The sequence below is a fragment of the Pseudomonas sp. GW821-FHT09A09 genome, assembly GCF_059418405.1.
The window spans coordinates 189,637-241,412 of sequence record NZ_JBWKPU010000003.1 but is presented as its reverse complement, the minus strand read 5'-3'; the positions used below and the strand labels follow the sequence as shown (position 1 = coordinate 241,412).

Below are 51,776 nucleotides of genomic sequence, written 5' to 3'. Positions count from 1 at the left end.
ACAGCAGTACCGACAGGATCAGGGCGATGGGAATGGTGCGCTGCGGGTTCTTCACCTCGCTGGCCACCGAGATGATCGGCGTCAGGCCCAGGTAGGCGAAGATTACGCCCCCGGCCGAGACCGCCATTTCAATCCCCGACAGGCCGAACGGCGCAAAACCGTGGACCTGGAAGTTCGCCGGCTTGAAGAAGGTGAACAGCACGCCTATCACCAGCAACGGCACGATGAACTTGAACACGCTCACCAGGTTGTTGGCGATGGCGAAGGTCTTGACGCTGCGGTAGTTGAGGATGAAAAACAGGCAGAGCAGGGCGAACTGCACCAGCCAGCCGAGGGTGGTCGGGTCACTGGAACCGGCCTTGGTCAGCTCGGGGAACCACGCCGCTGCGTATTGGCGCGAGGCGACCACTTCAATCGCCACCAGGCTTGAAAACGCGATCAGCGTGATAAAGCCCATCAGGTAGCCCAGCAACGGGCCGTGGGAGTAGACCGGGTAGCGCACCACGCCACCGGCACGAGGCAACGCAGCACCCAGTTCGCAGTAGACAATGCCCAGCAACAGCACGGCAAAACCGCCGAGCAACCAGGAAAAAATCCCGGCCGGGCCTGCGATGGCCGACACGTGGCTGGCCGCGAATAACCAGCCCGAACCGAAGATGGCACCCAGCCCGATAAAGGTGAGGTCCATCAGTGAAAGTTGTTTCTTGAACTTGCCTTGACCTGACATGTTGGCGCCTTCTTGTGAGTTATTGGATAGGCATGCAGTGGCGATATCGTGAACCGATCAGCCCGGCCGCGATTGATGTTTTACGCAAGCGGGAATGACGAATTCGGCACAATGGCCGGCGCTCGACAGCGCCCTGGGCATGGGGCAATCTGCTCGGCGTCAGTGCCAGAATCAGAGGGTGAAAGTCATGCTGCAAAGCGCGTTTGCAAGCCTTTGCCAGGGGGACGAGGCCAATCGCCCCCAGAGCATCGAGCAGCTGTTGGCCGGGGTGGCGCAGCTGTTGCCGATGCTGGATGTGATCCCCAACGCGGCGATCTTTATCAAGGATGTCGACGCGCGCTACGTGCTTGCCAACCGCACCCTGGTGCAACGCTGCGGCCTGCGGCAGCTGCAACCATTGCTGGGCAAAACCAGCGCCGACGTGTTCCCCGCACAACTGGGGCCGGGGTACACCGAGCAGGACCGGCGCGTGCTTGAAGAAGGCCTGGTGCTCGAAGATCAGTTGGAGTTGCACCTGTACGGCAGCCGCGAACCCGGCTGGTGCCTGACCCACAAGTGGCCGTTGTACAACCACGCCTGCGAGATCATCGGGTTGGCCGGTATTTCGGTGGACTTGCAATCGGCCAGCGAAACCCACCCGGCGTACCAGCGCCTGGCGGCGGTGGACGAGCACATCCGCCAGCACTTCAACCGCCGCGTCACCTTGGGTGAACTGACCCGCATCGCCGGGATTTCCGTGGCGCAGCTGGAGCGCTACTGCAAGCGCGTGTTCCACCTGACACCGCGCCAGATGATCCAGAAAGTCCGCTTGGAACACGCGCACCGGCTGTTGCATACCGACCTGCCGATCACCGAGGTGGCGCTGCAATGCGGCTACACCGATCACAGTGCGTTCACCCGCCAGTTCAAGGCGTTGACCGGGTTTACGCCCAGGCAGTATCGGCAACTGGCCTGACTGCCCGGGATATCCAATGCAACGAATGCCGCCCGTTGCCGCTCCTATGCTTACGAGTAACCTTTCACGACGGCAGGTATCAGGCTTATGACGGCGGCGGACAAGGACCATGTGAACTGGCTGGTGGAACAATCGATGCTGCACGCGGCGCGCCAGCGGGCCAGGCTGTATTCGGGGCAGGGCCGGTTGTGGCAGCAACCCTATGCGCAGACGCGGCCGCGCGATGCGTCGGCGTTGTCATCGGTGTGGTTCACCGCGTACCCGGCGTCCATCGTCACCCGTGAAAACGGCACGGTGCTCGAAGCGTTGGGCGACGAGGCACTATGGCAGGCCTTGTCGAAAATCGGCATCCAGGGCATTCATAACGGCCCGTTGAAAAAGTCCGGTGGCCTGTCGGGTACCGAACACACGCCGACCATCGACGGTAATTTCGACCGCATCAGCTTCGAGATCGACCCGCAACTGGGCACCGAGGCGCAGTTGCAGGCCCTGACACGCATGGCCGCCGCGCACAACGCGGTGATCATCGACGACGTGATCCCGTCCCACACCGGCAAGGGCGCCGACTTCCGCCTCGCCGAAATGGCCTATGAAGACTATCCCGGCCTGTACCACATGGTGGAGATCCGAGAAGAAGACTGGGCGCTGTTGCCGGATATCACCCCGGGGCGTGATGCGCAGAACTCAAGCCCGCAGCAGGTCGATGCGTTGCGCGACAAGCATTACATCGTCGGCCAGTTGCAAAGGGTGATCTTCTTCGAGCCCGGGGTGAAGGAAACCGATTGGAGCGCCACGCCAGTGGTGGTGGGTGTGGATGGCAAACCACGCCGCTGGGTGTACCTGCACTATTTCAAGGAGGGCCAGCCGTCGCTGAATTGGCTGGACCCTTCGTTTGCCGCGCAGCAGATGATCATTGGTGATGCCCTGCACGCCATTGATGTGATGGGCGCGAAGATCCTGCGCCTGGATGCCAATGGCTTTCTCGGCGTGGAGCGCAAGCTGGACGGCACCGCGTGGTCGGAAAGCCACCCGTTGTCGATCACCGGCAACCAGCTGCTTGGCGGTGCGATCCGCAAGGCCGGCGGCTTCAGCTTTCAGGAATTGAACCTCACGGTCGACGATATCGCCGCCATGTCCCACGGCGGCGCCGATTTGTCCTATGACTTCATCACCCGCCCGGCTTACCAGCATGCATTGCTGATGGGTGACACCGAGTTCCTGCGCCTGATGCTGCGCGAGATGCACAGCCAGGGCATCGACCCTGGTTCGCTGATCCACGCCCTGCAGAACCACGACGAACTGACCCTGGAACTGGTGCATTTCTGGACCTTGCACGCCCACGACAGTTACCCCTACCAAGGCCAGACGTTCCCCGGCAACAGCCTGCGCGAGCACATCCGCGAGCAGATGTACGAGCGTTTGGCCGGAGAACAGGCACCGTACAACCTCAAGTTCGTGACCAACGGTGTGTCCTGCACCACCGCCAGTATCATCACCGCTGCGCTGGGCATTCGCGACCTGGAAGCCATCACGCCCGCCGATATCGTGCAGATCCGCCAGATCCATTTGCTGCTGGTGATGTACAACGCGATGCAGCCCGGGGTGTTTGCCTTGTCCGGCTGGGACCTAGTGGGCGCTCTGCCGCTCGCAGCCGATGAGGTGGCGCACCTGATGACCGATGGCGATACGCGCTGGATCCATCGCGGTGCCTATGACTTGGTGGACCTGAACCCCGAGGCGGTGCTCTCCGCAGGGCAAATGCCGCGTTCGAAAACCTTGTATGGCAGCTTGAACAGCCAGCTGCAGGACCCTGAATCCTTCGCGTCGCAGCTGCAGAAAATTCTGGCGGTACGTCGGGCCTACGACATCGCCGCCAGCCGCCAGATCCTGGTGCCCGATGTGGAGCACCCCGGCTTGCTGGTGATGGTCCACGAACTGCCGGCCGGGAAGGGCACGCAAATCACCGCGCTGAACTTTGGCGCGACACCCATCACCGAAACCTTGCACCTGCCCGACATTGCGCCCGGGCCGGTGGTGGACATCATCAATGAACGGGTCGAGGGCGACCTGACTGCCGAAGGGGATTTCACCATCACCCTGGATGCCTATGAGGGCCTGGCGCTGCGGGTGGTCAGCAGTACGCCGATGCTGTAGCAGGTTTCATGGAATAAAGGCGCGCACCGAGGCGTTCCATCAGTAACCGTCACCGCCTCGGAGCACGCACACCATGTCATCGATCACCCGACAAGCCCTCAAGAGCTTCGAAAACGCGCCCAACCCGCGTTTCAAACAGGTCATGCAAAGCCTGGTGCGCCACCTGCACGCGTTTGCCGACGAGGTGGAACTGACCGAGGAGGAATGGTGGGAGGGCATTCGCTTCCTGACCGATACCGGCCATATGTGCGATGGGTTTATCCGCCAGGAATTCATCCTGCTGTCGGACACCCTGGGGCTGTCGATGCTGGTGGATGAGATCAACCATCGCCAAGTCGCCAACGGCACCGAAACCACGGTGTTCGGGCCGTTCTATATCGACGGCATGCCGGACCGCGCCTTTGGTGAAAACATGGCATTCACCCCGGGCGACGCCACGCTGATCCACGGGCGTGTGCTGGATACTCACGGTCAACCCATGGCCGATGTGGTGCTGGATGTTTGGCAGACCGCCAGCAATGGCATGTATTCCGGGCAGGATGTCGACCAACCCACTGGCAACCTGCGCGGCCGCTACCGCACCGACGCCAACGGCAATTTCGCGATTCGTACCATTTTGCCGGTGTGCTACCCGGTGCCGACCGACGGGCCGGTGGGGCGCATGCTCGACGCCGCCCAGCGCCTGGCCTGGCGGCCGGGGCATGTGCATTTCGTGCTGGAACGTCCGGGTTACACCCGGCTGGTCACGCACCTGTTTACCGAGGGCGACCCGTACCTGGGCTCGGACGCGGTGTTTGGGGTCAAGCAGTCGTTGCAAGTGGTCTATGAGGACCGTGCTGAGCAAGATGAGTTGTCTGCTCAGGTCGGGATGCCGTTGCCGTTCAAGCGGGCGTATTACGAGTTTGTGCTGGAGAGCGAGTGAAGCGTCTGCATCAGCACGTCTTTCAGGCACGTCGCCGCCGGGGTCAAGGCGCGCCCGGCTGAGCTGAGGAACACATGCACGGAGGGCAGCGCCGGCAAGGCTTGGGTGGCACTGATGGCTTCCAGGCCCTGGGGCGCACTCATCTGCGTGCGCAAGGTAATACCCAGGCCGGCATTGACCGCCGCCCACAAGCCGGAGACGTTGGCGGTGGTAAACGCGATTTCCCAGGGGATCCCCGCTTCATCCAGCGCATTGATCGCCGCCGTGCGGAAGAAACACGGCGCTTCCAGCACCGCCAGTTGCACCGGTTCGCCGGCCTTCAACTGGTCGCCGGGGCGGCCGATCCACGCCATCGGCACGGTGGACAACACCTGGGCTTCCACGCTGACCTTGCCACTGAGCAACACACTCAGGTCAAGCTGGCCCTTTTCCAGGCGCTCGATCAGCGCGACGTTGCGGTCTACCGTGGCTTCGATGCGGATGTTGGGGTAGCAGCATTTGAACTGCTGCAACGCCAGGGGCAGCCAGGTGTGGACCAGGTCTCCGGAAAAGCCGAAACGCACCACGCCTTTGACTTTGATGCCGCTGATCACGGTGACGGCCTCGTCGTTCAGGTCAATCATGCGCCGGGCGTAGGCCAGCAATATTTCTCCGGCCTCGGTGAGCACACGTCCGCGACCTTGCTTGCGAAACAGCGGTTGGCCGATGCGGTGCTCCAGCTTCTGGATCTGCTGGCTGACGGCCGACTGGGAGCGCCCGACCTTATCGGCCGCACGGTTCATGGCCCCCAGTTGCTGGGCGGCGATCAGGGTGCGTAGCACGTCCAGGTCCAGATCGATGGGCATGGGGTTCCTGCCTGTGAGTGAGTGGGTGGAACCGCCGAATCCCTGGCGGTGTGTGGCGTTGGATCAGTGGGTGCGCACGTAGGCGATTTCGCCGTACACGCCCGGGCCACCAATCGTGGGGTGCGGGACGGTAAACGTGGCGTGCTCGGAATCGACGGTGTAGGGCCAGGTCAGCTTGGCGCCTTCCCAGTTGGCGTAGGTGGCGTGCTCCACATGCAGGGTAATGGTGTGGTCCTTCTCGTTGACGGTGTAGGTGCCGAAGTGGCATTGGGTGCCCACGACTGTTGCGCGGTACTCCTCGGGGGTGCCTTTGCTCTTGTCATTGGCGGCGAACCTGGGGCGCACTTTGCTCATGATCTGCAGCGAGTAATGACCGGTGGCGTCGAAATTCAGCGTGCCTTGCGGGTCATCGCCGTACAGGTGAACGCGGGTACCATCGGGGTTGATGTTGTCCGAGGCGGTGAGGGTCCAGGTGCCTTGCAGGGGAACGGCAGCGTAGGCGGGCAGTGTCAGTGCCAGCGGCACCAGGCACGTCAGGGTGCGAATCAGGGTTTTGCCAAGCATCATGTTTTTCTCCAGCCTTTGGGTGAATGCGAGCGCCGAGCCTAGCAACGGCGCTTTCACCGCACTAACGGATAGTGTGAACGTGAGACTGTTGAAAAACTGAAGCCTTGGTGAACAACGAACCTGTGGCGAGGGGTAAACGGGGGGCGTCATAATCCGTTTTCCAAAGCATTCAGAGGCGCATAAGCCGTTCGGGGTGCCCGTCTGCGTTATGCTATGATAATCATAGTTACTTTTCAGAGGCAACGTCCGTATGTCGTTGAAGAAGAAACTTGCGCCTGAAACCCTGTGCCCGGTCTCCCGCGCGGAGGAGATCGTGGGCAGCAGTTGGACGGTGCTGGTGCTGCGCGAATTGTTCATGGGCAACCATCGATTCGACGAAATCCAGGTACAAAGCGGCGGCACGCCGCAAATGATTGCTGCGCGCCTCAAAGGCCTGGAAGCCGATGGGATGGTGGAGCGCCGGCCTTACAGCGAGCGGCCTTTGCGCTACGAATATTTCCTCACGCCAAAAGGCGAGGGGTTCTATTCGGTGGTACTGGCGTTGCGCGCCTGGGGCGAAACCTGGTGCAAGTCCCCGGGCGAGGACAGGGCGGTGAATTACATCCATGTGCCCTGCGGCCAGCCTGCTGGCTTGGGCCCATTGTGTGAGCATTGCGGTGAGCCGCTGCGGCGGGGCGAACTGGTGGGTGAGCTGAGCGAGGGGTATGCCCTGGAACGCCAGTTGCGCCGTGAGGGCGCCTAACCCAGGCCGTCGGTGATGGCCTGGATCAGCAACTGATTGGCCAGTCGCAAGTTGCCCGGGCGTGGCGAGTGCGTGACCCAGATGCCCATCTTGAGCTGGAAGTCCTCGATGCTGACCACCGACAACGCGTGCGCGTACGGGTTGCCGGGCAACAGCGTCGCCGGGATCAGCCCCAGGCCCAGGCCTGCCGCGACCATGCGCATTTGCATGGCGGCGCCGTGGGTGTCCACCGCGAGTTTGAGCGTGTGCCCGCGCCCGCCCATGGCCGCCTCCAGGGCCGCCCGATAGCCGCAGCCCTTGGGGTTGAGCACCCATTCTTGAGCGGCCAGGTGTTTGATCTGGGTGGCAGCATTCACCAGGGGTTTTGATTGGCTCTGCACCACCAGGATATCGAGGGTGGTCACCCGTTGACCTTCCAGCGCAGCGGGTGGGCGGCTGGACGCCGGCAACATCAGCGTGGCGGCATCCAACTCCCCGGTCAGCATCTGCTGCTCCAGTTCGGAACTCCAGTCGGTGATGATCTGCAATTCAAGGCTCGGCAGTTGCTCGCGCATGCGGGTGACTACGTCAAACATCACGGCGTCCGCGACGATCTGCGTCAGCCCCACGCGAAATCGCCCGCTGGGCATTGCGCTTTCTTGAGGCAGGCTGAGCAAATGCTCGGCGTCGCGCAACAGGCCCACGGCCAATTCGTACACGCGGTGTCCCATGGCCGTTGGCAAGGGCGGGCGGGTGGTGCGATCGAGCAGCGCTTCGCCCAGGGTCTCTTCCAGGTGCTGGATGCGGCGGGACACGGCGGACTGGGTCAAGCACAAGCTCTGCGCCGCTTTGGTCAGTGAAGCGCTTTCAATCACCGTGACGAAGGCTTTCAGGTCCTGGAATAGCATGCGTATTACTCATCATCTTTTCGAAAATTATGCGCTTGATGAATCATGGCGTCGAGACTAGCGTTGTATCACCGGCCACCGACCTGGATTGGCCATTGACCCGTTAAGGATTTCCCCATGCCTTTAGTTCGAATCGACCTGGCTGCCGACACCAGCGCCGAAACCGCAGCCGCCATCGGTGATGTGGTGTATGCCGCAATGACGAGCGTTGCCAACGTGCCGGAGCACGATAAATTCCAGATCATCAACCGCCATGCCAAGGATGAGTTGGTGTACCCGGCGGCCGGCTACCTGGGCATTTCCTACACGCCAAAAATCGTGTTTATCCAGGTCACCTGGAACGCCGGGCGCACCATCGAAGTGAAAAAGGCTTTCTACAAATTCATCGCCGAAGGCATCCACGCCAAGACCGGGCTGCGCAAGGAAGACGTGTGGATCAGCCTGGTGGACGTGAAGCGCGAAGACTGGTCCTTCGGCAACGGCGAGATGCAATACGCGCCCACCGAGTGATCTGAACACGGAAAAAAGGGGCGACTCCTGTGGGAGTCGCCCCTTTTTTTATCCGGCGTTCAGCGCTTGCAGAAACGCGCCGTGTTGCAGGGTCTGGGAAAACATCGGCAAGGTGAACTGCTCGGCGGCGTGCTGTTGTTCGTCACTGAAGGTGGCGGTGCAGTCGGTGAGGGTGACCACGTCGTAGCCCTTTTCATAACCGGAACGCACGGTGCCTTCGACGCAGCAGTTGGTCAGGAAGCCTGCGACCACCAGGTTCTGGATGCCGTTGTTGCGCAGTACCAGGTCCAGGCCGGTGGTGGCAAAGGCGTCCAGCCCGCGCTTGCCCTCGATCACGATATCCACGGGATCACGGGGCAGGGCGTCGGTGATTTCAGCGCCCCAGGTGCCAGCGAGAAACGCATGGCCGTCCGACACGCCTTTGAGGATCCCGTAGGAGCGCGTGGTGAGCTCCGGGTAGCCTTTGGCAAAGTGGATCGGCATGTGGATGATCGTCACGCCGAGTTTGCGCGCCTGCTCGACGGTGGTCGCGGTATTGGCGAGCATGTTGGAGGACTGCATCACGTCTTTGACAGCGTCATGGAAGACCCCGCCCGGACTGGTGAAGTCGTTCTGGTACTCGATCAAGACAATCGCGGTGTTATGCGGGTGCATGGGAAGGCTCCTGTCAGTGGCTGCCCGGGATGGGGGCGTTGGGGTGGATAAAACCCTGCTCTTTCATGGCCTGCCAGAACGCAGGCGGGATCACGGCATTGACCGCTTGGGTGTCTTCGATAATCCGCGAAGGGCGGCTGGCCCCCGGGATGACGGCGGCCACGAGCGGGTTGGCCAGCGGGAACTGTAAGGCCGCGGCCTTGATGTCCACGTGGTACTGCTGGGCAAGGGCGTGGATTTTTGCCACTTTGTCGAGCATCGCGGCGGACGCAGGCTGGTATTCGAAGTGTTTGCCGCCCACCAGTACGCCTGAGCTGTAAGGCCCACCCGCGACAAATTCGGCGCCCTTGGCCTGGGCCTTGGCGAACAGCCGTTGCAGGGGTTGCTCATGGTCGAGCAGCGTGTAACGGCCTGCGAGCAGGAAACCGTCCGGGCGCACGTCCTCCAGGTCCAGCAACAACTCGCAGGGCTCTACGCGGTTAACACCCAGGCCCCAGGCCTTGATGACGCCTTCCTGTTTGAGCCGGGTCAGGGCTTTGAAAGCGCCTTTGCGGGCGATGTTGAAGTGCTCGATCCATTCATCGCCGTGGGTGTCCTGAGCCACGTCGTGCACGAACACGATGTCGAGGCGGTCGGTGCCCAGGCGCTCCAGGCTGCTTTCGATGGAGCGCAGGGTGGCGTCGGCGCTGTAGTCGCTGAGCATCTTGTTGGGGTTGCCCTGGCTGAACGGGCCTGAGCCTGGGTCGGGGTTCACCTCGTCAGAGACCAGGCGGCCGACTTTGGTGGCCAGGGTATAGGAATCGCGAGGATGTTGCGCCAACGCCCGGCCCAAACGGGTCTCGGACAACCCGGCGCCGTAGAGCGGTGCCGTATCAAAGAAGCGAATGCCCTGGTCCCAGGCTGCGGCGACGGTTGCAGCGGCTTCCTCTTCGTCGATTGAGCGAAACATGTTGCCCAGGGGCGCGGTGCCAAAACCCAGGGTGCCGATAATCTTGTCTTTCAAGCTCATTGCCGTTTCTCGTGTGGTGAAGTGGGTGGACTAGTGCTGCGCAATGCGGTTTTCGAGTGTGCCGATGCCCTCAATGGCAATGCGCACGGTGTCGCCGGCCTGCAGGAAGCGCGGCGGGGTGAAACCAATGCCGACGCCTGCAGGCGTACCGGTGCTGATCACATCGCCCGGCTTGAGCTCGATGCCGGCAGAGAGGCATTCGATCAGCGCGGGGATATCGAAGATCAGGTCCCGGACATTGGCCTGCTGGCGAAGCGTGCCGTTGACCCAGCATTCAATCGTGGCGTCCTGGGGGTTGAATACATCGGCGGTGACCACCCAAGGGCCCATGGGGCACAAGCCGTCGAGGGATTTGCCGAGGAACCACTGGCGGTGGTTCTTCTGCAGGTCGCGCGCGGTCATGTCGTTGATGATGGTGTAACCCCATACGTGAGCGTAGGCGTCTTCCCGGGAAATGCCTTTGCCGCCTTTGCCGATGATCACCGCCAACTCAGCTTCATAGTCCAGCTGGCGCGTGACCGAGGCGTGCAAGGGGATCGTGGCGTGATGGCCGATCACCGATTCCGGGGTCTTGGTGAAGATCACCGGAAACTGCGGGGCAATTTCCCCGTCCTTGGCGCTGTGGTCGAAACCCGATTGGCTAAATTCCGCCGCGTGCTCGTGATAGTTCTTGCCGACGCAAAAGATATTTCGCGTGGGGGAGAGCGGTGCGAGGAGGGTCACGCCTTCCAGCGGCAGGCCGTCGCCGTGTGGGGTGAGCCCTGCCTTCAGGTGATCCCACTGACGGATCAATTGCTCCAGACTGCCGGAAAATGGCACGGCCAGCTCACTCAGTGGCCAATAGCGCTGGCCGTCGGCATCGATCAACGCAGGCAAGGCCTTACCGTTGCTGCTCAAGACATTGGTGAATTTCATCGTATGACCTCAACCCATCTGTCGGGTGATGGAGGACCACCCGAGGTGAGATTCAACATACATGATTAGAAACATCTATTGAGAAAAGTGTTGTTGAAAACTATTAATACGTCGATGAAGCAAAACTGATAGGTGAGAACAGGTCGGCTTGACGGCCGTAGAGCCATTTGAGCAAATGCACACCCGCGGTGGACGCGGTAATGGTTAAACCTCTCTTTCTCTTGCGGATTCAGCCTCATGACATTGCGCCTGTTGCCAGCCAGCCTGCTGTTCGCCTGCACGCTCACCCATGCCGCCGAGAACCCGGTTCCCCAGCCGGTGGCAGAGCAGGTTGGCCGCTTGGTCGAATTGCTCAAGGACGGTTTTGCCAGCGGTTATCCCGAGGCCACCCAGGTGCAGGACTTGAACGTAGGCACGGCGGACCAACTCACCCTGGCCGTCTTCACCGTCGAAGGGTTCGACAAGGGCAACACCTACCGCCAATACATTGCGGCCTTTACACCCGCCGTAACGGAAGACGACCAGGAGCACTACACACTGGTGGACGTGATGCACATCGGCGGCGACGGCTGGCGCGCCGTCGAAACGCTGGACGCCAAATGGGTGAAGGACCCGGCACACAAGCGAGCGCTCATCGACATCCCCGTGATGGAAAACGCTTCGGGGGATTCCCCCAACTTTCCCAGCCAGCCAGGCGTGATTCACCTGGCCCTGATCGGCGATGAATCCAAGCGTTTTGTAGAGAAAGACTGAAGCACCTGAACTACGCTGCACCCAGGCGATCGTATCTCGATCAATGAAACCGGCGACGGGGCACTATGGATAAGCGGCTTGCGGGTCTTTCGTTTTTGCTGACACTGGGATGGGTCAGCGCGGTTGCATTTGTGATGTGGTTTTTTGGCAAGACGTAGCCTGGGGGGACGCGGGCGTTGAAGGGTATCAATGAAACGTATTGATGGCGCCCGATATGGAGGGCCTTATGCCCAATCTGGAAATGGTCAGGCGCAAATTCGAGTGGTTGATTGGCGTTCGTGCAGTCGAACTGAGTTTTATCGACAATCTTGAACATGAACTGGGCATGACGCTTCCCCAAACCTTTAGATCTGTCGCAAACTTTTTTGATGGCAGTGGTATTTACGTCCTGCCGTTGCATCAAATCGGGTATCAGTCGCCAACGAATGTCCTCAGTGAAACCCAGCGCCTGAGAAAATATGGTGAGCTTTCATCCAGTTACCTTGTGCTCGGGGAGCCCGCTGAGAGCCTGATTGTGATGGACTGCGACTCCAAATCGGGACGCGTGCTCTGGTGTGATGCAACTGACGTGTGTCGTCTTGGCAAGGAACCATTGATGAGAGAGCCTGATAGCTGGGCGTCTTACTTGGATTTTGTTGAGTATCTGGTAACGCAGGAAGAGGCTGATCAACGATAGACGCACGCCAACGGAGTACCGTCGTCGTTTCAGCTCGGCCAGGCACGTTTGATGAGCGGCGGCATACCTGACCAGTAGCAAACAACGTCGATTTTCTTTTGACCCAGTGTTTTGGCCGACACAAAAAAGCCCGCGCTTGGCGGCTTGAATCGAGCACTGGGCGTCGCGCTTACGCAGGCAAGTGCAAATCGCCACGATGGACTATGTGCACTTTATTGCCATCCGGGTCACGCAGGTACGCGCCATAATAGCCGTCGCCATAATGCGGGCGTAGCCCTGGTTGACCCGCATCGACACCGCCAGCACGAAGGCCTGCGGCGTAGGCTGCGTCGACAGAGTCTGGATGTGGTGCGCAGAAAGCCACCATGCTGCCATTTCCCGCGATGGCCTCTTTGAGATCGTAAGGGCAGTAAACATAAAAGCGTGGCAGGGGGCTGTTGGGTTTAACCCAGCATGCGGCAAGAGGCCCTCCATCCGGTGTTACAACCCGGCGGCATAGCCCCAGAGGGATCAGCACCGCGTCATAGAAGGTAGCGGCTTTATCAAGATCGTTTGTCCCAACGGTTACGTGACTGAACATCCTGTGTTCCTACTGACGAAGGCGAGGGGCTATCGTGTCATTTTGCAGGGTGGCGCGTACAGCCGTCGTTGTGCGCGCCCAGGCAAGACAAGGTCAACAGGCTGCCCTTGCAGCCCTTCGTCAGCTCCCGACCGGGAATGCTACGCGGCACACATGAGTGGTTGAGAAGATACTTCTTCGAGTGAAGGCATTATCTAGGGGCGATCAGGCGGATTTTGATAGCAGCGGTAGGGTTTGTGTTCGATCGGCAGGACGCCGGGATGGGTGAGTTGCGCAGCTGCGCCCAAAATTGCGGAGCACAAAAGATAAGGGCCTGCATGAAGTTCATCATGCAAGCCCTTGATATCTATGGTGCCCGAAGCCGGAATCGAACCGGCACGCCCTTACGAGCGGGGGATTTTAAGTCCGAGGGTAAGTTGTTTTAAATCAATAGCTTGGAGTTATTTTCGGTCCGCAATAGTTCTGCGATGACTCGCTTCGAGGCCTTTGTTTACAAGGGGGCTATTTGAATTGCGGAACGGATTTTTACTTGGTTGGGAGCACTTTCAGCCCCTTACGGCGTCGGATGTACTGCTCTGTCATGCCGACAGTTGTGTGCCCCAACTGGTCACGCGCGTCACGAATGCTTCCTGTTGATTCCTCTTTGTCCGTAGCAGCTTTTGCGCGCAAGTCGCGCATTTGGAAAGCGGACTTTTCAATTCCAGCCTTGAGCCTTGCCGCGTCAAATCTCCCCCTCAGCATGCTTGCTGTCATCGGCTGGCCATTGTCCATTACGACTAGCCTGGTTGATCGAATCTTGTGCCCCTTCTTCCTTTCCATGATCCGATCGATTACGACCTTTAGCTCTCCGACCACCTCAATGCGCCTTTTGGCGCTGGTCTTTCCTTGCTTGATCAGCAGTTGGCCGTCCAGCAAGTCGCGCTCATCCATTTTGAGCGTGTCACCTATACGCTGGGCGGTTAGGTAGAACAGGTCCAGCGCGTCTTTGAGCGGCTGATCGGCATGCAAGTAAACGGATGCGAACATCTCGTCCTCGACGTAGGTGTCCCGGCCTGTTTCTTTGTTCCCTTTGATGCCCGAACACGGGTTGGCGAGTGATGTGTAACCGCTCTGCCTGGCGAAGTTCCAGATCGCGCTTAGCAACGCTTTCTCCCTATTTGCTCGCACCTTCGCAGTCTTAGAACGGTAACGCAGGTATTGAACAACGTGCTTTGGCTCTATTGCCTCAAGCGGGCCAGGAGGGTCATTGAAGAAAATTAGAAGTTGTTTCAGCTCGCGAGTGTTGTCCTTCTGTGTGTTCGCTGATTTAGTGGGCACTACCTCTTCCATGTACTTGTTTGCGACGTACTCAAATGTCAGTACGGCGCCGACCAGTGCGCTGGCTGCTCGGCTCTTTTCGAGTCGGGCGTATTCAACGATGGCCGCGCCGTAGTCAGAACCCAGCGCGATCTCCTTTCTCGGTTTGTCGCCTGCGTCGTAGTAGTAATAAACCCTTCCCCCGGGGCGCAGTCGCTTTCTCAGCCGGGGGATGCTGCCGGGGTTAGTGGGTCGTCGTGCCATTTACTGAATTCCCATCCTTGGTTGCCATTCGGCCTTTTCGGGCTTTCGATCTTTTGGGCTGGCCAGCAGCGATGCCGATATTACGCATGGCCAACCGTTGCGCTTGATGGTGTGGCGTATGCCGTTTCGAGATAGGACTCGAATCTGGCCGGCCTTGGTTCTAGCGCCGGTAAGTTCGCAAACATCTTCGTGCGACAGGAACTGAATTCCGTCCATATCTACCTCCAACCGCCTGCTTTGGGCGGTGCCTTGTCGTTGCTCAAGAGTTGTCCTTGTCGCGCTGGGCGACAGAGGGTGGGTTAGGTCGGGAGAAGGCCTTTGGCTTTCGCTTCGTGCCGGCATTTCTCCCGGAACAGTCGCGCGGATTCCAGCGCCTGCTGCTTGGTGGAGGCCTTCCAGGTCGGGCCGACTTGCACGAACTTTCCACGCAGCTTTCCGCACCAGTGATTGACGAAGTTGCCGTTTTCGATCTGGCTGATGATCCCCGCAGTGGCTTTGGGCGCTGTCGCGTAATCGACCAGCTTTTGGTCGTAGGTCATTTCAGGCATAGGAATACCTAGCCCGCCGCTCACCGGCGGGCATGTAAGGGTATGGAGTGGAGTGGAGTGGAGTGGAGTGGAGTGGTGGCCTACGGCCCCCGTATCTATGGTTGGAAGAAGGAGAAGGTCTGCTCTTTAGTCCATTGGTCGTGCGCGTGTCTCATCATCTGGATGCCCCAATTGCTCACGAATATCGAAGGCACATCCTTTTCCTAAAGTTCGAGTGGGGGCGCCCAAACGACAAAAGTCCTCGGTCGGTAACCGTGGTCGAGCCCGCGCCTATCAGCGGGCTAGGCGAAGTTGCTGCTGACCTGTACGGCCCCTGGGATGATTACCAGTCGGCGATATCGGAAGCGATGTCCGCAGCCGAGAGATGGGTCGACAGCTAGTTGCCCTGATCCCGCTCATCGGCAGGCATGTATGGGGATTAAAAAGGGCGGAGCAGCGACACAACAATTACACGATCTGAGGTTAACGGCCCAAAACCACTATTTCGCTATACGTCTGGCTGAACTCTGAAGAACTCTCTAAGATTCAAGGGTTAAATCTACGAGAATAGAATTATGAGTCGTAACTACACAGCGCCGGTATATCGCTCGGACAGCTTTACCTGCCCTCGTTGCGGTGCGTTTTCAGCTATGAAATGGAATCACCTACTGCTGACCCCAAATGAGTATTCGCCGGTAAGTCTTTCGGTTTGTCACGGCTGCAAGCAGCCGAGTGTCTGGTTGGGAGAGGAAAAATCTAACTCGGCAACGAAAACGCTAGGAACTCTCTTGAATCCGAAGGATAAGCTTATTTATCCAGACGCATGCATCGCCCCCATGGCTGAGGCGGATATGCCAGATAGTATAAAGGTTGACTTTGAAGAGGCGCGCCAAGTTTATAAATGCTCGCCGCGCGCATCTGCCGCATTGCTTAGGCTCTGCGTTCAAAAGCTGTGTCAAGAGCTGCTTGGAAAGAAAGGAGATATTCACAAACAGATTGGAGAGCTGGTTGAAAAAGGTCTTCCCTCAAGAGTTTTGAAGGCGTTTGATACTATCCGTATTTTTGGAAATGAATCTGTTCATCCCGGTACTTTGAATCTTAATGACACTCCTGAAGTTGCCCTGTCCCTTTTTACTTTGCTAAACATTGCTACTCGATACTGCATTACTGAAGAAAAAGAGCTGGACTCAATTCGCGCCTTGACGCCTGAAATCAAGAGGAGAAATCTATGAGAGGGTTTATGCAACGCAAAAGTTTTGCATGGTTGCCGTTAATCATGGCCTTGGCCCCTTGTAGATGAAGACGTAGGCGAACCAGAGGGTGGCGATCATGGCGTCACCCCATCAGGTTTGTATTTGGTGAGCCGCCACTTGGTGTTGTTGCTCTGGCTGTGGTCCGACTCAACCAGACCTTCGCGCTTCATCAGCTCAAGCTCGCGGCGGATCTGCTTGGTAGTGAACGGCTCGATGTGGAAGTGGAACCACCAAGTGCAGAACCAGTTGTCGCGGGAACCGCCGGCGCCGCTCATGTAGGTGGTGATCTGCTGGCGGAGGCTCATGGCGTCACCCGCTTGAACTCCACCACCCAGACCCATGGGTTGGCGTCCCAGTCGCCGCCGACAGAGTTCCAGAGCAGTTCGAAAGACTTTCGAGGGTCGGCGCTGTAGGTCTCGATCCCCTCAACGTGCCACCAATCACCGAGCTCAGCATGATCGGTGTAGAGGCGCACACCTTCGGCCTTGGCCTGCTCTTCGCTGATGTCCTGCAGCCGCTCGACGCGCACGTCGGTGATCTCCAGCAGGATGCGGTTGGAGTGCCGTGGCATATGGATGCTTGGCTTCCATTTGACTGGGTACTCCTGGCCCTCTGCCGACTTGCAGTAAATGGCGTCAGGGTTGGTGGCGCGATAAACGATGTGTTCACCGGTGCCGCCGCCGTAATGTCGGACCTGCAGGCCGAACGTCTCGCGCACCCACAGCCGGTCTCCGCGTCGGCCATATGGGCAAGGTGCGTACTCTTCCAGCTCCTTGGCGCACTCTGCTTCGGTTGATCCAAATACGCAGAAGCCATAGCGCGGGTCTCGCTGGCCTATTGCGCTCCAGCGCTGACGATCGCCAACCGGAGTTGCTGTGTCCTCGGTAGGGATCTGGAATCCTTTCACTGGCCGGCGCGTGACCGTCTTCCGGCCTTCCAGGATGGCGCGCACCATCGGCGCCGAGAACAGGATGGGGCGTTCTTTGATTGCGGTCATGCTGCAACCTCCCGGCGCGCCCACCAGCAAACCGGGCCGTCATCAGTGTCGTGGATCGCCAGGCAGAACCAGCCTTCTCCATCAGGCCGGTCTGGCTCCCAGTAACTGCAATCCGAGTCGCCGGCTTCGAAATAGCGCTCAGAGACGGCTTCGTCGCTGTGGTATTCGAGGCTCACCATCTGCACCTCCAACGACTGCTCGGCAACCCAGGCTTTGACCTTGTCACCGTCGCCCTCGTCGAAGTCGGGCATGTCGTGGTGAGCGAACATGCCGTATTCATCGCGCACGACCGGGGCTGCTTGGATCAATTTGATTTCTTCAGGCATGACTTCGTCCTTGCCGCTATAGCGGCTGACTTTGAAGGGGGGGAGGGGTTTATTTAAAATCGACCTAGACGAGGCCGTGGGATGTGCTAGAAATGACATGTCGCACATGCATTTCAGATATTTGTTGTTGGGGTGTTGCGTGGCAGACGCTCTATTACTCTTTTGGAGCGGGCCCTCCTGCTGTGGGCTTTGATCGGTAGGCTGTCGCATTTAGCCGCGAGTTAAACAACTCCCTTCCTTTGGGCTACTAACTCAACGCCTTGGCCTGCCGGTCACCAGCGATGACTGAATGGTGTATTTGATGCGGCTCATCGCAGCGAAAGGATGCTCAGCGTGCTCAGATATATTTCGTTTCTACTTATGCTCCCGATGGGGTTCGCCGCGGCATACGATCCTGAAAGAGCGTCGAATAACCTTGCACACGAATATGCAGAGTGCGCAGCTTATTACTCAATAACATCGGAGATAGTTTCGCGTACCAAGCCTGAAGCAGCGAAGCAATTCGACGAAGCCGCTAATCGTGCTTATGTGGGATCGAGGTCGCTGACGAGTAAGAAAGTGACCGAAGCAAGAGTCGAAATGGCGGTCAAATCGATGACCAAGGAACTGGATAATGACATCGCAAACTTTTCGATTTTAATGAACAAGTACTCAGACAGTTGTCAGGAAGCAGTCACAGACCCAGAGGCACGAATGAATTACTGGCTCGAGAAGGAAGGCTGATCAGCCAGCAATCTCGCTCGTTACCAGATCATGGGCATTCACAACCGTCATGCCGAGGCGTTCGGCGATCAGGACTTCCAGACGGGCACCCTTTGAATGCTCCCAACCGGGCAGGGTGGCCACGGTGTCGCAGTTCATCAGCGCGGCAATGTCGCGGCGCATGCAATCGTTCCAAGTGCCGCCGTCGGGGTTGATCTCGGCGGGGTTGGTGACTATGTGGCCGCCAGCACGCAGGTTGGTGGTCATTGCGTGGAAGGCGGCGAAGTTGAGGCCGGGCAGGCCAGTCATGGGGCCGCTCAGGTAGATGCGCTTCATGCTGCCTCTTTGCCATGGCCTGGGCATCCGCCGCCGGTGAAATCAAATCCTTCACACGGCGGACCGAATGGAAGTACTTCCTTGCCCTGGGCCAGCGCTTCGAGCAGATGATCCTTCGCCTCGTCGGCGGTGCATTCCCTGCCATCAACGCGGAACATGCCTTTGAGCTGGCGCTTGCTGAAATCGCGGATTGCGCCGCGAACACTCAGATGGATGTGAAAGGTGCGGCCGTTCGGACCGAACGGGTCTGCTGGTTTGTTTTCTGTGGGCATGGGGATACCTGTGTTATATGCTTCTGGCAGGAGAGGGGCGCGTTATCTATGGGTAGTGTTTTTCGTAAAATTTTTAGAAAGGGCGTGTCGATTCCGAATGTGATCACGCTGTTTTCAGTGTTTTTTATTGTTTTTATGTTGGTTAAGCCAACTAGCTCAGAGCTTGCTAGTTGGGTGCAGGCTTTTGGATCGATTGCAGCAATCGTTGTCGCAGCGTATTTCCCTATTTGGCACAGCAAACGTTCAATAGAGCTCAGGCGCAAATCACTGGCTGAAATACTTCGGGTGATCTCAGATGATGCCACTGAGTCGCTGCATCTTCTCGCGAACCTGTTCTACTGCCCAGAGCGCGAGCGGCAGGAGATGATGCGTTACGAAATATTTCACCGCGGTCGCGATTGGCAGGCTCTCACAGACCAGCTATCCCAGATACCTGTAGCTGAGCTAACGCCTCAACTTGCTAGGGATCTTAGCTATCTAAAGGATGCTGTAAATTTCGGCGCATTCGTAGCAGCAAAGATACCTGAGTGGATGAAAGCAGGAGGGAGTTCACGACCTGATGTGGTTCGTGTTTTGCGTGCTAAGCGCGACCTTGTTGGGCTGATTAGGTCACGCTTACCTGTTCCGCCTGGAATATTGTCCGCCGAGCTAACCCAGACTCAGCTGGCAACTCAAGTTTATGAAATGAAGAGGCAACCCTATGAACCTCTCCTGTTCGAAGACGCCGAAGTGTATCGGCGGTATGTGTGGGATGACTACAGGTGGCCATTGCCAAATAGGGTATATATCCATGGCATATATCCATATTTAAATGGCTTTGGGCCTAGCATGCTTGAACTGCCCTCCCAATTAGGCGGGATTGAGCAAATTGAAGAGTATGTAAAAGGGTATTGTAGAGTACTTCACGAGGAGCACTTGCAAGCTGAGGACATGAGAATCGCTGGAGAATCACTTTAACCTAATCGCCGCAGAAACAATCGACCTCCTCGGAGAGATAGTCGAAGTCGAAATCTGTCTGCTTGGCACGCTGATCTGCAGACCAGGCCAGCGACCGATAATTTGGCCGGTCCTGCCGGAACGGCTGACCAAACCGCTCCTCGGTACCAGACCACCAGATCACCCTGGACGGGTCTTCCTGAATGGTCCTAATCAGCTTGGCCTCGTTCTTCTTCCAGCACAGGTCGCAGTTGCCGAAGTCTGAATCCATCCCCAGGTCGAAGGGTTGGGCTGCCCAGAACGCACCGACCTCATCTTTGGTGACGCCGGCGATGTAGGACGGGCATACATTTTCCCAGCGGGTGCCGCCGCGATCATTGGCGGCCATCATTCGGTGGTATCGCTTCGGCTCGTCGTAGCGTATCCCCATCACGCAGTCCCACTCGGTGTAGCCCAGCGCACGCATGTGCTTCTCGCCGATTTTCACCTTCAGGTAAGCCGTGCACATGTTGTTCGAAAAGTTCGGCAGCACTGGCGGCAGGTTCTTCTCGGCCTTCCGGTATGCGGCGTAATACTCGAGCATCATGGTGAAGGGCTCGCCGTTGCGGCTGGCCGTTTCGAAGTCCACCAGCTTGTACCACGGCGCGTCATCGGACTGGCCGTACACGCGGCACCATTCCATCCAAACGATGTTCACGTTCCAGCGCTTGGCAATCTGGTCGATGAACACAAGTGTTTCCTCGCGTTCCTTGCCAGTGTTCTGGAAGAACAGGTGCACATCAGACGGCAGGGTTCCGCCGTGTGCTTCGAGGATCTTGTAGACCATGTGACCGCTAGTGCGGCCACCACTGATGCCGATCTGGGCCGGGCCGGTTATCAGATAGGGATTCATAATTACTCCAGACAGCCGATTGCCTCGCCGGCTGGCGTGATTCGTTGATATGGGGTATTACGGGTGACCGGCACTCAACACGTTCAAGGAGGCAACATGGAATGCTTGGTTTGTGGATCGCCAGCGAAAGTAAATCCTACTCATGGCGATTATCTCGAGCTTGACTGTCCTGGCTGCAAAGTCTTCCGGGTTAGTCGATCCTTGCTCGCGATTCAACGAGGGCGCGTTTTCGACGTTCTCGCAACTCGACATGCACTAGAGTCAATGCCTAGGCTGGATCACGTTCCAGTTCTGAGCACTGCTGATGAAGACCTACTCCGATATCCGAACACGTAGGACGAAAAGTTTGCGACTGAGCAGACAATTTCTCTGTTATGGGTATTACGGGGGGCCGGCATGGAGCCGGATCAAGGTGAGATATATGACAAATCAAGCCCAGATTGACGCACTAGAACATTTGTTGATGGCAGTCCTTAGGTCAAACGAAATGAAAGCGTCTGCATACAGCGTGTTTGAAGAGGCGCACCTCGCGATTATGAATAGCAAGGATCAGGGTGATCCGCATCAAAAGGTCGCCGCTGTTAACTATCTGTTCCACTTGAAGGATAAGTTCTAAGGGTTAAGGTTTTATCCGCTTCTCGCGAAGTTTTTTGCGGCTGAGCTGGGTACATGGGCCTTTCAATTTCGTCATCAGGCTCTGGCGGATCCTGGGCGAGTGACTTCAGGCCTGCCGCACGAATAAGCTGCGACACCTTTTCAGTAACAACAAACGGTGTCGTGACACACTTGAGCATCTGCGACGCTGTTTCGAGGTCGGCGGCGATCACGTTGCGCAGTAGGTTCTGAAACACTTCCTGCTGATTGTTGAACCCGTGCTGCTTCATCAGGCGCTTGAGGTCGGCCTTGAATACGCAGGCCACCTCAACCGTAAATTTCTCGACGCCCAATGCGGCATCTTTCGCTGCTGCCTTCTCGCGCTTGCGGCGCTGCTTCAGGGCTTCCGCCGTCGGCTGGTGCTCTTCCTCGGCCATGGCCTACCTCTTCTATTCCACTGGCCGGCAGTGCGAGCCAGGTTTGTCGTTTGCGTTGCTGGATTCGGGCTACGCGGCGCATGAATCGACCTTCACCTGGCGCCATGCGCCGACGGCCTCGAAGATCCGCGCGGCGTGTGCCTCGTCCAGCGATATCGCTTCAGGGATGGCGATCCAGCCGGAAGCCACCATCTGGCTTTGATTGGCCTCGTCGCGCAGCTTCTTGTAGCAATGCTCAATCACGTCTTCCAGGTGGTCGGAGAGGTAGACTCCATCGGGCGCCACCTCAACTGACTTGCTGTACCGGTCGCCTCGGGCATCAATGCAAAGCGCACTGAGGTAGATCGTCCACCGATGAGGGATTCCGCAGACGGCCTGGCCGATCTTCCCTGGCGCGATGTTCTTCAGCGACTTGTAATTGATCATGCCCTGGCGGCCGCTGGGGTCGATGTTCACCACCGCGACGTGGTTGGATGCCAGCAGCGACCGGCAGGACCGGTCAATACGTGCCTTGAGGTTGTGCGGTTTGCGCTTGCTCATAGTGAGTCCGCCATTAACCGGAGAGCCTTTCGATCCGCAGCAGTGAGAGCTTTGGGCTTTCGCTTGAGGATCGTTTCAGGATCGATTTTCTGTGAGCGGGGCGGTGGCAGGGGATTGCGCGGCGGGCTGCGGAGCTGGTCGATTTGCCCGCCTGCCGCCAAGTACTGCGCCGTCCGCTCCGATATTGATTCGGCGTGCTGGCGCTGCTGCTCGACCATGCTGAGGTGATTGCTGATCATGCTGACTGCCTCGCTTTGTTCAGTTCAGCCTTGCGGATCTCCTTCGCGGCGACCAGTGAGGGCTTGAGGTTGTCGAATCCTTGAACGATGACTCGTCCGGCGTTATAGGCCGACTCCAGAGCGGCCATGTCCGGCGCGCTGGCGATATCGGCAATCGCGTCAACCAGCTGCTCTTTGGCGCGGTCCTCAGGATTCAGACCAGAGTTCAGCCAGGCCAGCAGTCGCGCGCCGGTATCGGCGCTGATGAGCTCGGGCTGGCCGAACAGCTTTGTACGGTCCTTGCTGGCCGTTGCCGTGTGACCGTCGTGCGTGAGATCCAACACCACGGTGAACTCGTAATCGGTACCGTCGCGCTGCTCGGACTTCATGCCCAGCTTGAGGATCTTCTTGCCCTCGCCCTGAACCGTCTCCGTCTTGCTGCGCATGGTGCAGATAATGTGCATCGAGCTGGTGAGGATCTTGTCCGTCAGCTTCCGGTGGCGCGGCGTGGTCTCATTCCAGGCCGCCCAGGTGTTGCCCCGGAATTTCTGGTGGGCCACTGTCTCGTTCTGCTCCAGACACCCCCCGGAGCCGGTCCACTCATGCGAGTAGCTGTCGATGATCAGCGTTTCGTAGCCAGCCTGTTCGGCTGCCACGATCGCTTCGATGTAACGCTCAGGCGAGTACGGCGCGTGCAACTCCATCGCGTCGAAGTCGACCAGGTCGGCGTACAGCGAAGCACTGCCGTGTTCGGTGTCGATTACCGCGATACGCCCGCCGAGGCCCATGGCCAGGAGGAGGGCGGAGTAGGTTTTTCCTGATCCAGACGGCCCGGCAAGTGCCAGCCGTAGCTTGGCCTGCTTGCGTTCGGCTTTCTTGAACATTTGAGTTTCCTCAGTTTGGTTGGTTATCCCACTGCCGCTGGATGCGGCGCGCGGCTTCTTCGTACTCTTTGCGCTGCTCGCCGGTGAATCGCTCAGGCGAGAAGGCGCCGATCGTCATCCAGTCGAACTGGGCGGCCATTGCCGGGCTCATACAGCTCTCCTGTGGCTCAAGCCCATTAGCTGGGCGGCCTGTGCCATGGTTTGCGGATGGATCACGCCGAGGTTGCTGGCTACTCGCTTGAGCACCACCAGGTCATCCAGCGTCCGCGCCTTGTCGATGTATCCGGCCAGCGTGACCAGCTTCGACTTGCTGTCGGTCAGCGCCATGCCGAGGTGCACAATGCTCAGTTGACGCACGTCCCGGCCAACTGCCGTGCTGACCGACTCGAAAACCTGCTCCAGCTTCTTCTTGGCGTAGTTCGCCTCGACCTGGGCGCGCTTGCGGTCATCGACGGCCGCAGCCAGCTTTGCCTCCAGGTCCAGCACCATTTCCGCTGAGCCGCCAAGCTTTTCGATGCGCTCCCGTTCCGCCTGGCGGAGGGCAGCATCAAGCTCTTCGCGCTCGATCTTGGCGGTTGGCGCAGCGTGAGCGATGGTCCGCAGATCCGCCGCCGAGAGAGGTAATTCACTTTCTTGAGACATAGAGCCTCCATCACGGCATCAGAAGGCGCCGTGGGCGATTTTTGGAATGGGTGCTAGGCGGCTGTTGCGCGAAAGGACTTGTAGATGTCGTCGATACGCGCTTGAAACTCTCGCTGCTCAGTGTCGCTGATAGCCCGCAGAAGGAAGGCCAGGGTTATCGATGAGCGTGCTCCGGCGCTTGCGTTTGGCTTCCCTACGTCTCTGCGAAGCTCGGCAAGCTCGGTATTGATCCATCCGACGGCGGTGTCGTGGTCACGCTGCTGGAAGCTCACTGGGTACGCTCCAGGCTCCGGGCGAGGGCGCAGGCTTCGTTGTGGTTGCGGCGAAACCCTTTCACCTTGCCGGTGGTGGAATCGACGACGTGGAAGAACTCATTGCCGGCCGGGATCACCCGAAACAACGGCGACGTCTTCGGTGCGCTGGAGCCGACCAGGCCGAGGCAAAGCGCCAAGGCCATGTTGCGGCGCTGATTCATTGCGAGCGCTACATCGCAGTAAGCGTGCTGACTTTGGTTCATGGTCAACTCCATTCGTTGGTTCACCTGTATTCGTCAACACTCATTCCTCCCGCTGGTTGCCGATGGGCGCGGGGGAGGAGTGCTGACGGGTAGAGGCGCGGAAGGGGGTTGTTGTTGAATTCGGCGGCTGCTACAAAGCCGGTCCAAAATGCGCAAAGGACTGCAATCAATGTTTCTGCTTATGATGTTTTTTTCGTTTTGGTCGGAAGATCCCGCCTATATCGTTAACGAAGAAAACTGCACATTTGGACACTATGCTGAGCTACCGAGCGACTACAGGAGCAGTCGACTGATGACGGGGTGCTTTGCAAACATCAAAGAAGATCCCAAGCCCACTAAAGAAGATCGCAAGCCTGTTATTGGGGAGCGGGCAGAGAGAACTGTGCGCCCACTGAAGGAGTTCATGCGTGTTCCGGCAGAGTCGCGGTAGCGCGCTCCGACGCGGCCTGGTGCTGGGGAGTACCAGGGCCTCGGGCAGTTAACGACAGGCTGTCGTGGCGCTGGCTGATCAGTCGTCGTCGCTCGCTTCGATCATCTTTTCGATGTCGGCGGCGACTGGCTTCTTCCAGTTCTTGATCTGTCCTGTCTCCAAGTCGATGTTCAGGATCAGGTAGTCGCCGTAATGCTGGCCGGGGAAAAAGTCCGGTACGTAGCCTTCATAGCTGCCGACTTCCTCGCCCTGGGCGTCTTTCAGGCCAGCGGCAAACCCGTCGCGAACCTTGATGTAAAGGTGCAACTCGGTCACGGCGACCTGCACCGTTTTCTGCTGATTGATTTGCATGCTGCTGTGCCCTCGATTGTTTTCCCAATGCACCCGACCGAGCTGCAGTTGGGTGCATCAGTGAAAACTTCCGCGGTAACCCGCTACTGGCGTCGGTCACCGGCTTGAATCAATTGTTCTTCCAGCCGCGGGCCTTTCGGCTTGTTTTCCCGCTGGATAACTGTTCTTGGCGCTTTACGCTGCACGCCCGGGTCAGTTGCCAACCCTCTGAACCGTTTAGGCCGGTTCATCGCTGCCTTTGAATCTGGGCCGGTGGTGATCCGGCATGGGGTGAAACCAAAGAGCGGCGGGCGGAGGCCCTTCGCAGTGGTTGTATGTTGCTGCGATGGATAAAATATAAGTGAGCTTATCGAGCCAGTCAATAAGCATGCTTATATTATTTTTGGCGAGCGAAAAAAAACCCGCTCTGGGCGGGTTTTTCATCCGGAGTGGAATAGGGCAGGTTATGCGTCTTCTAAAATGCGCTTAGCAAACGGCATGGCCGCCTCTGTCTGGTCTACTCCGCCATCTGCCAAAACGTATTCAATACCTGCGCGGTTAGAGGCGAATTCAAGTTCTGTTGAATAGGCTCCGAAGATATCCTCTTGGTGAGGACTCAGCTCGCGATCAGGTATCCACAGGCCGAGCATCAAGTGATCCTTGTTGTGACCGATGTCGATCTCGCGGAGCGCTAGCAGCTGGTTAATGCGGCGGTGGGCTGCGTCACGCTGCTGCGAGCATGACGTCACGGTCACATCTAAAGAGGTTAAGTTAATCGCTAGGTGCGTTCCTACATAGGAAATAGGCACCTTAGCTCTGCCTCCGTATAGAGCTACTTTAGGGTTGAAGCGGATCTTCATACCCTCCCTAGAGGCAACTACAATCTGCTTGATTTTTTCTTGGAAGCGGGTTAACGAACGGTCGCCCGGTTCAACTCCTGGAGAAGAGTCATTTGCTTTGGCGCTGAAGATCGAGGAGTGCGTTAGGGCTGACTGCATGATGGCGGCAAGCGACGTGTTTTTTGTCGGCGTTATCCTTCCCATGTAGACCCCGTCCATTTCCGGGCTCCAGTTTTTCAGTTGTCCGCCTGTTGATAGATAAGCTTGCAGCTCAGCATTCACGCTACCCGCAAGGTTAAATAAATCCTTTCCGTATCGGCCAAAAACCTTTTCGAGCGGCTCTGCGGATAGCGTACCAATGACCCTTGGTGCGGAACCATCGTCAGGGACTATCGCAACGCCCGAAGTGATCCGCTCACCGGAAAAAGTGATTGGCTCTAATTGGATCGCCATCCAGCGAGCACTGACCAAATTCCGTGATGATCGGCCTTTTAGGAAAGTTACGGCTGCGTCAAAGACAGATGGCCCAACTGGAGACGATTGCATAGCAGTGGCACCGTGTGATGAATTCGTTCGCGCAGGAAATTGATGATGTCCTGCCTATCCGTGGCTGGGTCAATTTTGGCGAAATAGCCATCCTGGTCAAGCTCATCCAGGCAGAGTGACGCACATTTGTTAACTAGCCCATGGGCCTTTTTGAGAATCCTGTTTCGTACCGCTTCATCCCATTCAGCGACGCTATGGTCTACCAAAAGATTTCTCACCTCAATGGCAGGATCGTCTAGGCCCCACATGTCCCAGTAGGTCCCGGTCAACGATCTTCCATGGTCGATCAGCCAGAACTCTTGCTTTCCAGGAGCATAGATAATGTTGCCTTGATGGCGATCATCATTAGCCACGAATTCGTCAAGCGCGATTGTTCCATCCAGGTCAAATTGACTATGTACGGCTTTAGCGAAGGCATGCGTTGGATTACGCATTGCACGTTCAAGGCTATAACTGCGCGTTCCGGCTTGCTGACTCGCAAAACAAACCATTACTCCACGACCAGAAAATGAAGATTCGAATTCTTCTAAGTCTGCGGTATCAAGCAAAACCACAAAGGGTCTAGGAATCTTCATGCCCAAAGCCCGCCCCACTTGAGCGGTAGTCAATTCAGCAATAATTCTTCGAGGGTCAAGGCTTAGCTTAACGTAACCAGTGACAGTCTCACCGGAGTCGCTCAGTAATTCGGCTTTGTAGGTCTCGCCGTCACTGCCCTCGCCAATACGGCCAAGGATGGTCGTGACATCGGCATGGCCAATTGGCTCAAGGCTTGTCTTTGTTGAGTTCTTCAAAGCGGGCAGCAATCCCTTCAAGTAATACTAGATCCGTCTCTTTAAGCCGTCCGGCGATAGCGGCTTGTTCAATTCGCTGAATTGCCGCCAGGCTTCGCGGAGTAACGATGCCTCCAAGGTTCTGGACAGCTTTAAACGCTATAGAGTCAAAATTGCTCTCTTGACCATCCAGGCTAATGCCTAGCTCGCCCGTGTCCTCTTCACTGCCCGTCATCGGCCCAATTTCGTCGGAAAGCCATATCGAATTCACGCCGCATACGTGGGCAATTTTCGATAAATGGGCGCTTTGCAGATTTTTTCCCGTTTCGAGTTGAGAAATTACAGGTTGCTCAACGCCAACCTTCAGCGCCAGAGCGCGCTGGGTCAATTTTGCGTGTCGGCGGGCATCTTTTATGCGTTCGGCGAGCGTAGTCATGGTCGCAAATCTATAAGTTCGCTTATGCGCTTGCAAATAAGCCTCCTTCTTCATAGGATATAAGCAGGCTTATCAGGAGGGTTCTCACATGACCCCTATCGAAAGGCTCGTCGACTTCTTCGGCGGGCAAACCAAAACCGCTTCAGCGCTCGACGTATCCCAAGCAGCAGTTTCGTACTGGGTCGCCGGGATTCACCCGATGCGTGCAGAAAAAGCTTTCAAGGCTGAAGAGTTGACCGGCGGAAAGATCACTGCGCGTGAGCTTTGCATGCCCCAGAAGGACTCCCGATCCGCCGCATGACATCCCAGTCCGCCGTTCCATTGAAGCCAGATTAGAAGAGAGCAGTCCCCATGCAAACGTCCAGTTCCAGACACACCGTACAAACCCGTGATCAGGTGCTGGTCGCCCACGCTGCAAACCAGATCGCGCGCACCAGCCTCAGCCAGGACGACTTCGCCCAGGCGCTGAGCCGCGAAATCTATCTGACTGTGCCGCCAGAGAGGATCCGGGATGCGAAAGTCCCGGACTTTGAAGAACTGGCCCGCCAAAACGATGTTGCCGAATTCGTTAAGGCGACTGGCCGCTGGCTCAAGCGTGTTCAGCGCTGGCTGTCCTTCGATCAGGAAATGCCGTCCTGGCTGGAAGAGTCGTGGGTCAACGCCCTTGAACCTGAATTCCGCGACCACTGCGTAAACGAGTTGGCAAGCCGCCACGGCCTGACCGGCGCCCGCCAGATGACCAGCGACCAATGTGCGAACAAAAGCTTCGGTGCTCTGATACGCGCGCTAGGCGATGTGATCGACACCGGCAGCGAAGTGTTTGATGACCAGGTGATGTGCGAACTGGATCTGCCGCACTTGCCAGCGTTCGCCAAGCAGTGCCGCCAGGTTGAAGCAAAGGCGGGGGAGCTGGGGCGTCGTGCGGAGCAGTTGCTCGCTGGGGCGCGGCCACTGAAATCCATCGCCTGAACTTCAGACACAAAAAAGCCGACGTACGAGGTCGGCTGATTCGATAACACTTTCTGAGGCCGAGTATATGCAAAGCCAGCCACATATCAATAGCGCTACCAACCTCGCGCCACGTTTTCCGCGTGCTGAAACCGTGGCGAGTATTCGCTCATTTTCAGTTTACTTGGCGGCCTGACATGCAATACACCGTCACGATTAACCAGGTGAAGGCGTTGGAGTGGGGGCTGAATTCTCAGCAGGCCCTGCTCTTCGCGTTCGTCTACGGCTGCCCGAGCTGGGCCAAGCCAATCAAGACAGATGACGGGATCTTCTTCGCGCTGAGCAAGGCCAAGATCACTGAGGAGCTTCCGCTACTCACTGACAAGCCGGACACCGCTTATCGCATGCTGAAGGCCCTGGAAGAGGCCGGTTTGATTGAGCTTTCCAGCACTTCGAACATCACGCTTTTCCGCCTCACAGAGAAAGCGATCGAGTGGAACCAGAAGCTCGACGGGTCGGAAAAATATCCGACCCCGCCAAACAATAAGGGTCGGAAAAAAATCCGATCTACCTCGGATAAATCTCCGAGCAAGGTCGGAAAAAAATCCGGCCAAGGGTCGGATAAATCTCCGACAAATCATGATACCAATCATCAGGGTACCAATCAGGACACCAGTCAGGACTTGCAGGACGCCACCGGCAAGCCGGCTCAGTCCCACGGTTTGGTTCTGGTGGTTGATCGCACCGATGCCCCACGAGTTGAGATCCCCGCTGACATGCCGGGCCCCAAAGACCAGACCTGCAAAACCTTCAAGGTTTGGGCGAACTACGCCATGGCTTACCGAAAACGCTACAGCGCTTGGCCGGTGTGGAATGCCAAGGTCGGCGGCCAACTCGGCCAACTGGTTGACCGCCTCGGCGCCGATGTCGCCCATCATGTTGCCGCTCACTTCCTGAAAACCAGCGATGCCGCTGTTCTGCGCAAGTGCCACAGCCTCAACGAGCTGCTGGTCAACGCCGAGAGCTACCACACCCAATGGGTGACCGGTCAGCGCATCAACGGCACAACCGCCCGCCAGATGGAGCGGACTGAGGCGAACCATTCCGCAGCCGAGCAGGCCGCCCAGATAGTCCTGGCCAAGCGCCAAGCAGGTGACCGCAATGAATACCTCTGAAATGAACGACCAGCAGGTCGCCGGGCTGGCCGCCGCCATTTGTGCAACCGCCGAGGCTATGGGGCAGGAAATGAACCCAGGCACCGCCGCGATGATGGCCGAAGACCTTTGTGCCTACCCGGTGCCCGTCGTCAAAGCCGCGCTGAAAGCCTGCCGCTTCGAAGTGAAGGGCAAGCTGGCAATGGCCGACATCCTGCAGCGCGTCCAGTCCTCCGACGGCCGTCCCGGCAAGGACGAGGCCTGGGCCATCGCAATGACCACCAACGACGAATTTGAAACCGTGGTGCTGACCGACGAGATCCAACTGGCCCTGGCTGCTGCGAAACCCATCTTGGATGGCGGCGACAAGATCGGTGCACGCATGGCGTTCATCGACGCCTACCAGCGGTTTGTGGGCCAGGCCCGTGAGGATGCGAAACCGGTCAACTGGCATGTTTCCGTGGGCTTTGACGCCAACCGCCGTATCCAGGCCGTCACCAAGGCCATGGAGCTGAAGCGAATACCCCGCGACCACGGCCAAAAGTACTTGGCTGACCTGAGTGTTGAACCGATTTCCGAAGACGGTCGCGCCATCGCTGGTGTGCTCACTGGTGCTGTTACCCGTCCAGAGCCGGCGCTGCGCCAGAGGCTGGAGCTGGTGAAGAACTCGATGTTGGAAATGCGAAAAGCCAGCGCAGAGCGTAAGGATGAAATTCGGATTGAAGCCGCCGATGAGCTGGCGGATCGCCGGGCTCTACTGATCAAGCAGGCCCAGGAGCTGGAAGCGAAGAGGGCAGCGCAATGACCAAGCCTGCCAAGCCCCGCCCAATGCCCGTGTACCTGATACTGCGCCGCCTGGTTGATCCGGCCACCGGCCGAGAGGTTGCCGCATTCGTGCCGTCCTCCGACGCTGACCGGTCAATTCTTCGCGAGCGGGATTTTCGGATCAACACGAAGATCCGCGCCGAGCTGAAGCAGCCGCGTAACCCACGGTTCAACGGTCTGGTCCACGGCCTGGGCCGGGTGTTGAGCCAGAACATCGACCGCTTCTCTGGCAAGCAGTCCCACGACGCTATCAAGGCTCTGCAACTGGAGTCGGGCGTGTACTGCGACGAGGAAGCGTTCGACATCCCTGGCCTAGGCCAACTCACCCGCAAGACACCCCGCAGCCTTTCCTACGACTCGATGGGGGAGGAGACATTCCAAGACTTCTGGCGCCAGTGCTGTGCGTACCTGGTGCTCCACGACTGGCCAACACTCACCGAGGAGCGCCTGACTGAGATGGCCGAGTTCGAAGCATTCAAGGAGGCCGCATGACAATTGAGCGAAAGCAGCCCAAGCCAAAGAAGTGCCGTGTCGCCACATGCGGGACCACATTCACCCCAGCGCGCCTCGGTCAGGCGGTGTGCAGTCCGGCTTGCGCAATGATCGACGCGCCCAGGCATGAGCCGAAGGCGCGCAAGGCCTTGGCCGATATCGAGCGCAAGGACATCAAGGTCCGCAAGGAGAAGCTGAAGAGCAGGGCGGATCACTTGCGCGAAGCCCAGGCGGCAGTGAACGAGTACGTGCGCCTGCGTGACGCGCACCTGCCCTGCATCAGCTGCGACTCCACGCCGAACGACAACGACCTCATGACCGGCAGCCGGTGGGACGCTGGGCATTACCGATCCGTGGGTGCCTGCCCAGAGTTGCGCTTCGAGCCGCTGAACATCCATCGCCAGTGCGTGAGGTGCAACCGCAACCTTTCCGGAAATGCCGTGGAGTATCGCATCCGTCTGGTGCAGCGCATCGGCGCCGAGAAGGTGGCGTGGCTGGAAGGGCTGCACCCTGCCTGCAAGTACACCGTGGAAGAGATCAAGGCCATCAAGGCCAAGTACCGGGCAATGATCAGAGAGCTGAAAAAAGGGGAAGCCGCATGACCTATCGCAACGTTGTTTCAGCAGTAGTTCGGGCGCTTGCGGCCGAGACCATCAGTTCCGCCGGCGGCTGCGACTTCGAGCCGAGAGTTCAGTGCGCCAAGCAGAAGGGGGAGATCGTCGGCAAGGAGGCTGCGTTTCTCCAGGACTGCTGGGTATTCGGTCGGTTGCATAAGGCGCTGCCCTCAGCGCACTGGCGGGCACTGGTGGCCAAGTACTCCACCCATGAGGCGCGCAAGCACGGCGCGATCCTGGAGCTGCTGAATTCGGTGAAGTCGCCGGCTCCGAAACGGTTTCGGGAGTGCGCGGTATTGACCTGGGCGATTCCACAAGTGGCCGGTGCCGATGGCAAGCGCTCCGCCGCAGTGCTGCCGGCCGCCTGGTACGACATCACCAATTGGGACAATGACGGCAAGCCGGAATCGACCCGCTACCGTTGGCGCTCGTCGATCCGCAAGGCGCTGGATGACCAGGTGAACGAGGCGCTCACTGCTGCTCAGGAACTGCTCGACGCAGAGGGGCTTATCGAAAGTTGCGCGGCGTAGCAAATAGCCATTGCAATGAGTGAGAAAGTGAGAGAGTATTTACCCATCCTGTCGATCTTGCGCGTTAGGGATTGACACTTAAGAGCCTCGCCACTGTGCGGGGCTTTTTGCATTCCGGGGGCGGTGACCGAGCGGCTTAAGGTTGAATGAGTGCGCATAGATACCGCACCGGTAGCTAGTCGTTGAGGTGTCCGCTACGGGGCTATACCAAGGCGACCATGGGTTCGAATCCCATCCATCCCCACTTATTCTGAACCCGGCCAAGCGCCGGTTTTTATGTTCTCATTCTGGGATGTCATATTGCCATCAAGTTGTTACGCTTGTTTCGCTCGAACACTTAAGGATTTGAGCTTGATAGGAGTGGTGGCATGAAACGCGATAAATACATTGTTGAATTTGTTCTGAAGGCAATCGAGTCACTGCCGCTCGGGGATGAAGTTACCGATAGCCAGATTCACCAGCAGTTAAAAGAGAAGGGTGTCTTGGGCGATCGCTTGAATGACCAAGTAAAAGCTGCCATGTACATGCTGCGTGAAGCGGGGTTCATCGAGGCGCGAGTGAGGACAGATGGCCCAGGCATCAAGGATGCCGCTGCGTGGCGTCTTACCTGGGCGGGAGCTGACTTGTTATCACCATACAAAAAGTAAAGAAGACTTATTAGACAAGCCCAGCCATCGAGCTGGGCTTTTTCGTTTTCGGCCCCGCCACACCCTTCGCACTGAGCAGGGAGTGCCGTCGGGGCTGACCTATTTCAAACATGCCCCACGGAGTCGAGCGCATGGAGTATCTACAGCGCCTGCTCGACAAGATCGACAGGTTCGAATTGCTGATTGCGGGCCTCGTTGGGGCTGTGATCGCCAGCTGGTGGCACAAGGACGACCTGAAGGACTGGCGTGCCTGGATGATCTTCCTCATCACCGGTATGGCCTGCTCGATCTACCTTACGAGCATGGTGAGTACTTACCTGGGCGTGACCGAGCCGAAGATCGTCGCCGGCATTGGCTTCCTGTTGGGAGCCTTTGGCGGCTCGCTCCTGGCGGCCATCAATCGAGCCATTAAATCCGCTGACCTCTGGGCGCTCATTCGCCAGCGGTTCGGGGGAGGCAACCCATGAATCTTGAGCTGATTAACTCCATCGCCTGCGGCCTTATCGCGCTGTGGGCTGCCTGGTGCGTACTGAGCGGGAAGGTGAGGGACGGCATCCTCGGGAAGCTGATCTACTCGACGATCGCCATCAGCGGCTTTGTCGTCATGGCGCGCAGCCAGAACATCTTCTTCGGCCCGAGCAGTGCTGGTCTGACGCTGCACGTCGCCCTGGCCTTGGCCGGTGTGCGGCACATCTTCATGGTCACTTACTGGCAGCGGGTGAAGGTCTGGCTGTGCCGCGCGCTGAACTGCGAGCATTGCTTGCATTGTGACAAGGCGCCTGGCGGTATCGATCGCCGCGCCAAGTAATCCGCGCCACGTTTTCGAATGCGCCAAATCGTGGCGCGCAATCATGAGGGATGCAGATGACGACCATTGCCTACAAAGACGGCGTGATCGCCTATGACTCCCAGATAACCCGTGGTGATGTGATCACCTACGACGATTACGAAAAATGCCTTGAGCGCAACGGTGTGAAGTTCTTCTGCTCGGGTGCGGTTGCTGACTATCAGCGCTTGGTTGATGCTTACTTCGGTGCAAAGCCTGAAGGCAACATCGACGTTTCAGCCATTGTGCTGGACGGTGAGCAGTTGATGCTGGTTGCCGTGGATGACGCTACAGGCCTGTGGAAGTCGCCGATCATGCTTGATCGCCCCTACGCCATTGGTAGCGGCACGCCCTACGCATTCGCCGCAATGGATATGGGCGCGACTGCCTATCAGGCGGTAGAAATGGCTGCAAAGCGCGACACCAGCACAGGCGGTGCGATCCGGACTGTGAACATCGAACCTGCAAGGGCGGGGTAGGTGTGCCGCAGGTGAGTGCGACACATTCACATGAAGAATTACAGATCTTCTATTCCCGTCAGAGCTATTTTGTGAATTCGGTCTAGGTCAATGAACTCGTCGGTGACGTCCCCGGTATGGAGATGGGCATACCTTTCGGATTGCTTACGGTTGAGCCCAACAAACAACTCTGTGCCGGATTCAACGGTGATAGCTTTAGATTTTTCCAGCAGAAGCCTGTTGAAGTTAGGGAGGTAGAGGACGTGTATCCCCGAGCTCAGCCGAGCACATGCAAGGTTTGCCTCGCGCTCGTCAGAGTAAGGCCCACTAACGCATTCACCATCTGAGGTAGAGTCCACGACTTGGTAGTGGGCCTCGGTTGGGCTCGACGATTCAACTCGGACACTGCTAGTAATCGCAATCAAATCGCTGCGGGGAATGTGTACAACGCTATATCTCTCAGTCATGAAATCCATCCTTGTGAATTGACCGCAATCAATACCGGCAACGCGCCACTATTTCAATCCCGCCTTTGAGCTGACCTGAGACAATTTATGACAACCAAGCAACCCGACTGGGAGGCAATCGAACGTGCCTACCGGGCCGGGTTTTGAGCCTGATGGCTTGAGAGGCCTATTTCTACTTCACGTACTTGACGGTTGCGCTAACCAGTAACTGATCGTTGACCGTGACTTTGCAAAAGCGCTTCGCAACTGTTTTGTTATCACTCGCGAGTGTGGGGTCGCATTGCAAGAATACCTTTTTACCCTTCCAGTCCTGAGCTACACCAGCAGTGGCTGCGCTAGCGTACTCTTTCATGAATTTCCGATTCCATGGCCCGAAATAGACTTCAGGTTCGCCGCCTCCGAAGAAACCAGATTCCTGCGTGGCGCAGAGCGTCCCCTCCATCCTTTCTCCGTCGATGATATTGGCATCGGTGTAGCAGTTCATCAGGCCGTTCCAAACGTCTAGATCTACTGGCCCCCTGTTAACCCAGGTAGGGGCAGTAACGCATCCTGAGAGAGTTACAACTGCGAGAGCGCTAAGGCAAATACATTTAATGCGAGTCATTGAATTGAGCTTCCTTACTTTTTGAGGCCGCCACCAATACCGGTAACACTCCACTATTTCAAGCTCAAGGTGATCCATGGATAGGCCATACCCTCCATCGTCACTGCTTGAGCTGTCCGATCTATCAGACTTCGGCATTCGCCTAACCCCGGCTCCCGAAGTGTGGGAATGGCTCCAGGCCGAGATCCTTTCTGACAGCGGCAGCATTCACAACGAAGACCATGCCCACCTACTGGATGCAGACATCCGAATCATGTGGGCGTCGTCGAGTTTTGAGAAGCAAGGCCGTAAAGTCTTGGGTCAGGCCGAACAGGTAGAGTTCCGCGCAGGTGGCTGGCAGAAGGCTCGGATGGAGCAACAGATGCGTGATTGGTTCGGCGATGTGCCGGCTTTCATCATCACCCTAGCAGCCGACTACTGCGCCCAGTGCAGCGACCTTGAGTTCTGCGCCCTGATCGAACACGAGCTGTATCACCTGGCTCATGCGACCGACAAGTACGGTCAACCAGCATTCACCCAAGACGGCGCACCGAAGATCAAGCTGCAGGGCCACGACGTTGAAGAGTTCGTCGGTGTCGTCCGCCGTTATGGTGCAAGCCCTGGCGTTCAAGCGCTGGTGGATGCTGCAAACAGTCCTGCTGAGGTGGGGAAATTGAACATTGCGAGGGCCTGCGGAACCTGTCTGCTCAGATTGGCCTGACCCCTGACAGACCTAAGACGGAATTTACCCTATGGCAGCCCTGAGCAATGAGGTGAAAGGCTTCATGGTTCAGGCCTTGGCGTGCTTCGATACTCCGTCGCAGGTTGCAGCAGCTGTCCGAGAAGAATTCGGAATTGAGGTGACCCGCCAACAGTGCGAGGCCCAAGACCCTACCAAGCGCGCCGGGCGAGACCTGGCAAAGAAGTGGGTGACCCTGTTCCACGACACCCGCAAGCGATTCCGAGAAGAGACTGCCGAGATCCCGATCGCCAACCGCGCTTTCCGCCTCCGTGCCATGAACCGTTTTGTGGAGAGGGCCGAGTCGATGAAGAACATCGGTCTGGCTATGCAGATCCTCGAACAGGCCGCGAAAGAAACCGGCGACATCTACGTCAACCGGGCCCGGAAAGAAGAGGCTGGCGACGAACCGGTGATCCCGACGCGCATTCAGGTCGATGTGGTGGATGCGAGGAAACTGAATGCCGAGCCTTAACGTTCCGCAGGCTCAGTTCCTCACGCTACCTCACAAGTTTCGCGCGTTCGTCGCTGGGTTCGGCTCAGGTAAGACCTGGGTGGGCTGCTCGGCGCTGAGCAAGCACTTCATGGAGTGGCCCGGCGTCAACGCGGGATACTTCGCACCTACTTATCCGCAGATCCGAGACATCTTCTATCCGACCATGGATGAGGTGGCCTACGACTGGGGGCTGAAGACCAAGATCAACCAGGCGAACCACGAAGTTCACATCTACAGCGGCCGGCAGTACCGCGGCACTGTGATTTGCCGGTCGATGGAGAAGCCGCAGACCATCGTCGGCTTCAAGATCGGGCAAGCCCTGGTTGATGAGTTGGATGTGATGAGTTTGCTGAAGGCTCAGCAGGCCTGGCGCAAGATCATTGCCCGGATGCGTTACAACCTGTCCGGACTCAAGAACGGGGTGGACGTAACCACCACGCCTGAGGGTTTCAAGTTCGTCTACCAGCAGTTCGTGAAGCAGCTGCGTGACAAGCCGGCGCTGAACGACATGTACGGCTTGGTGCAGGCCAGCACGTTCGATAACGAGCTGAACCTGCCGGATGACTACATCGCATCCCTGATGGAGTCGTACCCGCCGCAACTGATTCAAGCGTATCTCCGTGGGCAGTTCGTCAACCTAACGTCAGGCACGATCTACACGGCTTACGACCGCAAGCTCAACGGGTGCTTTGACACCGTGCAGCCCGGCGAACCGCTGTTCATCGGCATGGACTTCAACGTCGGCAAGATGGCGGCCATCACCCACGTCAAACGCGACCAGGGGCTGCCCAGGGCCGTGGATGAGTTGATCGACGGCTACGACACGCCCGACATGATCCGCCGCATCAAGGAGCGCTACTGGCAGCACGACGGCAACGACTTCAGGAAAACCTGCGAGATCAGGATCTACCCGGATGCCTCGGGCGACTCACGCAAGTCCGTGAACGCCAGCATCACCGACCTGGCCATGCTCAAGCAGGCCGGGTTCGCAGTCATCGCACCAGCGGCAAACCCGCCGGTTAAGGACCGAATAAACGCAATGAACGCCGCCTTCTGCAATGCGCAGGGTGAGCGCCGCTACCGGATCAACCCGTTCACCTGCCCAACCTATGCCGATGGCTTGGAACAGCAGGTGTGGGGTGCGAACGGTGAGCCAGACAAAACCGCCGGAATCGATCACGCGAACGACGCCGGCGGCTACTTCATCCACCGCGAGTACCCGATCATCAAACCGGTCACCGCAATGAAAATGGGGGTCGCTCGATGACGGACGTCACTTTCACCCGTCCCGAGTACACGGCGGCGAAGTACCGCTGGCGCTTGGTGCGCGACGTCTGCAAGGGCTCGGAAACGGTCAAGGCTGCCGGCGATTATTACTTACCCCGGCCGAATGCCTCGGACAAGTCCCAGGACAACAAGGACCGATACGACGCGTACAAGAAGCGTGCTGTTTTCTACAACGCCACCGGGCGCACCAAGCACAGCCTGGTGGGCGCGGTGTTCCGCACTTGGCCAACGCTGACTGTTCCCGGCGCGCTCGACTACGTGACAAAGGACATCGACGGGCAGGGCGTCAGCGTTTACCAGCAGTCGCAGTCGGTCATAGGGCATTTGCTCGAAGTCGGTCGTCACGGGCTGTTGGTGGATTACGCGGCTGTAGAGGCGGGCACAGTGAGCAAGGCAGACGAGCAGGCCGGTCGCGCTCGTGCAAACGTCGCCAGCTACCCGGCTGAGTCAATCATCAACTGGAAGACGCGCCAAGTTGGCGGCCAGCACCTGTTGAGCTTGGTTGTGCTGCGCGAAAAAATCGACGTCGATACTGATGACGGGTTCGGTAGTGAGCAGGTTACCCAATATCGCGTGCTGCGCCTGGACCCAACCGGTGTGTATACCCAGGAACTGTGGGAAGAAGGATCCAGCAAGACGGAGATGACGGTGGCGCCATTTGCACCGCTGAACGGATCCGGGCAGCCATGGCGAATCATCCCGTTCCAGTTCCTGGGCAGCGAGAACAATGACACCAGCATCGACGACTCGCCGCTGTACGACATGGCCGAAGTGAACATCGGACATTACCGCAACAGTGCCGACTACGAAGAGGCAGCTTACCTGGTGGGCCAGCCTCAACCATGGATGTCTGGCCTCGATGAGCAATGGCGCGACCATCTCGAAGAGGCAGGGATCTTCCTGGGTTCCAGGGCGCCCTGGCTGCTACCTGTCAATGGCGCATGTGGCGTATGGCAGGCGCAGCCCAACACCGTCGCCAAAGAGGCCATGGACGCCAAGAAAGAGGACATGGTTTCGCTCGGTGCCCGGTTGATCGAGCGTGGCAGTGCAGTGAAGACCGCGACCCAGGCCGATAACGACAGCGCCGCCGAACACAGCGTTCTCTCCCTGGTGGTGAGTAACGTCAGCGAGGCGTACAGCCAGTGCCTGGTCTGGATGGCCGAGTTCGTGAACGCGTCCGGCGAAGTGGTCTACAAGCTCAATCAGGACTTCAGCCAAATAACCCTGGACGCGACGATCCTGGTAGCACTGTTCAATGCGGTGCAGGGTGGCAAGGTGCCTGAGGGCGACTTCTGGCAGTACCTGCGTGATCGCGGCGTGATCAACCCAGAGAAGACGGACGAAGAGATCCGGGAGGAGCTGGAAGCACAAAGCACTGGGCCTGATCTGGATGACGACGAGGTAATCCCAAATGGCGGCAAACCAAGCAATCCTTGACGCCACCATCCGGCACGCCGTCTTTCTGGAGCAACTGAAGTCGGGGGAGGTGGCGAAGTTCGCGCCTTTCCTCAAGGAAATCGACCGCTCTATCCGTGAGCGGCTGACTCGGACGGATCTGACGGACTACAGCGTCGCCCGCCTGGAGCGGCTGCTCAGCGAGGTTGATAGCCTGCTGCTGGGAATCTTCGACCGGTACAGCGAGAAGCTGAACCTCGACCTGGTGGACATCGCTAATTACGAGGCCGAGTTTGAGGCGACCAGCCTGACACGTGCGGCACCGGTGGGCGTCACCTTTGATGCAGCGGTTCCAGGTGCGGCGGCAATCAGGGCAGCAATCCTCACCAACCCGCTCAGCGTGCGCGGTGCCGACGGCGGGAAGCTGCTCAAGTCGTTCATTGATGCCTTCACCGCCGCGGAGCGGCAACGCCTCACAGGCGCGATCCGGCAGGGCTTCTTCGAAGGCCAGACCAGCTTCCAGATCATCAAGAATATTCGCGGCACTAAGGCGCTCCAGTACAACGACGGCATGTTGGCCACGACCAATCGCAACGCCGGCGCCATCGTGCGGACGGCGGTGCAGCACGTCGCCACCCAAGCGCGCATGGAGACGCTGAAGGAGAACGCCGATGTCGTGCAGTCAGTGGAGTGGGTCAGCACCCTAGATTCGAAGACCACCAGCCAGTGCCGGACGCTCGATAAACGTCGGTTCAAGCTGACTGAGGGGCCGAGGCCGCCGATCCACATCAACTGCCGCTCGACGGTGGTGGCGGTGACGCGGTTCAGTGCCTTGTTCGCTAAGGACGCCACGCGGGCGTCGATCGGCGATGGCGGTGCCCAGCAGGTGAGGGCAGATCTCAGCTACTACGACTGGCTCAAGCAGCAGCCGGCGGCGTTTCAGGACAAAGCAATCGGTCCCGTTCGAGCGAAGCTGTTTCGCGAAGGCGGGCTGAGCGTCCAGCGATTCTCAGAACTGCAGCTTGATCGGAACTTTACACGACTCACCCTTTTGCAAATGCGTGCGCTTGAGCCGCTGGCATTTGAGCGGGCAGGCGTATAGATCAACAGTCATGGCGTTCAGATTCAATGTCATCAAAGCGTTTCTGGAACTGTACGTGCCATTTTTCGTATGACGCATTGTAACGATTCATTGTTTCGGAGAACTCTTTATCGTCCTGTTCTTTAACCGCGCTTTTCAACTGATTGACCATATTGATGCTGACAACGGAAAGCAGCGCTGGCGCATAGGCGCTGAACGTATATCCAGTTTTCATCAGGCCATCAAGTCGCTCGTGATATTCCTCGAGAGTGAATTTTGTATGTCCTGTTAGCGCGACAAAGCTCCCTAATGACCCGAGGAATAAATCTGCTTTCGCTCGAAAATTTTGCTCATGAGTATCCAGTCGAGCTATGCATGCTTGTCGCTTAGCGATCTCAGATGTTTGCGACGTAGACCACCATCCGGTAACGCTCGTTGTCATCACTCCTGCAAGAGTCAGTAAGCCGGTAATTAGCGCCACTGCTATTACCTTCAATACTTCAATCATTTTTGAAACTCATTTTTCCCGTTCTCCATCGCTGAGTTGGTCCATGGCCTCAAAGGGCCGCGTGCATTCTCCACACAATCCCGTCTTGTTTCTATCTCCGCAGGCAGGGCCTGCACCTACGTCTCTGGGAGACAACCAATGCTGAAATTCCAACTGGATACCCTGGAAGGGGTAGATGAATCCGTGCGCGCTCTTTACACCGAGAAGGAGGGCAAGTTCGTACTCGGCATTGAAGGTCTGCCGCAGCAAGAAGATGTAACCGGCCTGAAGGCCAAGGTTGATGAATTGCTCGGCGAGAAGAAAGCCGCAGAGAAGGCTCGCAAAGACGCTGAAGAACAGACCCGGCTGGAGCGTGAAGAAGCCGCTCGCAAGTCCGGCGACGTCGAAGAGCTCGAAAAGTCATGGTCCGAAAAGTACAACCGCCGCGAAGCTGAGCTGAACGGCATGCTGGAACAGGAGCGTGGAACGCTGAGCACTCAGATCCGGGATCTGACCGTGGGCCGTACCGCTACTGATATCGCGTCTGCCCTGGCAATCCCAGGCAGCGCCAAAGCCCTGTTGCCGCACATCGAACGCCGTCTGAGCGTCGAACAGCGCGACGGGAAGCCTGTTGTGGTCGTCCTCGATCAGCAGGGCAAGCTCTCGGCGGCAACGTTGGATGAGCTGAAAGCAGAATTCGCAAACGACACGGCCTTCGCGCCGCTGATCGCGGGTAGTAAGGCAACTGGCGGCGGGGCTGCTGGTGCTGGAGGTGGCGGCGGGGCCGCAAAAGGAAAAATCGGCGGCACCAAAGAGGAACGTACGGCCGCGATCGCAAGCCGGTTCCCGGATCTCCCACAATCGTAAGGAAATAACTCATGTCCCTGTCGCAAATGCAGGTTTTCAACGAATACATCATGCCGGCGACTCTCGAGACGCTGGACCAGTATCTCGCCGCATTCAACGCCGCTAGCCGCGGTGCAATCGTGCTGTCTCCTGACGGCTTCACTGGTGACTTCCTCCAAGAGTCGTTCTTCCAGACCCTGGCCGCCGCCCAGCGCCGCGTGGATCGCTACAGCGCGAACGCCGCGGTTGCTGCAACCGATCTGACCGAGCTGAAGAACACTTCGGTGAAGGTAGCCGGCGGTTTCGGTCCGATCCGCTACGAACCGTCGCAGATGACCTGGCTGGAGCGTCCAACCGCGCAAGGCATCGAGGTTGCCAGCCGCGCGTTCGCTGAAATCCTGCTGAAGGATCAACTGAACACCGCTATCGCCGCCTTGGTTGCTGCAATCACCGCCCAGGCCGCCGCTGTCAACGATGTGTCGGCGATCGCTGGCATCACCTACGCTGGGCTGAACAACGCTCACGCGAAGTTCGGCGACGCAAGCCAGAACCTGGTGACCCAGGTGATGCAGGGCACCAGCTATCACAAGCTGGTGGGCCAGAACCTGGCGAACCAGCAGCAGCTGTTCCAGGCGGGCAACGTGCGAGTGGTGGACATCCTCGGCAAAATCTCCGTCGTGACGGATGCCCCGGCGCTGATGCAGGCCGGCCCCCCTAACAAGGAAATCATCCTGTCCCTGGTGCAGGGTGCGGCCTTGGTCCACGACGGCCGCGACATCATCAGCAACGTCCAGACCACCAACGGCAAGGAGCGTATCGAAACCACGCTTCAAACCGACTACACCTTCGGTCTGGGCCTCAAGGGTTACACCTGGGACACCACCACCGGCGGCAAGTCGCCAACCGACGCCGAACTGGCGACCGGTACCAACTGGGACAAGACCGCCACCAGCATCAAGCACACCGCCGGTGTGGCTCTGATCGGTGATGCCTCCAAGTAACCCTGACAGCTGAGTCGGGCCCTGCGCCCGGCTTGGCGAGGACATGATCATGAACAACAAGAACATCTGGTATCTGCCTGGTCCATTCCACCAGTACCAGGAAGACGTGAAGGCACTCGCCAAAGCAAACGGCCTGCGCATCGTCGATGCAAGCGTTACCGAAAGTCGTGAAGATGCCGCCGACGAAGTGCCGGAAGTGACGACCAAGGAACAGCCGACGGTACTGCTGATCGATGGTGGCAACTCCAGCGTCAATATCGATGCCTTCCGTGCTGAACTCGAATCTGTCGGCCTGATCGTCGAGTCATTCACTGATCAGGCGCTGGTGCGCCCCGAAGGTGAGCTTGGTCCTATCGCTGGCCGCCTGTTTCAGGTGTTCGAGGCGGTAAACTCCGGTGTGGAAAGCCTGATCCGCGAGCGTGACGGTGAAGTGGAGAAGGTTGCAGCTCTGCAACGTCAGGTGGACGTTCTTCTCCAGCAGGCCGACAAGGCCGGTCAAGTGGATGCCGAAGCGAAGGAAATCGCAGGCCTCAAGGCCACGCTGGATGATGCGAAGGTGCCATACCGGGCCAACGCCTCGAAAGAATCCTTGGAAAAGCTCGTCGCTGATCTGCCCAAGGCCTGATAATGCTGGCTGCCGGTGGCCCGGCTACCTATCTCAAACCATTCCAGTGAGTTGACGCATGACACTCATCATCGAGGACGGCACCGGCAAGCCTGACGCCGAAAGCTACGCATCCGCCGAAGACCTGGCCATGTACGGCGTGAAGTTCGGCGTGACCATCCCGGCGGAAGTGCCAGCACAGGAAGCGTTGCTGCGGCGGGCAGCGCTGGCAATGGATGGCATGACGTGGAAAGGGCGAAAGTCCAACAGCGAGCAGGCCCTGTCCTGGCCACGCCGCGGCGTCGAACTGGATTACGAAATCAAGCCAGACAACTATCTGCCGGCGCGTATCCAGTACGGCCAGATGGCCCTGGCCGCCGAGATCCATCAGGACGACATCGACCCAATCGACAAGCGCAAAGGTGCTGTGACGCTGGAACGCGTCGAGGGCGCGGTAACTCGCGAGTACGCAGCGATCCCGAACACCAGCGGCCGCCTGCTGCCGGCGGCGCCGGATCGGCCGAGCGCTACCCAGTTCGCCGATTACCTACAAAAGCGCGGGCTATTCGCAATCCGCGCATAGCCGCAACGGAGAACACCATGGCCACCTTCTACGACGAAATGGCCGTGCTGGCTCTGGATATGATCACAGAGTTCGGTCAGCCTGTGATCATCAGTAAAACAAAGCCTGGCGAGTACGACCCGGAGACGGGGGGTGAAGCTCCGGGTTTCACTGTCGAGCAAACAGCCCAAGGCATCATATTCGACTTCACCGGCCTAGAATTCCAGAACAACAGCCTCATCAAGCAGGGCGACAAGAAGCTCAAGATCGCCGCGCAGGGATTGGCCTGGGTACCGGGCCTGCTCGACAAGGTGGTCGCTCAGGGTCGCACCTGGTCAATCGTTCCGCCGCTGAAAGAGGTCAACCCCGCCGGTACGCCAATTCTGTATGAGCTACAGGTGCGGTCATGAGCCGGGCGGGCGCCGGCCAATCCGGCAGATTCGCCCTGAGCCTGGCCGAGTTCGCCGCCCATGCCAGTGAAGCCATCGACGCGAGCCTGCGCGAGATCATCATCGAGATCGGCAGCAGCATCATCCGCATGTCGCCAGTGGGCAATCCTGAAATATGGGCTGCCAACGTCGCTCATCGCGAGGCCAATTCCCGCGCTGCCGATGCCTATGACTTCAAAGTCGCCGTCCGCAACACGCTCATAAACCTGAACGAATCAAATTTCACGAAGGCTGGCAATCTCAAACGCGGCGTCAAATACGCCAAGCCGCTGACGAAGACCGAGCGCGACCAGAACTTCAACGTGAACGGCCTGGTCGCTGGCCAAGACTATGTTGGCGGCCGCTTTCGGGCGAACTGGAATTTCTCCATCGGATCTGTCGACAACAGCTTCCGTATTCACCCGGACCCAACAGGTGCTGGGGCGACTGCGCGGCTTGTGGCGGGTGCTATCGAGTTCAAGGCCGGGCAAACGGCTTTCATCGTAAACAACTTGCCCTATGCCATTCCTCTGGAGTTCGGCCACTCCACCCAGGCCCCTGGCGGCATGGTTCGGGTAACCGTGGCTCGCTTCCAGCAGATCGTGCTGGAGGCCATCAGGAACAACCAGGTATGACTCACGCAATCATCGCTTCGATTTACGAGGCCAGGCTGATCACCTGGAACGCTGGCAGGTCGGAGAAGTTAAAGATCGTTTTCGAGAACACGGCCTACACACCGGGCGCGGGCGAGACTTACCTCCGGGCGTTCATGATCCCGGGCGACACCGCGAGCAACACGCTCGGCGGTGACCACAGGCTGTTCACCGGCGTGTTTCAGGTCAGCATCATCGCGCCTGCGGGCACGGGTAAGACCAAGACGAACCCTATAGCGGCTGAATTGACCGATCTGTTCCCGCTATACGGCAGGGACACGAAGGGCTCGGTCACCGTGGTGACAATGTCGCCGGTCGACCAGGCCCCCGGCATCACCGGCGATTCCACCTATACGGTCCCGGTCTCGTTCTTGTACCGAGCCGACACGAACTGATCCCGCCCATTGGGCAAACACACAAACCCGCCATTGAGCGGGTTTTTTCACATCTGCAAAGAGGAAAATCCCCATGGGCTACAAACTCCCGAACGGCGGCACCTTCCAGCACGCCGCAACCTACGGCGCAGCACTGGCGTTCGCTGCCATCAGCAATGCGAGCGAGGCGGTGGCTACTGTAGTCGGCGGCACCATTGCTGCTGGCGATATCGTTCTGCTCACGTCCGGCTGGAGCAAGCTGGATAGCAAGGTTGTGCGCGTGAAGGCGGCCACCGCGACGGCTATCACCCTGGAAGGTATCGACACCACCGATACTCAGGTTTTCCCGGCAGCAGGCGGTGCAGGCACTATGCGCAAGGTGCTGACCTGGGTGCAGATCCCTCAGATCTCCGACGTGGCCTTCTCCGGCGGCGAACAGAACTACCTGGATGTGGTGTTCCTCGAAGATGACCAGGGCAAGCAAATCCCCACCGACAAATCGGCGGCAAGCATGGTGCTGACCATCGCTGACGACCCGGCCCAGGCGTTCAACGGTGTGTTGTTGAAGGCGGACGCTGGTAAGCAGATCGAAGCGGCACGCCTCAATCTGCCCGGTAACGACATGCTGTTGTACGGCACCTACACGTCGTTCTCCAAGCAGCCGGCAGTCTCCCGCAACAACCTGTTGACGCGCACCGTCAACCTGGCACTGCAGGCTGAGCCGACCCGTTACCTGACTGCGGTGGCGTAACCCATGGCAAAGATCAGAATTGCCCAAAACCCGACGTTCAAAGCCTTCGTGTCGATCCCGATCGTTGGGGGTGAGCCCGAGAAAATCGAGTTCACCTTCAAATATCGGGATCGCCCAGGTCTTGCCGCTCTGTTTGATGAGTGGAACCTGAAACGCGATGAAGCTCGGACTGCCTTGGGCGACAACCCAACGCTTTCCGAAATCGTTGCCGCCGACACTGAGCAGCAGTCGCAGCAGATCAAGGACCTGGTAGTTGGCTGGGGCTTTGATGACAAGTTCGACGACAAGAGCATTCGTGCGCTGGTGACGTCCTGCCAGGGCGCTGCCGAGGCGGTCGTGAGCGCCTACCAGAACGCATTCAACCAGGCCCGCCTGGGAAACTGACGGACGCCGCCCGCGCACTCTACGCGCCGGCGGCACCTGCTGAACTAATCGGTTTGTTTGGGCTTTCCCCGGGCGACCTTGAAGAGGTGACCGAGGTCTGGCCCTGTAACTGGCCGGCTTTCTACCTGTTCAACAGGATGTCGACTCAGTGGCGGGCAGGCGCCGGCGGCGCGATCGGCCTGGACTACACCTGCATCCGTGACGTGGCCGGCTTCCTCGGCATCAAGAAAAAGAAACTCGCTGAAATCTTCCCTGACCTTCAGGTGCTGGAAGGCGAAGCCCTGCGCGTCATGGCGGAGGAAAGGGAAAACAGCCCGTAACCGCGGGCACTTATTCAAGGTGAGTCGATGAACATTGCAGAACTCGGCGTCAAGATCGACTCGGCCGATGCAATCCAGGCAAAAACGAGCCTGGATGAAATGGCGAAGGCCGGCGGCCGGGCGGAGCAGTCCGCCGTTTCGCTCATGAATGAAATGCAGGCCCTCGAAAAGTCGCTGTCTACCAGCGCCAAAACTACCCAGGACCTGGCCAAGCAGCGCGACGCCCTGGCGAAGCTGACCAAGACCGGCGCCTATGGCGAGGCCGAGGCCGCGAAGATATCGGCGCAGCTCGATAAGCAGCAGGTGGCCCTGGCCAAGTCCGCTATGGACGAGCAGAAAGCCCTCAACAGTCTGCTGGGCGCTATTGACCCGGCTCGCGCCGCAATGGCGAAGCTGGACACCCAGGTCGAGCAGCTTGGTAAGCACCTTGACGAGGGACGCATCAGTCAGGAGCAATACAACAGCGCTCTGAAGAAAATCGACGGCAAGTATGCCGAGCTCGATAAAACCAGTTCGGCTTTTGCAAGTCTTGGGCTGAATACCAAGGTTGCCCGGCAGAACGTCGTTCAACTGGGCAACGCCCTTGCCGAGGGCAATATTCGGGTCGCTGCGCACAACATTGTGGAGTTGGGTACCAATGCCGGTGCGTCGGCCATCCGAATCGCGGCTATGGCTGCGCCCATTGGCGTTGCTGTAGCGGCGGTTGGGGCGCTCGCCTATGGTTTTGTTCAAGGTAGGGCGGAGGGAGACAAGTACAACAAGTCGCTGATGCTCACTGGCAACTACGCCGGGGTCAGTGCGGGTCAACTCGGAGATATGGCGCGCCAGGTAAGCGCTACTGTCGGATCCACTGGTCAAGCCGCCTCTGTGCTGGCGCTGCTAGCTGACAATGGGAAGATCGCGGGAGCGAGCTTTGCCGAGATCACTCAGGCGGCCGTATCGATGCAGGAAGCGACCGGTAAGGCCATCGGCGAGACGGTTGCCGAGTTCTCCAAACTGGCAGACGATCCGGTGAAGGCATCGGCAGCTTTGAATGAGCAGTATCACTACCTGACCGCCTCGGTTTACTCCCAGATAGTTGCTTTGGAGAAACAGGGCGACCATGCCGGCGCCGTGAAGCTCGCGACCGATGCATACGCCGACGCGATCAACGCGCGAACCCCGAAGATTCTGGAAAATCTAAGTCTTTGGGAAAAGGCTTATAACGCTGTATCGCGGGCAGCCGACGGCATCAAAAATGCTGGCCGCCCAGATATCGGCGCAGACATTGAGCAGGCGCGCCGAGACCTGGCCGAAGCTCAAAAAGGCAATGTCGGAGCCTTCCAAAACAAGCAGGAGATGATCGACCTCTACCAGAACCGCCTCAATATGCTGGAGGACCAGAAAGCGGCGGAGGCGGATATTGCTAAGTGGGAGGGCGAGCAGGCGAAGGCACAGCGTGACGCCATTACCTCAATGGATAAGATCGACGCGCTAACAAAATCGTCCTGGACGAATGAGCAGAAACGTACTGAGGCTATCAAGGATTACAAGCGACAGCTTGAAGACATCCGCAAGGTTGATCCGAAGGATTCGCGTCTCAATCAGGCGGCCATCGACAAGAACATCGCCAACATTAACGACAAGTTCAAAGACCCAAAAGCGGCCGGCACTCAGGTCGACCTGACCAGCTTCAACAACGCCAAGAACGACCTGGCGGCCATCACCGACACCTATAAAAACTACCAGAAGGAACTGGAAGCGGCGCAGAAGGCAGGCCTACTTTCCGAAGAGGACTATCTGCTTCGGCGCCAAGCTCTGATCGGCAACCAACTCGACCAAACGACAGCGGCCTACGAGGCCGAGATTGCTGCGCTGGAGGCCGCGAAGGGCAAGAAGAGTACGTCGGCCGCGCAAAGCATCCAGCTGGACCAGAAAATCGCTGACGCGCGCGCAGGCATGGTCAAGGCGCAGAAGGATGCCGATAGCCAGCTGGAGGTTCTGGCGACCAACGAGACCGGCCGCCTTGCCAAACAGGAGCGGGCGATCAGCACTTACGTGCAGGCGCTGGGGCAGCAACAGCGGGCCTTGGAATTGGCCGGCCAGCGCGCAGTTATTGGCGTAGGACAGGGCGATCGTCAGAACGCCCTCAGCGGCGAGCTAAACAGTCAGCAAGACCGGTTTGCTCAGCAGTCGTTGGAGTTGGCCAACCAGAAGTCCGATCCGTCGCGAAACATGTCGGAGGAAGAGTTCAAGCGTAAATCGCAGGCGCTCGCGGACGCTAACAAGGCGGCTACCGACCAGATCCGGCAGAACTACGCGGATGTGGAGGCTGCGCAGGGCGATTGGACCAATGGCGCGACCTCTGCCTGGGCGAATTATCTGGATTCGGCGAGGAACATTGCTGGCCAGACTAAGACGCTGTTCGGTAACGCTTTCAGCTCCATGGAGGATGCCGTCGTCAACTTCGCCATGACTGGGAAGCTGTCGTTTGCTGACTTCGCGAAATCAATCCTGGCCGACATGGCGCGCATTGCCACCCGGCAGGCAAGTTCTGCTCTGCTCAGCAGTCTGTTTGGTGCTGGGCTCAGCTACTTCAGTGGCGGCGGTGGTGGAAATGGGCTGGCTGCAGGTTCAGCAGGGGCGAATTCGTCGAACCTCGGTGCATCTGCAGACGGTTATTCCAGCACGTACTTCCCGCAAGCGAAGGGCGGCGCCTGGTCGGGCGGTGTGCAGATGTTCGCCGATGGCGGCGCCTTCACCAACTCAATCGTCAGCAAGCCCACGGCGTTCGGCATGGCCAACGGCAAAACCGGCGTCATGGGCGAGGCAGGGGAGGAGGCAATTATGCCCCTGACCCGGACTTCGAGCGGCAAGCTTGGGGTTATGGCCATGGGCGGCGGTGGGGCTGGCGGAACGCAGATCAATGTCGAGGTGCACATCGATGGCGACGGCAATGCATCGTCCACCGCCGACGCACCCGGCTACGACCTGTTCGGCAAGGAGCTGGCGACGTTCGTAGAGCAGAAATATCAGGAGCTGCGCTCTAAGGATATGCGCCAGGGCGGCGTCATCAACAATGCAATCAAGGGGCGATGATGGCTATCGAGCGATTCATCTGGGCAACGGAGAAGGGCGCGGAGGGTGATATCACCCAGCGCGTCCGGGCCAAAAAGTTTGGCGATGGCTATGAGCAGACGGTCGAGGACGGACTGAACAACCGGTCGCAATCCTGGCCGGTGACCTTCACCGGTTTGAAGGGGCGCATCAAGGACATCATGGCGTTCCTCGACCGGCACAAAGGGGCGAAGGGCTTCCTCTGGGAGCCGCCCCTGGGTGAGCTTGGCCTCTACAAGTGCAACGGCTACAAGCCTGTGCACCGTGGCGGCCAGGTCTACGCCATCACCGCTACTTTCCAGCAAACCTTTCATCCCTGAGATAACCGCCCATGGCACTGATCACGGACATCCAGAAGCTGGAGCCCGGCGGCGAGATTCGCCTGTTCGAAATTGACGGGACGGAATACGGCGCCGATTACCTGCGCTTCCACGGTCACGCCATCCCGCACACGCCAGAGGAATTGCTGGCCTATGAGGGGGCGGAAGAGGATCTGCCCGCAAAGACGATTATCTGGCAGGGGCAGGAGTACGCAGCCTGGCCGGTGCAGATTGAGGGTATTTCCTCCAGTAGCGATGGCACCGCGTCTCGACCGACCTTCGCCGCCGGCAACGTCAACGGGCGCGTCACGGCGCTGTGCCTGGCCTTCGAGGACATGCTCAAGTTCAAGCTGACGGTTCGCGAGACGCTGGCCCAGTACCTGGACGCGGCAAACTTCCCTGAGGGCAACCCGACAGCCGACCCAACCCAGGAGGCGCTGGAGATCTGGTACATCGACCAGAAAACCAGCGAGGACGGCGAAGCGGTGGTGTGGGAGCTGTCTTCCCCGGGCGAGATCGACAATCACGGACTGCCTGGTCGCCAGATGACGACCTTCTGCCACTGGGCAATGACCAATGGCTACCGCGGGCCGGACTGCGGCTACACCGGCGCGGCCATGTTCGACGATGAGGACAATCCCACGGACGACCCAGCGCTGGACCAGTGCAAGGGGTGCCTGTCGTCCTGCAAGTTGCGCTACGGCGAGAACAACGAATTGGCCTTCGGCGGCTTTCCTGCTGTTTCCCTCATCGCCCGGAGCTGACTATGCGTAAACACATCATTGCGGCAATCCAGGCGCATGCGGCGGCCCAGTATCCGAAAGAATGTTGCGGCCTGCTGCTGGCCATCGGGCGCAAGCAGAAGTATTTCCCGTGCCGGAACATTGCCACCGAGCCGAGCGAAGAGTTCAGGGTCGATCCCGAGGACTACGCCGCGGCGGAAGACTTGGGCGAAGTGATCGGCATCGTTCACTCACACCCGGACGCCACCAGCAGGCCGTCACCGCATGACTTGGCCATGTGCGAGGCCACGGCCTTGCCCTGGCACATTTTGTCGTGGCCCGAGGGCGACATGCGCACGATCACGCCAACGGGTAGCACTCCTCTGCTCAAGCGCCCGTTTGTGCATGGGGCCTGGGATTGCTGGCAGGTTTGCGCAGATTGGTATAAGCGGGAATGGGGTCTGGAGTTTGAAGCATTCCAGCGCACCGATGGCTGGTGGGAGAATGCGGAGAACGCCAGCCTATACGAGCAGCACTACGAGGCTGCCGGGTTTGTACGCGTCGACCGGCCCCAGCGCGGTGACATGATCGTTATGCAGGTTGGCCGGACAGCTCACCCGAACCATGCTGGCATTTACCTCGGCGCCGATCCGTCGATGCCTGGTGAGGATTCGGGTGTGTTCGGTCCGGGCCCGTTCCTTCTGCACCACCTATACGGCAGGCCGTCTGAGATCATCGTTTACGGCGGGCCTTGGGCACTGCGCACTCGATTAGTACTGCGGCACTCGGATACCTAGAAACTAGAA

Annotated in this window: 70 protein-coding genes (1 of these 70 running past the window's edge); 40 read left to right on the top strand and 30 right to left on the bottom strand. The window is 58.5% G+C overall.

The genetic code is table 11. The features are described from left to right. A protein-coding gene (locus tag AC07OV_RS04160) for an APC family permease (protein ID WP_495091645.1) crosses the window boundary here: on the bottom strand, positions 1 to 727 show its beginning. The gene continues 899 nt to the left of window position 1, outside the view; only the first 727 of its 1,626 coding nucleotides appear in the window; its start codon is at positions 725 to 727; the stop codon falls past the left edge of the window. Between the two features lie 187 nt (positions 728 to 914). Here AC07OV_RS04160 and AC07OV_RS04155 point away from each other — a divergent pair, with 187 nt between their 5' ends. The 3 genes from AC07OV_RS04155 (at position 915) to AC07OV_RS04145 (ending at position 4,758) form a co-directional block, all read left to right on the top strand. Then, positions 915 to 1,682 (top strand): PAS domain-containing protein, encoded by a 768-nt coding sequence (locus AC07OV_RS04155; protein WP_495091674.1) that lies wholly within the window; start codon positions 915 to 917, stop codon positions 1,680 to 1,682. An 87-nt stretch (positions 1,683 to 1,769) separates the two neighbouring features. Further along, on the top strand, positions 1,770 to 3,836 hold the full coding sequence (gene treS, locus AC07OV_RS04150; RefSeq protein ID WP_495091644.1) for a maltose alpha-D-glucosyltransferase: 2,067 nt from the start codon (positions 1,770 to 1,772) through the stop codon (positions 3,834 to 3,836). A 73-nt stretch (positions 3,837 to 3,909) separates the two neighbouring features. Then, positions 3,910 to 4,758 carry a dioxygenase family protein gene (locus tag AC07OV_RS04145; protein WP_495091643.1) on the top strand — a complete coding sequence of 283 codons (849 nt, stop codon included), beginning with the start codon at positions 3,910 to 3,912 and terminating at the stop codon, positions 4,756 to 4,758. Here AC07OV_RS04145 and AC07OV_RS04140 read toward each other — a convergent pair. Then, entirely contained in the window at positions 4,731 to 5,603 is an 873-nt protein-coding gene (locus AC07OV_RS04140; protein WP_176995979.1) for a LysR substrate-binding domain-containing protein, read from the bottom strand. The genes AC07OV_RS04145 and AC07OV_RS04140 overlap by 28 nt on opposite strands. Before the next feature lie 63 nt (positions 5,604 to 5,666). Further along, complete coding sequence (locus AC07OV_RS04135) at positions 5,667 to 6,170, bottom strand: lipocalin-like domain-containing protein (protein WP_495091642.1); 504 nt, start codon at positions 6,168 to 6,170, stop codon at positions 5,667 to 5,669. A gap of 250 nt (positions 6,171 to 6,420) precedes the next feature. Here AC07OV_RS04135 and AC07OV_RS04130 point away from each other — a divergent pair, with 250 nt between their 5' ends. Continuing rightward, a complete protein-coding gene (locus AC07OV_RS04130; protein WP_259171471.1) occupies positions 6,421 to 6,912 on the top strand; it encodes a winged helix-turn-helix transcriptional regulator in 492 nt (163 codons plus the stop codon). Here AC07OV_RS04130 and AC07OV_RS04125 read toward each other — a convergent pair. Continuing rightward, on the bottom strand, positions 6,909 to 7,799 hold the full coding sequence (locus tag AC07OV_RS04125; RefSeq protein WP_495091641.1) for a LysR family transcriptional regulator: 891 nt from the start codon (positions 7,797 to 7,799) through the stop codon (positions 6,909 to 6,911). The two genes, AC07OV_RS04130 and AC07OV_RS04125, sit on opposite strands and share 4 nt — an antisense overlap. Before the next feature lie 117 nt (positions 7,800 to 7,916). On the opposite strand from AC07OV_RS04125, the gene AC07OV_RS04120 reads away from it, so the two are divergent. Then, complete coding sequence (locus tag AC07OV_RS04120; RefSeq protein ID WP_176995982.1) at positions 7,917 to 8,309, top strand: tautomerase family protein; 393 nt, start codon at positions 7,917 to 7,919, stop codon at positions 8,307 to 8,309. A gap of 48 nt (positions 8,310 to 8,357) precedes the next feature. Here the strand turns inward: AC07OV_RS04120 and AC07OV_RS04115 are convergent, their stop codons facing one another. From AC07OV_RS04115 to AC07OV_RS04105, 3 genes are read right to left on the bottom strand one after another with little or no spacing between them, the layout of a single operon-like run. Continuing rightward, positions 8,358 to 8,963, bottom strand: a complete 606-nt coding sequence (locus AC07OV_RS04115) for a cysteine hydrolase family protein (RefSeq protein WP_495091640.1) — start codon at positions 8,961 to 8,963, stop codon at positions 8,358 to 8,360. 13 nt (positions 8,964 to 8,976) lie between these two features. Next, the gene (locus AC07OV_RS04110) at positions 8,977 to 9,972 is read right to left on the bottom strand and encodes an aldo/keto reductase (protein WP_495091639.1); all 996 of its coding nucleotides are present in this window, start codon (positions 9,970 to 9,972) and stop codon (positions 8,977 to 8,979) included. A gap of 30 nt (positions 9,973 to 10,002) precedes the next feature. Then, positions 10,003 to 10,887: a fumarylacetoacetate hydrolase family protein gene (locus tag AC07OV_RS04105; RefSeq protein WP_495091638.1), complete on the bottom strand. Its 885-nt coding sequence runs from the start codon at positions 10,885 to 10,887 to the stop codon at positions 10,003 to 10,005. Between the two features lie 237 nt (positions 10,888 to 11,124). Here AC07OV_RS04105 and AC07OV_RS04100 point away from each other — a divergent pair, with 237 nt between their 5' ends. Continuing rightward, entirely contained in the window at positions 11,125 to 11,640 is a 516-nt protein-coding gene (locus AC07OV_RS04100; protein ID WP_176995986.1) for a hypothetical protein, read from the top strand. A 226-nt stretch (positions 11,641 to 11,866) separates the two neighbouring features. Then, a complete protein-coding gene (locus AC07OV_RS04095) occupies positions 11,867 to 12,316 on the top strand; it encodes an SMI1/KNR4 family protein (protein ID WP_495091637.1) in 450 nt (149 codons plus the stop codon). A gap of 169 nt (positions 12,317 to 12,485) precedes the next feature. Here AC07OV_RS04095 and AC07OV_RS04090 read toward each other — a convergent pair whose 3' ends face one another. The 4 genes from AC07OV_RS04090 to AC07OV_RS04075 all read right to left on the bottom strand — a co-directional run bounded on the left by AC07OV_RS04090 (position 12,486) and on the right by AC07OV_RS04075 (position 15,004). Beyond that, positions 12,486 to 12,896, bottom strand: a complete 411-nt coding sequence (locus AC07OV_RS04090) for a VOC family protein (protein WP_495091636.1) — start codon at positions 12,894 to 12,896, stop codon at positions 12,486 to 12,488. A gap of 525 nt (positions 12,897 to 13,421) precedes the next feature. Then, positions 13,422 to 14,456 carry a tyrosine-type recombinase/integrase gene (locus AC07OV_RS04085; RefSeq protein ID WP_495091635.1) on the bottom strand — a complete coding sequence of 345 codons (1,035 nt, stop codon included), beginning with the start codon at positions 14,454 to 14,456 and terminating at the stop codon, positions 13,422 to 13,424. Continuing rightward, a complete protein-coding gene (locus AC07OV_RS04080; protein ID WP_101270851.1) occupies positions 14,457 to 14,672 on the bottom strand; it encodes a DUF4224 domain-containing protein in 216 nt (71 codons plus the stop codon). A gap of 83 nt (positions 14,673 to 14,755) precedes the next feature. Continuing rightward, positions 14,756 to 15,004, bottom strand: a complete 249-nt coding sequence (locus AC07OV_RS04075; protein ID WP_495091634.1) for a hypothetical protein — start codon at positions 15,002 to 15,004, stop codon at positions 14,756 to 14,758. Between the two features lie 554 nt (positions 15,005 to 15,558). On the opposite strand from AC07OV_RS04075, the gene AC07OV_RS04070 reads away from it, so the two are divergent. Then, positions 15,559 to 16,215, top strand: a complete 657-nt coding sequence (locus AC07OV_RS04070; protein WP_495091633.1) for a DUF4145 domain-containing protein — start codon at positions 15,559 to 15,561, stop codon at positions 16,213 to 16,215. Between the two features lie 95 nt (positions 16,216 to 16,310). Here AC07OV_RS04070 and AC07OV_RS04065 read toward each other — a convergent pair whose 3' ends face one another. The 3 genes from AC07OV_RS04065 to AC07OV_RS04055 are packed head-to-tail and all read right to left on the bottom strand — an operon-like array spanning position 16,311 to position 17,559. After that, positions 16,311 to 16,541 (bottom strand): hypothetical protein, encoded by a 231-nt coding sequence (locus AC07OV_RS04065; RefSeq protein WP_495091632.1) that lies wholly within the window; start codon positions 16,539 to 16,541, stop codon positions 16,311 to 16,313. Beyond that, entirely contained in the window at positions 16,538 to 17,233 is a 696-nt protein-coding gene (locus AC07OV_RS04060; RefSeq protein ID WP_495091631.1) for a hypothetical protein, read from the bottom strand. The genes AC07OV_RS04065 and AC07OV_RS04060 overlap by 4 nt, the downstream gene beginning before the upstream one ends. Continuing rightward, positions 17,230 to 17,559 carry a hypothetical protein gene (locus AC07OV_RS04055; RefSeq protein WP_495091630.1) on the bottom strand — a complete coding sequence of 110 codons (330 nt, stop codon included), beginning with the start codon at positions 17,557 to 17,559 and terminating at the stop codon, positions 17,230 to 17,232. Before AC07OV_RS04055 ends, AC07OV_RS04060 begins: the two co-directional genes overlap by 4 nt. Before the next feature lie 324 nt (positions 17,560 to 17,883). Between AC07OV_RS04055 and AC07OV_RS04050 the strand changes: the two genes are divergently transcribed. Next, positions 17,884 to 18,282 (top strand): hypothetical protein, encoded by a 399-nt coding sequence (locus tag AC07OV_RS04050; protein ID WP_495091629.1) that lies wholly within the window; start codon positions 17,884 to 17,886, stop codon positions 18,280 to 18,282. Here the strand turns inward: AC07OV_RS04050 and AC07OV_RS04045 are convergent, their stop codons facing one another. Next, entirely contained in the window at positions 18,283 to 18,597 is a 315-nt protein-coding gene (locus AC07OV_RS04045) for a DUF4406 domain-containing protein (protein ID WP_495091628.1), read from the bottom strand. Further along, entirely contained in the window at positions 18,594 to 18,869 is a 276-nt protein-coding gene (locus AC07OV_RS04040) for a hypothetical protein (protein WP_495091627.1), read from the bottom strand. Before AC07OV_RS04040 ends, AC07OV_RS04045 begins: the two co-directional genes overlap by 4 nt. Before the next feature lie 48 nt (positions 18,870 to 18,917). Here AC07OV_RS04040 and AC07OV_RS04035 point away from each other — a divergent pair, with 48 nt between their 5' ends. Next, the gene (locus AC07OV_RS04035; RefSeq protein ID WP_495091626.1) at positions 18,918 to 19,826 is read left to right on the top strand and encodes a hypothetical protein; all 909 of its coding nucleotides are present in this window, start codon (positions 18,918 to 18,920) and stop codon (positions 19,824 to 19,826) included. 1 nt (position 19,827) lies between these two features. On the opposite strand, the gene AC07OV_RS04030 is transcribed toward AC07OV_RS04035, so the two are convergent. From AC07OV_RS04030 to AC07OV_RS03975, 12 genes are all read right to left on the bottom strand, one after another. Then, positions 19,828 to 20,697 (bottom strand): adenine nucleotide alpha hydrolase family protein, encoded by an 870-nt coding sequence (locus AC07OV_RS04030; RefSeq protein ID WP_495091625.1) that lies wholly within the window; start codon positions 20,695 to 20,697, stop codon positions 19,828 to 19,830. A 581-nt stretch (positions 20,698 to 21,278) separates the two neighbouring features. Then, positions 21,279 to 21,728, bottom strand: a complete 450-nt coding sequence (locus AC07OV_RS04025) for a hypothetical protein (RefSeq protein WP_495091624.1) — start codon at positions 21,726 to 21,728, stop codon at positions 21,279 to 21,281. Between the two features lie 69 nt (positions 21,729 to 21,797). After that, positions 21,798 to 22,268: a hypothetical protein gene (locus tag AC07OV_RS04020; protein ID WP_495091623.1), complete on the bottom strand. Its 471-nt coding sequence runs from the start codon at positions 22,266 to 22,268 to the stop codon at positions 21,798 to 21,800. Then, positions 22,265 to 22,507, bottom strand: coding sequence for a hypothetical protein (locus tag AC07OV_RS04015; protein ID WP_495091622.1), 243 nt, complete (start codon positions 22,505 to 22,507; stop codon positions 22,265 to 22,267). Before AC07OV_RS04015 ends, AC07OV_RS04020 begins: the two co-directional genes overlap by 4 nt. Beyond that, positions 22,504 to 23,370 carry an ATP-binding protein gene (locus AC07OV_RS04010; RefSeq protein ID WP_495091621.1) on the bottom strand — a complete coding sequence of 289 codons (867 nt, stop codon included), beginning with the start codon at positions 23,368 to 23,370 and terminating at the stop codon, positions 22,504 to 22,506. The genes AC07OV_RS04015 and AC07OV_RS04010 overlap by 4 nt, the downstream gene beginning before the upstream one ends. Before the next feature lie 10 nt (positions 23,371 to 23,380). Next, positions 23,381 to 23,521, bottom strand: coding sequence for a hypothetical protein (locus tag AC07OV_RS04005; protein ID WP_495091620.1), 141 nt, complete (start codon positions 23,519 to 23,521; stop codon positions 23,381 to 23,383). Then, the gene (locus AC07OV_RS04000; protein ID WP_495091619.1) at positions 23,518 to 24,012 is read right to left on the bottom strand and encodes a hypothetical protein; all 495 of its coding nucleotides are present in this window, start codon (positions 24,010 to 24,012) and stop codon (positions 23,518 to 23,520) included. Before AC07OV_RS04000 ends, AC07OV_RS04005 begins: the two co-directional genes overlap by 4 nt. 268 nt (positions 24,013 to 24,280) lie before the next feature. After that, positions 24,281 to 24,529, bottom strand: coding sequence for a hypothetical protein (locus AC07OV_RS03995; protein ID WP_495091618.1), 249 nt, complete (start codon positions 24,527 to 24,529; stop codon positions 24,281 to 24,283). A 508-nt stretch (positions 24,530 to 25,037) separates the two neighbouring features. Further along, entirely contained in the window at positions 25,038 to 25,310 is a 273-nt protein-coding gene (locus AC07OV_RS03990; RefSeq protein ID WP_495091617.1) for a hypothetical protein, read from the bottom strand. A 443-nt stretch (positions 25,311 to 25,753) separates the two neighbouring features. Next, complete coding sequence (locus AC07OV_RS03985) at positions 25,754 to 26,581, bottom strand: hypothetical protein (RefSeq protein ID WP_495091616.1); 828 nt, start codon at positions 26,579 to 26,581, stop codon at positions 25,754 to 25,756. Positions 26,582 to 26,628: 47 nt separating this feature from the next. Next, positions 26,629 to 27,486 (bottom strand): HipA family kinase, encoded by an 858-nt coding sequence (locus AC07OV_RS03980; protein WP_414892507.1) that lies wholly within the window; start codon positions 27,484 to 27,486, stop codon positions 26,629 to 26,631. Continuing rightward, positions 27,437 to 27,880, bottom strand: coding sequence for a helix-turn-helix domain-containing protein (locus AC07OV_RS03975; RefSeq protein ID WP_495091615.1), 444 nt, complete (start codon positions 27,878 to 27,880; stop codon positions 27,437 to 27,439). Before AC07OV_RS03975 ends, AC07OV_RS03980 begins: the two co-directional genes overlap by 50 nt. Positions 27,881 to 27,968: 88 nt before the next feature. On the opposite strand from AC07OV_RS03975, the gene AC07OV_RS03970 reads away from it, so the two are divergent. From AC07OV_RS03970 to AC07OV_RS03920, 11 genes are all read left to right on the top strand, one after another. Further along, a complete protein-coding gene (locus AC07OV_RS03970) occupies positions 27,969 to 28,181 on the top strand; it encodes a transcriptional regulator (protein WP_495091614.1) in 213 nt (70 codons plus the stop codon). 50 nt (positions 28,182 to 28,231) lie between these two features. After that, positions 28,232 to 28,849: a DUF8585 domain-containing protein gene (locus AC07OV_RS03965; protein WP_495091613.1), complete on the top strand. Its 618-nt coding sequence runs from the start codon at positions 28,232 to 28,234 to the stop codon at positions 28,847 to 28,849. A 176-nt stretch (positions 28,850 to 29,025) separates the two neighbouring features. Next, a complete protein-coding gene (locus AC07OV_RS03960; protein ID WP_495091612.1) occupies positions 29,026 to 30,003 on the top strand; it encodes a phage replication protein in 978 nt (325 codons plus the stop codon). After that, positions 29,990 to 30,787, top strand: a complete 798-nt coding sequence (locus tag AC07OV_RS03955; protein WP_495091611.1) for a hypothetical protein — start codon at positions 29,990 to 29,992, stop codon at positions 30,785 to 30,787. Before AC07OV_RS03960 ends, AC07OV_RS03955 begins: the two co-directional genes overlap by 14 nt. Positions 30,788 to 30,876: 89 nt before the next feature. Beyond that, complete coding sequence (locus tag AC07OV_RS03950; protein WP_495091610.1) at positions 30,877 to 31,299, top strand: hypothetical protein; 423 nt, start codon at positions 30,877 to 30,879, stop codon at positions 31,297 to 31,299. After that, positions 31,296 to 31,901, top strand: a complete 606-nt coding sequence (locus AC07OV_RS03945) for a recombination protein NinG (protein ID WP_495091609.1) — start codon at positions 31,296 to 31,298, stop codon at positions 31,899 to 31,901. The genes AC07OV_RS03950 and AC07OV_RS03945 overlap by 4 nt, the downstream gene beginning before the upstream one ends. Next, entirely contained in the window at positions 31,898 to 32,443 is a 546-nt protein-coding gene (locus tag AC07OV_RS03940) for a hypothetical protein (protein WP_495091608.1), read from the top strand. The genes AC07OV_RS03945 and AC07OV_RS03940 overlap by 4 nt, the downstream gene beginning before the upstream one ends. Before the next feature lie 368 nt (positions 32,444 to 32,811). Then, a complete protein-coding gene (locus AC07OV_RS03935) occupies positions 32,812 to 33,090 on the top strand; it encodes a hypothetical protein (protein ID WP_495091607.1) in 279 nt (92 codons plus the stop codon). A 131-nt stretch (positions 33,091 to 33,221) separates the two neighbouring features. Next, a complete protein-coding gene (locus AC07OV_RS03930; RefSeq protein ID WP_495091606.1) occupies positions 33,222 to 33,557 on the top strand; it encodes an MFS transporter in 336 nt (111 codons plus the stop codon). Continuing rightward, a complete protein-coding gene (locus AC07OV_RS03925; RefSeq protein WP_495091605.1) occupies positions 33,554 to 33,898 on the top strand; it encodes a hypothetical protein in 345 nt (114 codons plus the stop codon). Before AC07OV_RS03930 ends, AC07OV_RS03925 begins: the two co-directional genes overlap by 4 nt. Positions 33,899 to 33,954: 56 nt before the next feature. Continuing rightward, complete coding sequence (locus AC07OV_RS03920) at positions 33,955 to 34,395, top strand: Ntn hydrolase family protein (RefSeq protein ID WP_495091604.1); 441 nt, start codon at positions 33,955 to 33,957, stop codon at positions 34,393 to 34,395. 618 nt (positions 34,396 to 35,013) lie between these two features. Here AC07OV_RS03920 and AC07OV_RS03915 read toward each other — a convergent pair. Beyond that, positions 35,014 to 35,325, bottom strand: coding sequence for a hypothetical protein (locus tag AC07OV_RS03915; RefSeq protein ID WP_068936736.1), 312 nt, complete (start codon positions 35,323 to 35,325; stop codon positions 35,014 to 35,016). Positions 35,326 to 35,521: 196 nt separating this feature from the next. Here AC07OV_RS03915 and AC07OV_RS03910 point away from each other — a divergent pair, with 196 nt between their 5' ends. The 5 genes from AC07OV_RS03910 to AC07OV_RS03890 are packed head-to-tail and all read left to right on the top strand — an operon-like array spanning position 35,522 to position 40,443. Next, positions 35,522 to 36,145 (top strand): putative metallopeptidase, encoded by a 624-nt coding sequence (locus AC07OV_RS03910; RefSeq protein ID WP_495091603.1) that lies wholly within the window; start codon positions 35,522 to 35,524, stop codon positions 36,143 to 36,145. 31 nt (positions 36,146 to 36,176) lie between these two features. Beyond that, on the top strand, positions 36,177 to 36,638 hold the full coding sequence (locus AC07OV_RS03905) for a DUF2280 domain-containing protein (protein ID WP_495091602.1): 462 nt from the start codon (positions 36,177 to 36,179) through the stop codon (positions 36,636 to 36,638). Next, positions 36,625 to 37,926 (top strand): terminase large subunit domain-containing protein, encoded by a 1,302-nt coding sequence (locus tag AC07OV_RS03900; protein WP_495091601.1) that lies wholly within the window; start codon positions 36,625 to 36,627, stop codon positions 37,924 to 37,926. The genes AC07OV_RS03905 and AC07OV_RS03900 overlap by 14 nt, the downstream gene beginning before the upstream one ends. After that, positions 37,923 to 39,383 carry a DUF4055 domain-containing protein gene (locus AC07OV_RS03895; RefSeq protein WP_495091600.1) on the top strand — a complete coding sequence of 487 codons (1,461 nt, stop codon included), beginning with the start codon at positions 37,923 to 37,925 and terminating at the stop codon, positions 39,381 to 39,383. The genes AC07OV_RS03900 and AC07OV_RS03895 overlap by 4 nt, the downstream gene beginning before the upstream one ends. Further along, positions 39,358 to 40,443, top strand: a complete 1,086-nt coding sequence (locus AC07OV_RS03890) for a minor capsid protein (RefSeq protein ID WP_495091599.1) — start codon at positions 39,358 to 39,360, stop codon at positions 40,441 to 40,443. Before AC07OV_RS03895 ends, AC07OV_RS03890 begins: the two co-directional genes overlap by 26 nt. 1 nt (position 40,444) lies before the next feature. Here the strand turns inward: AC07OV_RS03890 and AC07OV_RS03885 are convergent, their stop codons facing one another. Next, on the bottom strand, positions 40,445 to 40,930 hold the full coding sequence (locus AC07OV_RS03885) for a hypothetical protein (RefSeq protein WP_495091598.1): 486 nt from the start codon (positions 40,928 to 40,930) through the stop codon (positions 40,445 to 40,447). Positions 40,931 to 41,068: 138 nt separating this feature from the next. On the opposite strand from AC07OV_RS03885, the gene AC07OV_RS03880 reads away from it, so the two are divergent. The 14 genes from AC07OV_RS03880 (at position 41,069) to AC07OV_RS03815 (ending at position 51,767) form a co-directional block, all read left to right on the top strand. Next, positions 41,069 to 41,776, top strand: coding sequence for a hypothetical protein (locus AC07OV_RS03880; RefSeq protein ID WP_495091597.1), 708 nt, complete (start codon positions 41,069 to 41,071; stop codon positions 41,774 to 41,776). Between the two features lie 11 nt (positions 41,777 to 41,787). Next, positions 41,788 to 42,756 (top strand): major capsid protein, encoded by a 969-nt coding sequence (locus AC07OV_RS03875; protein ID WP_495091596.1) that lies wholly within the window; start codon positions 41,788 to 41,790, stop codon positions 42,754 to 42,756. 49 nt (positions 42,757 to 42,805) lie between these two features. After that, positions 42,806 to 43,381, top strand: coding sequence for a hypothetical protein (locus AC07OV_RS03870; protein ID WP_495091595.1), 576 nt, complete (start codon positions 42,806 to 42,808; stop codon positions 43,379 to 43,381). Positions 43,382 to 43,439: 58 nt separating this feature from the next. Continuing rightward, a complete protein-coding gene (locus AC07OV_RS03865) occupies positions 43,440 to 43,943 on the top strand; it encodes a DnaT-like ssDNA-binding protein (RefSeq protein ID WP_495091594.1) in 504 nt (167 codons plus the stop codon). Positions 43,944 to 43,960: 17 nt separating this feature from the next. After that, positions 43,961 to 44,332: a hypothetical protein gene (locus tag AC07OV_RS03860; protein ID WP_495091593.1), complete on the top strand. Its 372-nt coding sequence runs from the start codon at positions 43,961 to 43,963 to the stop codon at positions 44,330 to 44,332. After that, positions 44,329 to 44,985, top strand: a complete 657-nt coding sequence (locus AC07OV_RS03855; RefSeq protein ID WP_495091592.1) for a hypothetical protein — start codon at positions 44,329 to 44,331, stop codon at positions 44,983 to 44,985. The genes AC07OV_RS03860 and AC07OV_RS03855 overlap by 4 nt, the downstream gene beginning before the upstream one ends. Beyond that, on the top strand, positions 44,982 to 45,398 hold the full coding sequence (locus AC07OV_RS03850) for a phage tail terminator-like protein (protein WP_495091591.1): 417 nt from the start codon (positions 44,982 to 44,984) through the stop codon (positions 45,396 to 45,398). The genes AC07OV_RS03855 and AC07OV_RS03850 overlap by 4 nt, the downstream gene beginning before the upstream one ends. 73 nt (positions 45,399 to 45,471) lie before the next feature. Further along, on the top strand, positions 45,472 to 46,128 hold the full coding sequence (locus AC07OV_RS03845) for a phage tail protein (protein ID WP_495091590.1): 657 nt from the start codon (positions 45,472 to 45,474) through the stop codon (positions 46,126 to 46,128). 3 nt (positions 46,129 to 46,131) lie between these two features. Beyond that, a complete protein-coding gene (locus AC07OV_RS03840; RefSeq protein ID WP_495091589.1) occupies positions 46,132 to 46,512 on the top strand; it encodes a phage tail assembly chaperone in 381 nt (126 codons plus the stop codon). Between the two features lie 47 nt (positions 46,513 to 46,559). After that, positions 46,560 to 46,832, top strand: a complete 273-nt coding sequence (locus AC07OV_RS03835; protein WP_177117031.1) for a DUF1799 domain-containing protein — start codon at positions 46,560 to 46,562, stop codon at positions 46,830 to 46,832. 27 nt (positions 46,833 to 46,859) lie between these two features. After that, positions 46,860 to 49,910 (top strand): phage tail tape measure protein, encoded by a 3,051-nt coding sequence (locus AC07OV_RS03830; protein ID WP_495091588.1) that lies wholly within the window; start codon positions 46,860 to 46,862, stop codon positions 49,908 to 49,910. Next, the gene (locus tag AC07OV_RS03825) at positions 49,910 to 50,248 is read left to right on the top strand and encodes a phage tail protein (RefSeq protein WP_495091587.1); all 339 of its coding nucleotides are present in this window, start codon (positions 49,910 to 49,912) and stop codon (positions 50,246 to 50,248) included. The genes AC07OV_RS03830 and AC07OV_RS03825 overlap by 1 nt, the downstream gene beginning before the upstream one ends. Before the next feature lie 11 nt (positions 50,249 to 50,259). Then, complete coding sequence (locus AC07OV_RS03820; RefSeq protein ID WP_495091586.1) at positions 50,260 to 51,012, top strand: phage minor tail protein L; 753 nt, start codon at positions 50,260 to 50,262, stop codon at positions 51,010 to 51,012. A 2-nt stretch (positions 51,013 to 51,014) separates the two neighbouring features. Further along, positions 51,015 to 51,767, top strand: a complete 753-nt coding sequence (locus AC07OV_RS03815) for a C40 family peptidase (RefSeq protein WP_495091585.1) — start codon at positions 51,015 to 51,017, stop codon at positions 51,765 to 51,767. The last annotated feature ends 9 nt before the right edge of the window (positions 51,768 to 51,776 follow it).

Excerpts from the sequence above, each read along its gene's own strand:
- AC07OV_RS04155 (WP_495091674.1), top strand. The coding sequence starts at position 915 with ATGCTGCAAAGCGCGTTTGCAAGCCTTTGCCAGGGGGACGAGGCCAAT.
- treS (WP_495091644.1), top strand. The coding sequence starts at position 1,770 with ATGACGGCGGCGGACAAGGACCATGTGAACTGGCTGGTGGAACAATCG.
- AC07OV_RS04145 (WP_495091643.1), top strand. The coding sequence starts at position 3,910 with ATGTCATCGATCACCCGACAAGCCCTCAAGAGCTTCGAAAACGCGCCC.
- AC07OV_RS04140 (WP_176995979.1), bottom strand. The coding sequence starts at position 5,603 with ATGCCCATCGATCTGGACCTGGACGTGCTACGCACCCTGATCGCCGCC.
- AC07OV_RS04135 (WP_495091642.1), bottom strand. The coding sequence starts at position 6,170 with ATGATGCTTGGCAAAACCCTGATTCGCACCCTGACGTGCCTGGTGCCG.
- AC07OV_RS04130 (WP_259171471.1), top strand. The coding sequence starts at position 6,421 with ATGTCGTTGAAGAAGAAACTTGCGCCTGAAACCCTGTGCCCGGTCTCC.
- AC07OV_RS04125 (WP_495091641.1), bottom strand. The coding sequence starts at position 7,799 with ATGCTATTCCAGGACCTGAAAGCCTTCGTCACGGTGATTGAAAGCGCT.
- AC07OV_RS04120 (WP_176995982.1), top strand. The coding sequence starts at position 7,917 with ATGCCTTTAGTTCGAATCGACCTGGCTGCCGACACCAGCGCCGAAACC.
- AC07OV_RS04115 (WP_495091640.1), bottom strand. The coding sequence starts at position 8,963 with ATGCACCCGCATAACACCGCGATTGTCTTGATCGAGTACCAGAACGAC.
- AC07OV_RS04110 (WP_495091639.1), bottom strand. The coding sequence starts at position 9,972 with ATGAGCTTGAAAGACAAGATTATCGGCACCCTGGGTTTTGGCACCGCG.
- AC07OV_RS04105 (WP_495091638.1), bottom strand. The coding sequence starts at position 10,887 with ATGAAATTCACCAATGTCTTGAGCAGCAACGGTAAGGCCTTGCCTGCG.
- AC07OV_RS04100 (WP_176995986.1), top strand. The coding sequence starts at position 11,125 with ATGACATTGCGCCTGTTGCCAGCCAGCCTGCTGTTCGCCTGCACGCTC.
- AC07OV_RS04095 (WP_495091637.1), top strand. The coding sequence starts at position 11,867 with ATGCCCAATCTGGAAATGGTCAGGCGCAAATTCGAGTGGTTGATTGGC.
- AC07OV_RS04090 (WP_495091636.1), bottom strand. The coding sequence starts at position 12,896 with ATGTTCAGTCACGTAACCGTTGGGACAAACGATCTTGATAAAGCCGCT.
- AC07OV_RS04085 (WP_495091635.1), bottom strand. The coding sequence starts at position 14,456 with ATGGCACGACGACCCACTAACCCCGGCAGCATCCCCCGGCTGAGAAAG.
- AC07OV_RS04080 (WP_101270851.1), bottom strand. The coding sequence starts at position 14,672 with ATGGACGGAATTCAGTTCCTGTCGCACGAAGATGTTTGCGAACTTACC.
- AC07OV_RS04075 (WP_495091634.1), bottom strand. The coding sequence starts at position 15,004 with ATGCCTGAAATGACCTACGACCAAAAGCTGGTCGATTACGCGACAGCG.
- AC07OV_RS04070 (WP_495091633.1), top strand. The coding sequence starts at position 15,559 with ATGAGTCGTAACTACACAGCGCCGGTATATCGCTCGGACAGCTTTACC.
- AC07OV_RS04065 (WP_495091632.1), bottom strand. The coding sequence starts at position 16,541 with ATGAGCCTCCGCCAGCAGATCACCACCTACATGAGCGGCGCCGGCGGT.
- AC07OV_RS04060 (WP_495091631.1), bottom strand. The coding sequence starts at position 17,233 with ATGACCGCAATCAAAGAACGCCCCATCCTGTTCTCGGCGCCGATGGTG.
- AC07OV_RS04055 (WP_495091630.1), bottom strand. The coding sequence starts at position 17,559 with ATGCCTGAAGAAATCAAATTGATCCAAGCAGCCCCGGTCGTGCGCGAT.
- AC07OV_RS04050 (WP_495091629.1), top strand. The coding sequence starts at position 17,884 with ATGCTCAGCGTGCTCAGATATATTTCGTTTCTACTTATGCTCCCGATG.
- AC07OV_RS04045 (WP_495091628.1), bottom strand. The coding sequence starts at position 18,597 with ATGAAGCGCATCTACCTGAGCGGCCCCATGACTGGCCTGCCCGGCCTC.
- AC07OV_RS04040 (WP_495091627.1), bottom strand. The coding sequence starts at position 18,869 with ATGCCCACAGAAAACAAACCAGCAGACCCGTTCGGTCCGAACGGCCGC.
- AC07OV_RS04035 (WP_495091626.1), top strand. The coding sequence starts at position 18,918 with ATGGGTAGTGTTTTTCGTAAAATTTTTAGAAAGGGCGTGTCGATTCCG.
- AC07OV_RS04030 (WP_495091625.1), bottom strand. The coding sequence starts at position 20,697 with ATGAATCCCTATCTGATAACCGGCCCGGCCCAGATCGGCATCAGTGGT.
- AC07OV_RS04025 (WP_495091624.1), bottom strand. The coding sequence starts at position 21,728 with ATGGCCGAGGAAGAGCACCAGCCGACGGCGGAAGCCCTGAAGCAGCGC.
- AC07OV_RS04020 (WP_495091623.1), bottom strand. The coding sequence starts at position 22,268 with ATGAGCAAGCGCAAACCGCACAACCTCAAGGCACGTATTGACCGGTCC.
- AC07OV_RS04015 (WP_495091622.1), bottom strand. The coding sequence starts at position 22,507 with ATGATCAGCAATCACCTCAGCATGGTCGAGCAGCAGCGCCAGCACGCC.
- AC07OV_RS04010 (WP_495091621.1), bottom strand. The coding sequence starts at position 23,370 with ATGTTCAAGAAAGCCGAACGCAAGCAGGCCAAGCTACGGCTGGCACTT.
- AC07OV_RS04005 (WP_495091620.1), bottom strand. The coding sequence starts at position 23,521 with ATGAGCCCGGCAATGGCCGCCCAGTTCGACTGGATGACGATCGGCGCC.
- AC07OV_RS04000 (WP_495091619.1), bottom strand. The coding sequence starts at position 24,012 with ATGTCTCAAGAAAGTGAATTACCTCTCTCGGCGGCGGATCTGCGGACC.
- AC07OV_RS03995 (WP_495091618.1), bottom strand. The coding sequence starts at position 24,529 with ATGAACCAAAGTCAGCACGCTTACTGCGATGTAGCGCTCGCAATGAAT.
- AC07OV_RS03990 (WP_495091617.1), bottom strand. The coding sequence starts at position 25,310 with ATGCAAATCAATCAGCAGAAAACGGTGCAGGTCGCCGTGACCGAGTTG.
- AC07OV_RS03985 (WP_495091616.1), bottom strand. The coding sequence starts at position 26,581 with ATGGCGATCCAATTAGAGCCAATCACTTTTTCCGGTGAGCGGATCACT.
- AC07OV_RS03975 (WP_495091615.1), bottom strand. The coding sequence starts at position 27,880 with ATGACTACGCTCGCCGAACGCATAAAAGATGCCCGCCGACACGCAAAA.
- AC07OV_RS03970 (WP_495091614.1), top strand. The coding sequence starts at position 27,969 with ATGACCCCTATCGAAAGGCTCGTCGACTTCTTCGGCGGGCAAACCAAA.
- AC07OV_RS03965 (WP_495091613.1), top strand. The coding sequence starts at position 28,232 with ATGCAAACGTCCAGTTCCAGACACACCGTACAAACCCGTGATCAGGTG.
- AC07OV_RS03960 (WP_495091612.1), top strand. The coding sequence starts at position 29,026 with ATGCAATACACCGTCACGATTAACCAGGTGAAGGCGTTGGAGTGGGGG.
- AC07OV_RS03955 (WP_495091611.1), top strand. The coding sequence starts at position 29,990 with ATGAATACCTCTGAAATGAACGACCAGCAGGTCGCCGGGCTGGCCGCC.
- AC07OV_RS03945 (WP_495091609.1), top strand. The coding sequence starts at position 31,296 with ATGACAATTGAGCGAAAGCAGCCCAAGCCAAAGAAGTGCCGTGTCGCC.
- AC07OV_RS03940 (WP_495091608.1), top strand. The coding sequence starts at position 31,898 with ATGACCTATCGCAACGTTGTTTCAGCAGTAGTTCGGGCGCTTGCGGCC.
- AC07OV_RS03935 (WP_495091607.1), top strand. The coding sequence starts at position 32,812 with ATGAAACGCGATAAATACATTGTTGAATTTGTTCTGAAGGCAATCGAG.
- AC07OV_RS03930 (WP_495091606.1), top strand. The coding sequence starts at position 33,222 with ATGGAGTATCTACAGCGCCTGCTCGACAAGATCGACAGGTTCGAATTG.
- AC07OV_RS03925 (WP_495091605.1), top strand. The coding sequence starts at position 33,554 with ATGAATCTTGAGCTGATTAACTCCATCGCCTGCGGCCTTATCGCGCTG.
- AC07OV_RS03920 (WP_495091604.1), top strand. The coding sequence starts at position 33,955 with ATGACGACCATTGCCTACAAAGACGGCGTGATCGCCTATGACTCCCAG.
- AC07OV_RS03915 (WP_068936736.1), bottom strand. The coding sequence starts at position 35,325 with ATGAACTGCTACACCGATGCCAATATCATCGACGGAGAAAGGATGGAG.
- AC07OV_RS03910 (WP_495091603.1), top strand. The coding sequence starts at position 35,522 with ATGGATAGGCCATACCCTCCATCGTCACTGCTTGAGCTGTCCGATCTA.
- AC07OV_RS03905 (WP_495091602.1), top strand. The coding sequence starts at position 36,177 with ATGGCAGCCCTGAGCAATGAGGTGAAAGGCTTCATGGTTCAGGCCTTG.
- AC07OV_RS03900 (WP_495091601.1), top strand. The coding sequence starts at position 36,625 with ATGCCGAGCCTTAACGTTCCGCAGGCTCAGTTCCTCACGCTACCTCAC.
- AC07OV_RS03895 (WP_495091600.1), top strand. The coding sequence starts at position 37,923 with ATGACGGACGTCACTTTCACCCGTCCCGAGTACACGGCGGCGAAGTAC.
- AC07OV_RS03890 (WP_495091599.1), top strand. The coding sequence starts at position 39,358 with ATGGCGGCAAACCAAGCAATCCTTGACGCCACCATCCGGCACGCCGTC.
- AC07OV_RS03885 (WP_495091598.1), bottom strand. The coding sequence starts at position 40,930 with ATGATTGAAGTATTGAAGGTAATAGCAGTGGCGCTAATTACCGGCTTA.
- AC07OV_RS03880 (WP_495091597.1), top strand. The coding sequence starts at position 41,069 with ATGCTGAAATTCCAACTGGATACCCTGGAAGGGGTAGATGAATCCGTG.
- AC07OV_RS03875 (WP_495091596.1), top strand. The coding sequence starts at position 41,788 with ATGTCCCTGTCGCAAATGCAGGTTTTCAACGAATACATCATGCCGGCG.
- AC07OV_RS03870 (WP_495091595.1), top strand. The coding sequence starts at position 42,806 with ATGAACAACAAGAACATCTGGTATCTGCCTGGTCCATTCCACCAGTAC.
- AC07OV_RS03865 (WP_495091594.1), top strand. The coding sequence starts at position 43,440 with ATGACACTCATCATCGAGGACGGCACCGGCAAGCCTGACGCCGAAAGC.
- AC07OV_RS03860 (WP_495091593.1), top strand. The coding sequence starts at position 43,961 with ATGGCCACCTTCTACGACGAAATGGCCGTGCTGGCTCTGGATATGATC.
- AC07OV_RS03855 (WP_495091592.1), top strand. The coding sequence starts at position 44,329 with ATGAGCCGGGCGGGCGCCGGCCAATCCGGCAGATTCGCCCTGAGCCTG.
- AC07OV_RS03850 (WP_495091591.1), top strand. The coding sequence starts at position 44,982 with ATGACTCACGCAATCATCGCTTCGATTTACGAGGCCAGGCTGATCACC.
- AC07OV_RS03845 (WP_495091590.1), top strand. The coding sequence starts at position 45,472 with ATGGGCTACAAACTCCCGAACGGCGGCACCTTCCAGCACGCCGCAACC.
- AC07OV_RS03840 (WP_495091589.1), top strand. The coding sequence starts at position 46,132 with ATGGCAAAGATCAGAATTGCCCAAAACCCGACGTTCAAAGCCTTCGTG.
- AC07OV_RS03830 (WP_495091588.1), top strand. The coding sequence starts at position 46,860 with ATGAACATTGCAGAACTCGGCGTCAAGATCGACTCGGCCGATGCAATC.
- AC07OV_RS03825 (WP_495091587.1), top strand. The coding sequence starts at position 49,910 with ATGGCTATCGAGCGATTCATCTGGGCAACGGAGAAGGGCGCGGAGGGT.
- AC07OV_RS03820 (WP_495091586.1), top strand. The coding sequence starts at position 50,260 with ATGGCACTGATCACGGACATCCAGAAGCTGGAGCCCGGCGGCGAGATT.
- AC07OV_RS03815 (WP_495091585.1), top strand. The coding sequence starts at position 51,015 with ATGCGTAAACACATCATTGCGGCAATCCAGGCGCATGCGGCGGCCCAG.